Annotated in this window: 43 protein-coding genes, 1 pseudogene and 1 riboswitch (1 of these 45 running past the window's edge); of the genes and pseudogenes, 8 read left to right on the top strand and 36 right to left on the bottom strand. The window is 44.6% G+C overall.

The window, feature by feature from the left end; all coding sequences use genetic code 11:
* The 10 genes from G5B11_RS09455 to G5B11_RS09410 all read right to left on the bottom strand — a co-directional run.
* Positions 1-402, bottom strand: the 5' portion of a protein-coding gene (locus G5B11_RS09455) for a hypothetical protein (RefSeq protein WP_158422395.1). 276 nt of this gene lie to the left of the window's left edge; the window shows 402 of its 678 coding nt (coding positions 1-402); the start codon lies at positions 400-402; its stop codon lies beyond the left edge, outside the window.
* 142 nt (positions 403-544) lie between these two features.
* A complete protein-coding gene (locus tag G5B11_RS09450) occupies positions 545-1501 on the bottom strand; it encodes an ABC transporter permease (protein ID WP_173727835.1) in 957 nt (318 codons plus the stop codon).
* A gap of 15 nt (positions 1502-1516) precedes the next feature.
* Complete coding sequence (locus G5B11_RS09445; protein WP_158422397.1) at positions 1517-3037, bottom strand: sugar ABC transporter ATP-binding protein; 1521 nt, start codon at positions 3035-3037, stop codon at positions 1517-1519.
* 14 nt (positions 3038-3051) lie between these two features.
* Entirely contained in the window at positions 3052-4077 is a 1026-nt protein-coding gene (locus G5B11_RS09440; RefSeq protein WP_158422398.1) for an ABC transporter permease, read from the bottom strand.
* 112 nt (positions 4078-4189) lie between these two features.
* Positions 4190-5290, bottom strand: a complete 1101-nt coding sequence (locus G5B11_RS09435; protein WP_173727833.1) for a sugar ABC transporter substrate-binding protein — start codon at positions 5288-5290, stop codon at positions 4190-4192.
* A gap of 171 nt (positions 5291-5461) precedes the next feature.
* Positions 5462-6373 (bottom strand): allose kinase, encoded by a 912-nt coding sequence (alsK, locus tag G5B11_RS09430; RefSeq protein WP_173727831.1) that lies wholly within the window; start codon positions 6371-6373, stop codon positions 5462-5464.
* 21 nt (positions 6374-6394) lie between these two features.
* Positions 6395-7369 (bottom strand): ketose-bisphosphate aldolase, encoded by a 975-nt coding sequence (locus G5B11_RS09425; protein ID WP_158422401.1) that lies wholly within the window; start codon positions 7367-7369, stop codon positions 6395-6397.
* A 93-nt stretch (positions 7370-7462) separates the two neighbouring features.
* The gene (locus tag G5B11_RS09420; protein WP_173727829.1) at positions 7463-8653 is read right to left on the bottom strand and encodes a diphosphate--fructose-6-phosphate 1-phosphotransferase; all 1191 of its coding nucleotides are present in this window, start codon (positions 8651-8653) and stop codon (positions 7463-7465) included.
* A 3-nt stretch (positions 8654-8656) separates the two neighbouring features.
* Complete coding sequence (locus tag G5B11_RS09415) at positions 8657-9604, bottom strand: transketolase family protein (protein WP_262583078.1); 948 nt, start codon at positions 9602-9604, stop codon at positions 8657-8659.
* Between the two features lie 2 nt (positions 9605-9606).
* The gene (locus G5B11_RS09410; RefSeq protein WP_158422403.1) at positions 9607-10452 is read right to left on the bottom strand and encodes a transketolase; all 846 of its coding nucleotides are present in this window, start codon (positions 10450-10452) and stop codon (positions 9607-9609) included.
* Between the two features lie 279 nt (positions 10453-10731).
* Between G5B11_RS09410 and deoC the strand changes: the two genes are divergently transcribed.
* The 4 genes from deoC to G5B11_RS09390 all read left to right on the top strand — a co-directional run bounded on the left by deoC (position 10732) and on the right by G5B11_RS09390 (position 14796).
* A complete protein-coding gene (deoC, locus tag G5B11_RS09405; protein ID WP_158422404.1) occupies positions 10732-11385 on the top strand; it encodes a deoxyribose-phosphate aldolase in 654 nt (217 codons plus the stop codon).
* Positions 11386-11408: 23 nt separating this feature from the next.
* A complete protein-coding gene (locus G5B11_RS09400; RefSeq protein WP_173727828.1) occupies positions 11409-12212 on the top strand; it encodes a DeoR/GlpR family DNA-binding transcription regulator in 804 nt (267 codons plus the stop codon).
* A 338-nt stretch (positions 12213-12550) separates the two neighbouring features.
* Positions 12551-13813: an ROK family protein gene (locus G5B11_RS09395; protein ID WP_173727825.1), complete on the top strand. Its 1263-nt coding sequence runs from the start codon at positions 12551-12553 to the stop codon at positions 13811-13813.
* Positions 13810-14796: an N-acetylmuramoyl-L-alanine amidase family protein gene (locus G5B11_RS09390; RefSeq protein ID WP_173727823.1), complete on the top strand. Its 987-nt coding sequence runs from the start codon at positions 13810-13812 to the stop codon at positions 14794-14796. Before G5B11_RS09395 ends, G5B11_RS09390 begins: the two co-directional genes overlap by 4 nt.
* 97 nt (positions 14797-14893) lie before the next feature.
* Here G5B11_RS09390 and G5B11_RS09385 read toward each other — a convergent pair whose 3' ends face one another.
* Positions 14894-16432, bottom strand: coding sequence for a sodium/proline symporter (locus tag G5B11_RS09385; RefSeq protein WP_173727821.1), 1539 nt, complete (start codon positions 16430-16432; stop codon positions 14894-14896).
* A gap of 425 nt (positions 16433-16857) precedes the next feature.
* Here G5B11_RS09385 and G5B11_RS09380 point away from each other — a divergent pair, with 425 nt between their 5' ends.
* Positions 16858-17382 (top strand): hypothetical protein, encoded by a 525-nt coding sequence (locus G5B11_RS09380; RefSeq protein WP_173727819.1) that lies wholly within the window; start codon positions 16858-16860, stop codon positions 17380-17382.
* A gap of 69 nt (positions 17383-17451) precedes the next feature.
* Here G5B11_RS09380 and G5B11_RS09375 read toward each other — a convergent pair whose 3' ends face one another.
* From G5B11_RS09375 to G5B11_RS09340, 8 genes are all read right to left on the bottom strand, one after another.
* Positions 17452-18066 carry an NUDIX hydrolase gene (locus G5B11_RS09375; protein ID WP_158422410.1) on the bottom strand — a complete coding sequence of 205 codons (615 nt, stop codon included), beginning with the start codon at positions 18064-18066 and terminating at the stop codon, positions 17452-17454.
* Between the two features lie 20 nt (positions 18067-18086).
* A complete protein-coding gene (locus G5B11_RS09370) occupies positions 18087-18722 on the bottom strand; it encodes an ECF transporter S component (RefSeq protein ID WP_158422411.1) in 636 nt (211 codons plus the stop codon).
* A gap of 165 nt (positions 18723-18887) precedes the next feature.
* Positions 18888-19023, bottom strand: a riboswitch (FMN riboswitch).
* A 114-nt stretch (positions 19024-19137) separates the two neighbouring features.
* Positions 19138-19488 (bottom strand): type III toxin-antitoxin system ToxN/AbiQ family toxin, encoded by a 351-nt coding sequence (locus tag G5B11_RS09365; protein WP_244092960.1) that lies wholly within the window; start codon positions 19486-19488, stop codon positions 19138-19140.
* A gap of 319 nt (positions 19489-19807) precedes the next feature.
* Positions 19808-22141, bottom strand: coding sequence for a transglutaminase-like domain-containing protein (locus G5B11_RS09360; RefSeq protein WP_173727817.1), 2334 nt, complete (start codon positions 22139-22141; stop codon positions 19808-19810).
* On the bottom strand, positions 22122-23174 hold the full coding sequence (locus G5B11_RS09355; RefSeq protein ID WP_173727815.1) for a DUF58 domain-containing protein: 1053 nt from the start codon (positions 23172-23174) through the stop codon (positions 22122-22124). Before G5B11_RS09355 ends, G5B11_RS09360 begins: the two co-directional genes overlap by 20 nt.
* On the bottom strand, positions 23174-24088 hold the full coding sequence (locus tag G5B11_RS09350; protein ID WP_173727846.1) for an AAA family ATPase: 915 nt from the start codon (positions 24086-24088) through the stop codon (positions 23174-23176). Before G5B11_RS09350 ends, G5B11_RS09355 begins: the two co-directional genes overlap by 1 nt.
* Positions 24089-24258: 170 nt before the next feature.
* On the bottom strand, positions 24259-25173 hold the full coding sequence (locus G5B11_RS09345; protein ID WP_173727813.1) for a class C sortase: 915 nt from the start codon (positions 25171-25173) through the stop codon (positions 24259-24261).
* A 205-nt stretch (positions 25174-25378) separates the two neighbouring features.
* Positions 25379-26458 (bottom strand): PDDEXK nuclease domain-containing protein, encoded by a 1080-nt coding sequence (locus tag G5B11_RS09340; protein WP_158422415.1) that lies wholly within the window; start codon positions 26456-26458, stop codon positions 25379-25381.
* Positions 26459-26635: 177 nt separating this feature from the next.
* Here G5B11_RS09340 and G5B11_RS19075 point away from each other — a divergent pair.
* Positions 26636-26772, top strand: a pseudogene (locus G5B11_RS19075) (DUF6061 family protein); the annotation flags it as partial.
* Between the two features lie 862 nt (positions 26773-27634).
* On the opposite strand, the gene G5B11_RS09330 reads toward G5B11_RS19075, so the two are convergent.
* From G5B11_RS09330 to dapF, 16 genes are all read right to left on the bottom strand, one after another.
* Complete coding sequence (locus G5B11_RS09330) at positions 27635-29629, bottom strand: SpaH/EbpB family LPXTG-anchored major pilin (protein WP_173727811.1); 1995 nt, start codon at positions 29627-29629, stop codon at positions 27635-27637.
* A gap of 129 nt (positions 29630-29758) precedes the next feature.
* The gene (locus G5B11_RS19740; protein ID WP_420360624.1) at positions 29759-32794 is read right to left on the bottom strand and encodes a fibro-slime domain-containing protein; all 3036 of its coding nucleotides are present in this window, start codon (positions 32792-32794) and stop codon (positions 29759-29761) included.
* Between the two features lie 3859 nt (positions 32795-36653).
* Positions 36654-38180 carry a response regulator transcription factor gene (locus G5B11_RS09320; protein WP_173727807.1) on the bottom strand — a complete coding sequence of 509 codons (1527 nt, stop codon included), beginning with the start codon at positions 38178-38180 and terminating at the stop codon, positions 36654-36656.
* Positions 38181-38410: 230 nt separating this feature from the next.
* Complete coding sequence (locus G5B11_RS19430; RefSeq protein WP_173727806.1) at positions 38411-39502, bottom strand: SpaA isopeptide-forming pilin-related protein; 1092 nt, start codon at positions 39500-39502, stop codon at positions 38411-38413.
* Complete coding sequence (locus G5B11_RS09310) at positions 39499-40356, bottom strand: class C sortase (protein ID WP_158421131.1); 858 nt, start codon at positions 40354-40356, stop codon at positions 39499-39501. The genes G5B11_RS19430 and G5B11_RS09310 overlap by 4 nt, the downstream gene beginning before the upstream one ends.
* Positions 40357-40521: 165 nt before the next feature.
* Positions 40522-41376, bottom strand: coding sequence for a mechanosensitive ion channel family protein (locus tag G5B11_RS09305; protein ID WP_158421132.1), 855 nt, complete (start codon positions 41374-41376; stop codon positions 40522-40524).
* Between the two features lie 40 nt (positions 41377-41416).
* Positions 41417-43576 carry a Tex family protein gene (locus tag G5B11_RS09300; RefSeq protein WP_158421133.1) on the bottom strand — a complete coding sequence of 720 codons (2160 nt, stop codon included), beginning with the start codon at positions 43574-43576 and terminating at the stop codon, positions 41417-41419.
* Positions 43577-43635: 59 nt separating this feature from the next.
* Complete coding sequence (locus G5B11_RS09295) at positions 43636-44427, bottom strand: DUF975 family protein (protein WP_158421134.1); 792 nt, start codon at positions 44425-44427, stop codon at positions 43636-43638.
* Between the two features lie 36 nt (positions 44428-44463).
* Positions 44464-45351 carry a DegV family protein gene (locus G5B11_RS09290; RefSeq protein WP_173727804.1) on the bottom strand — a complete coding sequence of 296 codons (888 nt, stop codon included), beginning with the start codon at positions 45349-45351 and terminating at the stop codon, positions 44464-44466.
* Positions 45352-45393: 42 nt separating this feature from the next.
* Entirely contained in the window at positions 45394-46647 is a 1254-nt protein-coding gene (locus G5B11_RS09285) for a hypothetical protein (RefSeq protein ID WP_173727802.1), read from the bottom strand.
* 21 nt (positions 46648-46668) lie between these two features.
* Positions 46669-47877 carry an aspartate kinase gene (locus G5B11_RS09280; protein ID WP_173727800.1) on the bottom strand — a complete coding sequence of 403 codons (1209 nt, stop codon included), beginning with the start codon at positions 47875-47877 and terminating at the stop codon, positions 46669-46671.
* A gap of 16 nt (positions 47878-47893) precedes the next feature.
* Positions 47894-49108: a homoserine dehydrogenase gene (locus tag G5B11_RS09275; RefSeq protein WP_173727798.1), complete on the bottom strand. Its 1215-nt coding sequence runs from the start codon at positions 49106-49108 to the stop codon at positions 47894-47896.
* A 4-nt stretch (positions 49109-49112) separates the two neighbouring features.
* Positions 49113-49565, bottom strand: a complete 453-nt coding sequence (locus G5B11_RS09270; RefSeq protein WP_158421139.1) for an ACT domain-containing protein — start codon at positions 49563-49565, stop codon at positions 49113-49115.
* Between the two features lie 101 nt (positions 49566-49666).
* Positions 49667-50777 (bottom strand): peptide chain release factor 2 gene (gene prfB, locus G5B11_RS09265; RefSeq protein ID WP_173727796.1). Its coding sequence is split into 2 segments (ribosomal slippage): positions 49667-50701 and positions 50703-50777, totalling 1110 coding nucleotides; the frame shifts between segments, so codons are not numbered across the junction.
* 180 nt (positions 50778-50957) lie between these two features.
* On the bottom strand, positions 50958-52181 hold the full coding sequence (gene mnmA / locus G5B11_RS09260; RefSeq protein WP_173727793.1) for a tRNA 2-thiouridine(34) synthase MnmA: 1224 nt from the start codon (positions 52179-52181) through the stop codon (positions 50958-50960).
* Positions 52182-52354: 173 nt separating this feature from the next.
* Positions 52355-53203, bottom strand: a complete 849-nt coding sequence (gene dapF, locus G5B11_RS09255) for a diaminopimelate epimerase (protein WP_173727791.1) — start codon at positions 53201-53203, stop codon at positions 52355-52357.
* A 265-nt stretch (positions 53204-53468) separates the two neighbouring features.
* On the opposite strand from dapF, the gene G5B11_RS09250 reads away from it, so the two are divergent.
* The gene (locus G5B11_RS09250) at positions 53469-54296 is read left to right on the top strand and encodes an AraC family transcriptional regulator (RefSeq protein ID WP_173727789.1); all 828 of its coding nucleotides are present in this window, start codon (positions 53469-53471) and stop codon (positions 54294-54296) included.
* Between the two features lie 60 nt (positions 54297-54356).
* Here the strand turns inward: G5B11_RS09250 and secA are convergent, their stop codons facing one another.
* Entirely contained in the window at positions 54357-56933 is a 2577-nt protein-coding gene (gene secA / locus G5B11_RS09245; protein WP_173727787.1) for a preprotein translocase subunit SecA, read from the bottom strand.
* Between the two features lie 416 nt (positions 56934-57349).
* Here secA and G5B11_RS09240 point away from each other — a divergent pair, with 416 nt between their 5' ends.
* Positions 57350-57565 (top strand): type II toxin-antitoxin system Phd/YefM family antitoxin, encoded by a 216-nt coding sequence (locus G5B11_RS09240; RefSeq protein WP_158421145.1) that lies wholly within the window; start codon positions 57350-57352, stop codon positions 57563-57565.
* Positions 57566-57671: the final 106 nt, after the last annotated feature.

Raw genomic sequence — 57671 nt, 5'->3', positions numbered from 1 at the left:
CAGACTTGAATCATAATATTTCATAAAATCAGCCAGCGACATCTTATACGTATCTGCATAATTCTGCAGCTGATCCTTTAAAGTGGAAGTATTCCGGTTCACAAAAGGAGTGGGAAGTTCTTTAACAAAGGTACTGTTCTTCAGCAGGTAATCTCCTATATCATTCTCAATCCCGCTGGTATCCCCTTCATTGGCCTCCACCGGGATGGAACTGTAATCTGCCAGCTCCACATAGGAACCTGCATCAAACTGTGAAAGATAAGATGCCTTTGATTCTGAATCATCCTGCTGTCGCTGTTCTTCCTGCCCTTCCTTTGCCTTCCCTGCTGCCGGAACCTGCACGGTTCCAAATAATGATACTGTCATAGCGCAAATGATACAAAACCGAACTTTTTTCTTCATTGCAATTCCTCCGATGTCTCAAAATCAAAAGTATTTTCCTGTCTGCTGAAATGTTATTTGTTTAATAACCGCATTACAAAGTAATTTCCTATTGCTGAAGCAAAGAGCAGGAGAAAAGACTTCTCCTGCTCTTTAAAGAAAATTATTTTACAATAATATCTCTGCCTTTAGTATCTGAATTCAGATATACGGCTACGATCAGGATGACACCAATAATAATATCTTTCCAGAGAGGATCTACTCCCATCATGTTAAGTCCTGATGTAATTGCAGTGATGGTAATAACACCAATCGTTGTACGGAGCACGCTTCCACGGCCGCCTGCCATGGATGTTCCGCCCAATGCTATGGAAGCAATGGCTGAAAGTGTAAGTGCATCACCGATGGTAGGCACCGCTGATTTCTGTTTGTATGCATAAAGCGCACCTGCCAGAGAGCTGCATGCACCGCTGACCACAAAAGCCATGATCTGTGCTTTATCTGTATCCACACCTGCAAGCCTGGTAGAACGGATATTGGCGCCTACTGCAAAGATCGCCCTTCCGGATGGTGTATACTGCTGGAAAATATAGAGCAGGATCACTACAACGACTGCAAATAAGAAAATAATGGGGATCCCTGCAATCTTACTTGTCATCCAGGTAATTTCTTTTCTGTATTCCATTCCTACTGCCACAGAACCATTGGGGCAGAAATACAAAGCAATAAATGCCCATAAGTTCTGAGTACAAAGAGTTACGATAAAGGACGGAATCTTTAATTTTGTTACGATCACACCATTCAACATGCCAAGGAGCACACCGATCACCACCATGATAGGAATGATCCAGTTGCCGAAACGGCTTACATAAAGACCTGAAATAACGCAGGTAGCAGATACCATGGCACCGGATCCCAGATCAATACCACCTGTAAAGATGATAAATGACAGGCCTCCTGCCAGCAGGATCAGCGGAGAAACCTCAACCAGAAGGTTCTGAAGGCTGTATGCACTGATAAAGGTAGGATTTAAAATTGTAAATACAAGGAATACCAGCACAATACTGATAACTACCATGTACTGTGATAAATTGGATAAACTGAATTTTTTCTGCTTCATTTCTCTTCTGCCCTCCTACATCATAAAATGTACAACTTCCTGCTGGGAAGGTTTGAAGTCTACAGGGCAGTCAAAGGATCCGCTGATCAGACCGTCTCTGAAAACAATAACATTACTGGATAAACCAAGACATTCATCCAGAGTATCACCAATTACAATGATCGCATGACCGGCAGCTGTCATCTCACGTACCAGACGGTAAATCTCCTGTTTTGCACCTACATCCACACCTCTGGTAGGATGATTCAGGATCAGCACCTTACAGCCACTTTCAAGAACCCTTGCAAAAATAACTTTCTGTGCATTACCGCCGGAAAGCTGTGAAATACGTTCCTTAGGTCCGGTACATTTAATACCTGCTTCCTTGATCCATTTCAGTGCTGTCTGACGGATCTTCTTTCCGGACAGAAGGCCTTTGCTCTTCATATGCTCCCAGCTGGATATGGTAATATTGTCTTCAATGGAAAGAATGCTGACCATTCCTTCATCTCTTCGATCCTTAGGTACTGAAAGGATCCCTGCTTTCCTTGCCTGATAGGAGTTGCCGAATCTGACTTCTTTTCCCTCTATCAGGATACGTCCTTCTGTAGGTGCTACCTGTCCCACCAGACAGTTACATACATCCTCTGCACCGGATCCGTCCAGACCTGCAAGTCCAAGCACTTCTCCCTCATGAAGCTTAAAGGAAATGTGGTTAAATACACCAAAAAGACTTAAATCATCTACCTCAAGAACCACTTTATCTGATGGCACGCTCTGCTGTGCCTCCACATAAAACTCTCCTGTAGTCGCTCTTCCTACCATCTTCTCATACAGAACATCAATATTCGCTTCAGCAGTAGGAAAAACAGCTGTTTCCTCACCATCCTTAAATACGTAGATCGTATCGGTGATCGCAAGGATCTCATCCAGATGATGGGAAATAAATACAATACCATTTCCTGCTGCCTTCATCTTCCGGATCTGTACATACATCTCCTGGATCTCATCATCAGAAAGCACGGTGGTAGGCTCATCAAGAAGGATGATCGCATGTCCTTCTGCTGCTTCTGTTACAACATCCAGCACTTTTGCGATCTCAACCATCTCTCTGGTTGCCATATCAATATCACGGACTTTTTTACCAGGTTCCAGTTTAATGTCTACACGCTCCAGCGCTTTCTTTGCATCCTTGTTCATTTCTGCCCAATTTACAAGTCCTGCTTTGGAGTACTTTTTCTCACGGCCCAGGTAAATGTTCTGGGCAACTGTAAGATTTGCTACCAGGGACTGCTCCTGGAATACCATTCCAATGCCCTGCTTATTCGCATTGATGATGGATGTTGCTACATAAGGCTTACCCATGTAAAACATCTCTCCCATGGAAGGAGTCTCAACACCACTGATCAGCTTCATCAAAGTCGATTTACCGGCTCCATTCTCACCGATCAGGCCGATCACCTCACCGCTGTGGATCTTCATATCAATATCATGCAAAACAGTATTGGATCCATATGTTTTGCCAACGCCTTTTGTTTCAAATAAAACTTCACCCATATGTATCCCTCCGTTTACTTCACTACAGTCTTTCTGTTATGCTCTACTGTAAGCGTAACAGCGATAATAATGATAATACCCTGGATGACCTTTTTAAGGTTTGTATCAACGCCCATCAGGGTCAGCCAATTTGCCAGTTCCGTATAGATCAGCACACCTACAAAGGTCTGAAGGGAACCGCCCTTACCACCGCTTACGGAACCACCGCCAAGTACGATAGCTGTAACAACCGGGAACATCTGGTTCAATCCAAGGTTAGACTGTCCAAGCTTTAATCTCATACACTGAAGTACACCTGCGATGGCTGCTGTACATCCGCATAAAGCGTACACCTTGATCTTGGTACGTGTAATATTAATCCCTGTAGAAGCTGCTGCCGCTTCATTGTCACCGATTGCAAATACTGCACGACCGAATGCAGTATAGTTCATAATGATTGCTCCTATGATAAACACAGCAAATGAAATCAATGTAATGTATGGAATCCCGAAAAGCCTTCCCTGAGAAATAGCAATAAACATAGGATCCTTAACCTGAATTGGTGTACCTCTGTAGATCAACACTGCTGCGCCTGTCATAATACAACCAACTGCATAAGAAACAATAAAGCTTGCGATCCTTCCTTTTGTATGAAGGAATCCAACTACTGTACCCACTGCCAGCCCGATCAGAATAGCAATAAGCACACCGAAAATACCGAAATTATTTGAATTTGAATTATTAACAACAAGAAAAGCAACTAAAGATCCGGCAAAGCCCATATTTCCTTCAATGGAAAGGTCAATGCTTCCAAGAAGAAGGACAAAGCTCAGACCAACGGAAATTACCAGCGGAATAGACATCTGGAACATAATATTTACAATGTTCGCCCAGGAGAAAAAGTTTTTCTGGGAAATGCCTCCGATCGCAGTCATGATAACCAGCAGGATCAGAGGAGCATATCTTCTGACCTTATCCATTTTTGCATTGTCTTCTGCCTGGGTAACGAACTGCTGACTAACTGTCATTTTCTTTATTAAGTCACGCCGTTTATTATTCATAGAACATCCTCACATCCAGTTTTTAACAGATGAGGCGAAATGCGGCATGCATTTCGCCTCTCTTGTCATAATCCTATCTTGCTGCCGAAACTCTCCCGGGCAGCTTGATTATTTATTCTGCTGCTTCGTCTGCTGCTGCACCATCTTCCTGATACTTGTCGATGCAGAAGCTAAGGTCTGAATAATCATATCCAGGATCCTGAGTCTCGATGAATTTGGAGATAATGTCATCTGCGTTGTCAGCTGTTACAAGTGTAGTCTTGCAGAAGATCAGACGTTCTGCAGGATCCATACCCTCTACGTCAAGGCTGCCAAGAGCTGCCTGGATTGCGTAAGATGCGCCATAACCAGCGATGCAATATCCATCGTTTGCATTTGTGATAACAAGATCACCGTCTTTAACTGCGTTAAGAGCTGCTTCGATACCGTCACATCCGCTGACTTTGATCTCGCCGTTCTTTCCAGCGTTCTTAAGAGCTTCAACAGCACCAAGTGCCATTGTATCGTTTGCGGAGAAGATACCTTTCAGATCCGGATAATTAACGATCCAGTTCTCTACAAGTGCCATAGCGTCTGACTGGCTCCAGCTTGCTGTCTGGCTGTCAACTACTTCGATGTCCGGATAATCTTTTAATGCTTCCTCAAATGCTGCATGTCTGTTGGTAGCGGAGTCATCACCAAGAAGTCCCTGAAGCTCTGCAACCTGGCCTTCACCACCGATAGCCTCGAACAGTGCAGATGCGGTAGCTTTACCGATTGCCATATCATCCAGCATCAAAGATGCTACAAAGTGAGGATAATCTGCCGGATAAAGGCCCTCAGCCCTGTGTGCAAGGATAGATACATAAACGCCTGCATCTTCACATGTCTCAGCAATATTTACTGTGTTTGCTGTAGAAGAAGGGTCAACTACGAAGATTGCCTTGTCGCCATACTGTGCAATATAGTCCTTGATTCCCTGGATCTGCTTGTTGTCATCGCTGTCGCAGGTAAGGATATCTGCCTCAACTCCGTAATACTCTGCTGCCAGCTGAGCTCCCTTAGCTTCCTGTGCCCAATACTCATTATCCATGGAATGGATGCAGATTGCCAGATGATACTCGGATGGATCAACACCTTCCGGAGCTGTGAAGCCTGCTGCTGATACTGTAGAAGCAGTAGCTCCCATTAACATTGTTGCTGCTAACATTGTTGCCAATACCTTCTTGCTCATAAAAAATACCCTCCTTATTTTTGCTACGGCATCTTGTATGTCGTTGCCTTTGATGTTTATATCTTAATTCATTTAATTAATAATGTCAACAAACTTTTAAATTCATTTGGTCATTTTGTCGAATGTTACAATTAATTGTGTTTGAATTTATTCACATTCAACAAAAAACTGTTACTGTAGTGCAGTGTATGCATTGAGAGCTGCTCCGATCACCCCTGCTTCTGCATCTGGTGACGCAGGGACGATCCTAAGGGAAGCCCTTGGCTCCGGTGTTCGCAGGTTTTCTTTTACATTCCGGATAAAGTACTCCATAGGGAAGCCGGGCATCTGTGTCACCCCGCCGCCAAGCACAACACACACAGGATCCAGGATCGTTACCTCTGTAGCTGTGGCAAGGGCGCACATACGCACCACATCCAGCACATCCGGCTGATCCCCGTACTTTACAAAGATGTCAGAAACCTGACACTTATAATGCTCTCTGGCAATCTCTGCCAGTACTTTCCCACCGGCACGCAATTCAATGCATCCTTTTTTCCCGCAGCCGCACATCTTTTCAAGACCGTCCACAGGAATATGTCCCAGCTCACAGGATGAGCCGGTATAGCCTTTGTATACCTTTCCATCAATGCTCATGGCGTTTCCAAGGCCAGTGCCAATGTACACGCCGATCACGATCCCTTCCTGCCCCATATGGTTCTTCCACAGATCATACAAAAGAGAGGTATTCACATCCCGCTCCATAATCACCGGAAGTCCCCACAGGTTTTCCAGAATTGCTTTCAGCGGAAGATTATCAAAGCCCTGGATATTTGGGGAATTGTAGCATATGGTCCGGTCCCGGTTCATCAGGGAAGCAAGAGAAAGGGAAATGCACATAAAGTTTGAAACTCCCCCGTTCTCTTCCAGCACCGGATCCAGCAGCTGCTTTAAATATTCCCCCTTATCTCTGGCATCTGACAGTCCTTGGGAAGGAATCTTGTCAAACTGCTTCAATGTATAGTCCTTTGTCACCACTCCATACCGCAGATTGGTGCCTCCAATTTCCACACAAAGAAAAAACTTTTCATCCATATCCTTCATACTTCACACCTGTCCTAAAAGTTATGCCCGGTCTGCACTTCCCATAATATCGATCTTATGGAGATACAGTTCCTTCATCAGCGGGCGGATCTTCAAAGTAAACGCACGGCTGTCAATCGCTCCCGGTTCTTCATCCAGGATACGTCTGGTATTTGCCAGCCCACAAATCCATCCGTCTGTAGCAATATTAACCTTGCACACAGCAAGCTTGGACGCCTTGCGTACCTGATCATCAGGGATACCCACTGTCTTTTCAATATGTCCTCCATGCTCATTGATCATATCCACATATTTCTGGGAAATATTGGAGCATCCATGAAGCACGATGGGGAAGCCAGGTTCCTTGTCAGAAATATACTGAAGGATATCATAGCGCAGTTCTGGCAGGGTTCCGTCTTCATTGGGAACCATTTTCACCAATCCATGGCAGGTTCCTATGGAGATTGCCAGACTGTCGCAGCCGGAACGGCGGATAAAATCTACTGCCATTTCCGGATCCGTATACATACTTTCATCTGTACCTTCGGTTCCATCCTCCTCCTTTCCTTTTAATATGCCAAGCTCTGCCTCTACTGTAACACCATGTGCGTGGGCATATTCCACCACCTTTTTGGTCAGTGCGATATTCTCCTCAAAAGGCAGCTTGCTTCCATCGATCATAACGGATGAAAAGCCTCCTTCAATGGCCATCACGCACTGTTCATAGGTCATGCCATGATCCAGATGAAGGGCTACCGGAATCTGTAATCCGGCTTCTTTGATCCGGTCTGTTGCTACCTGGGCAAGCCTTGCAGTCATTTCATGTCCCAGCTGACGGTGAAGATTAGGTGATACCAGCAGGATCACAGGAGATTTCTTCTCGATCACTGCATCGATCATGCCATTCAGCTGTTCAATGGTTACAAAATTTAAAGCCGGGACTGCATAGCCTTCACGGTATGCCTTTGCAAACATCTCTTTCGTATTGACAAGCCCCAGTTCCTGATAAGTGTACATTACTGTTTCCTCCTTGTTTTGGTCATATACTTCAGACAGACCTGCTCATCCAGGCTGTCCTGATTCTGTCTATATTCAGCTTCTGTCCCTGTCTTAATGGCTGATTCCATCCAGCTCCACGTACTCTGGCAAATCACCGATCAGTGGAAGGATATAATCCATATAAGCTTCTTTGATCTGATGGCGGTTATCCTCCAGGTAGGACAGATCCATCACTCTTTCCACATCTGCCACCTGTTCCAGATCCAGTGTCTGTATCTCGGTCCTGTATGGGCTGCTGCTGATCCTGGTAAGTGTAACCATCTTCCCGCTTTCTCCGGCAAAAGCACGCTTCACAGCTTCGCTTCCAAGCTGCTGTGCCTCTGTTTTGTCAATCTCAGAAGCATCATGTGCGCCACACCTTTGCATCAATCCCAGGTCAATGCAGCGGATCTTGCAGGTAAAATATTTCCGCAGAAGATGATTCAGGTAAGGGGTGATCCCTCCCATATTTTTGGACGGATCATCTGCTTTATTAACAGTTGTATCCTCAAAAAGATATCTGCCGTCTGCTGTCTTGACTCCTTCTGCCACTACTGCAAAGCATTTGCCTTTTTTCTGTATAACCTGGGCCACATCATTTACAAACTGTTCCGGGTCAAAAACCACTTCCGGTACATAGATCAGATCCGGTCCCCATCCAGTTTTCCCGGCTGCGGCTGCAGCTGCAGCCAGATATCCTGTATTACGACCCATCACTTCCACTGCCATGATCAGATCTGTATCGTAGGTATACATATCATGAACCAGTTCTGATATGGTGATCACAGTATGACGGGCAGCTGATGGAAAACCAGGTGCATGATCCACAATGGCAATATCGTTATCCACTGTCTTAGGGATCACCATCAAACAGCATGGATAACCTGCCTTTTTTAGGTGCTCACACAAACGGTGGCCTGCTGCTACAGAGCCATTGCCGCCATTAATAAAAATGTAATAGATCTGATATTTTTTCAGAGTTGCAAGAATCCGGTCATAATCCTCTTCCGTATCCTCCCGCACTGTATATCTGCAGGAGCCAAAAGCCATGGACGGTGTATTACGCAGACGCAAAAGCTGCATTTCATCCATATCTGTACAGTCATACAAATGGTCATGAAGCAGGCCATCAATTCCATGCAGGCTTGCATACAGCTTGTCGCCTTTTTCCAGAAGCTCCTGGCATTCCCGGATCACACCGGCGGCAGAACAGTTGATCACTGCCGTAGGTCCTCCGGATTGTATATACAAAGCATTTCTCATGTGTCAGTCTCCCAGGCCTTTCTTCTTTTTCAAAATCAGTTCTCTAACTGCCTTTTCTATGTATTCTGCTGAAATCCCAAACTTATCTGCCAGGAACTTTTTATTTCCAACCTCACCAAAGGTATCCGGTACTCCCACTCTGCCAAAAGCTGCATGACAGTTCTCTGCCAGCACCTCTGCTACTGCACTGCCAAGTCCGCCATAAATATTATGATTCTCAGCAGTCAGGATCGCCCCTGTTTCCCTGGCGCAGCGGATCACCAGCTCCTGATCCAAAGGTTTAATGGTAAACATATCTACCACACGCACCTGGATATTTTCTTTTGCCAGATTCTCTGCTGCTTCCAATGCATAACCAACTTCAATGCCACAGGCGATCACTGTAGCATCTGTACCATCCCTTACAATATTTCCTTTGCCAATCTGAAATTCTTCTGTGCCGGAATAGTAAACGGTCTTTCCTTTTCTTGGGAAGCGCAGATACATCACACCATAGGTATTTGCCATTTTCTTCAGGATCTCCTGGAGAAGATAGGGCTCGTCAATATCCATAATGGTCATCCCGGGAAAAGATCTGTAGATCCCCACATCCTCAAAGGGCATATGGGTACCACCGTTGGTTTCTGCGGTAATCCCAGGGTCTGAACCTATGATCTTCAGATTCGCCTTATTGTAGCAGCCTGATAAAAAGGTCTGGTCTGCACATCTTCGGGAAGCAAAAGGTCCAAAGCTGTGTACAAATGGGATCTTCCCTTTTATGGACATCCCGGCAGCTACACCGATCATATTGGCTTCCATGATCCCCATATCAAAGGCCTGCTGTGGAAACTCCTGAAACAGTCCGGCTGTTCCCATGGCTCCGGCCAGATCCGCATCCAGGTATACCACCTGGGGATTTTCATCCATCATTTCTGCCATTGTCTTATAAAAAACCTTTCTCAGTTCCTCCACAGTTACGCCTCCTCCTTTTCTTTCAGCCTTCTGTCAAGCTCCTGATAGAAGTCCGGCAGATTTTCTTTCTTCACTTCTGTGGAATGGCAGTTCGCCATCTCCTCATAATAACGGATGCCGGCTCCCTTCACTGTATGTAAAAGAATCACGGAAGGTTTGTCCTTCACTGCTTTTGCTTCCTGGATCGCCTGATAGATCTGTCCGGTGTCATTTCCATTCTGAACAGAAACCACATGATAACCAAAGGCTCTGAACTTATCCTCAATACTGCCAAGACAGCACACCTGGTCTGTAGGTCCATCCAGCTGTTTGCCATTCACATCTACAAAAGTGATCAGATGATCCAGCTTATGATGTGCTGCAAATAATGCAGACTCCCACACCTGGCCCTCATCCAGCTCTCCATCTCCCAAAATCATATATATATAAGAAGTTTTCCCATCAAGCTTGTCTGCCAGTGCTGCACCTGCTGCCAGGGATGCCCCCTGCCCAAGGGAGCCAGTGGAAATATCCACCCCAGGAGTTTTCAGCCGGTCTGTATGGCTTGGAAGAATGGTATTTCCTTTGTTCAATGTATCCAAAGCCTCTTCCGGAAAAAAGCCTTTGGCAGCCAGTACCGCATACATAGCCGGTCCGCAATGTCCTTTTGACATAACTACAAAATCCCGGTCTGCTTTCCCCGGATCTGCCGGATCCACCTTCGCCACTCCGCTATAAAGGACTGCAAAAGTGTCTGCAATGGAAAGCGATCCACCTATATGGCCCTTCCCTTCAGATGCAATAGCCCTTAAAATATTCTTTCTGATTTTGACTGCCAGACGATCTGCCTGCACTTTGTCAAAACTCATATATATCCCCCTTTCTGTCTTGGTTGCTTCATTTTGATTGTTTTTGATTGTTTTATCACTTTTTCTTTTTAGATATTAACATAAAGCCTGTGAAATATCAATATATTTTTGGTTTTTTGTTCATTCTTTTTATATATTATATATTATCGCTCATTTTCGCTCATTTTTAATTGACGAATCGCTCATCATGGTTTATAATGATCGTAATGAGATTGCAAAGCGCAATGCAATCCGTATAATTAATTAAGATGATTTCTATGTAAAGGAAAGGAGTATTACATGACACACAGCGAAGTATTAAAAATGGTAGACCACACATTACTGGCACAGACAGCCACCTGGGAGGAGATCCGTCAGATCTGCGACGATGGGCTTCGTTACGGCACAGCTTCCGTATGTATTCCCCCCTGTTATGTTGCTGCAGCAGCAGAGTATGTACAGGGCAAGCTTCCTATCTGTACAGTGATCGGCTTCCCAAACGGCAACCACACCACAGAAGCTAAGATCTATGAAGCCAAGGATGCCATTGCAAATGGTGCATCCGAGCTGGATATGGTGATCAATATTGGCGCATTAAAGGCTAAAAATTACGCTTATGTGCAAAATGAAATTGAAAAACTAAAAGAAGTATGTGATAATAAAATATTGAAAGTAATTATTGAAACCTGTCTGTTAAATGAAGAAGAAAAGATCAAAATGTGTGAGATCGTCACTCAGGCAAAGGCAGATTATATCAAGACCTCCACCGGGTTCTCAACTGGCGGCGCTACCTTTGACGACATTGCACTCTTTGCTAAATATGTTGGATCAGATGTTAAGATCAAAGCTGCCGGAGGCATCTCCTCTTTTGATGATGCAGAGAAATTTATTTCCCTTGGTGCTTCCAGGCTTGGCACAAGCAGGCTGGTAAAAATAGAAAAATCCCTTTCCTGACGGGATATATAATGGAGATGTTTATGCTAGCTACGGAACGTAAGAAATTAATATTGGATTATCTTGACCAGAACCATACTGCATCCACGCAGACACTTTGCGATCTTACAGGTGCTTCCCTTGCCACCACCAGAAGGGACCTTGCACAACTTGAGGAGAAGGGTCTTCTTACGCGTACACATGGCGGCGCACAGAAGCCGGAGCGGTCTGCTGCCCCCGAAAAGGACAAATCCAATTATTTCCAGGTTTTCTCCTCCATCAAAATGGCAGATGACCAGTTTGAGTGCAAGAATGCTATTGCCCAGAAGTCCATTGACCTTATCCATTCCGGCGATATCCTTTTTGTAGGAGCCGGTTTTACAGGTTCTCTTCTCTGCCGTCACCTGAACAAAAGTGACAAGAAGGGGATCACAGTTGTTACCACTAACATTACCGGTGCGCTGGAGCTTGCTTCCAATCATGATATCGGTGTTTTTCTCCTTGGAGGCAATATCCATCTTGGAAGCAACCATATTGAAACCCTGGACGAATCCATCATACAGAATCTTCGGAAGCTGTATTTTGACAAGCTGTTTTTCACGATTGACGGTGCTGACCTGGAATACGGTTACTCCATCACCAACCGGGCACAGCTTCCACTGTATAATTATCTCCTTCAGAATGTGAAAGATATTTACATGCTGCTTAATGAATCCAAATTCAACAAACGGGCATTTACCCATTTGTGCAGCCTGGACAGTATTCCCAATGTGATCACCAATAAGAATGCGCCTTCCCAGTATATTGAATATTTTAAAGAGCATGATGTGAATGTATATTTCGCATAAATTTCCATAATCGTTTTTTCCGACCGGATCATCTCCTTTGATGGTCCGGCTGTTTTTTGTCTGCCAAGTAATATTGTGGCTGTTATTTTATATCTGTCAAGTGATAGTCTGACTGTTTTTGTCTTGCATCTGTTTTTGTCTTGCATCTGTTTTTGTCTTGCATCTATCTTTTTTTTGATATATAATACAATTGAATTAAGTAATAAATTGAACTAATAATTTTATTTAAGGTTGTTATTCATCTGAACACTGTATTCACCCATCATGATTTGAATGTGAAAACACCAAAATCCAGATTACAGTGTTCATCCTATAAAATGTTCTGAGAGGTAAGACTGATGAAAGAAACCATGCGAGGCCTGAACCAGGGAAATATCCAGAATCTGAACCGCAGCCTTTTACTGAATCTTCTGCGCCGTGAAAAAGTATGTGCCAGAACCACATTGGCAGAACATTCTGGTCTAAAACAGGCAACAGTTACACATATTATCAATGACTTTATGAATTGGAATCTTGTAAAGGAAGTAGGATTGCTCACCGGCGTAAAGGGGCGCCGCTCCATTGCCATCTCCCTGAACACAGAGGATCTTGCGGTAGCCGGGATCCGGATCGCCAGACAGAATTTCTCTGTAGGGCTTTTCAATCTGTACGGTGAAGCCGTTATGATCCGTAGAACCAGTATTAAGCACGGGCAAAATGCCAGGGAGATCATGGACATGGTGTTCCATGCAATGGACAAAATGATCCAACAATTTCCGGATAAAAAGATCCTTGCACTGGGGCTTGCCATCCCCGGCCCTTACAACCGTGTGAAAGGCAGGATTTCTGTTGTTACCGAAGTGGAAGGATGGGCAGACATTCCGCTGAAGGATGAATTTATGGAGCATTACAAGATCCCGGTGATCATTGAAGAGCATGCCAATGCAGCTGCGCTGGCTCAGTTCTGGTACAGCAAAGAGACGAATAATACTGATGTGCTGGTATATGTTGCTTTTGCCCAGGGTATTGGTGCCGGAATCGTGAACAACGGTGCCCTCCTGACAGGGTCTACCGGTGCTGCCGGTGAGATTGGACATACCACCATTGATATCCACGGCCCCAGATGCTCCTGTGGGAATTACGGCTGTCTGGAAGGCTACTGCTCTTCCATTACCTTTGTAAAAAAGCTGAATGAAGCCTTTGGCAAAAAAGATGAGCTTACTTTCTCAGATGCTGTTCTGCTGGTAAGGAAAAAAGATCCCACCGCAGTAAAGCTTTATATGGAAATGTGTGATTACCTGTCTATCGGCATTATTAATGTGATCAACAGCTTTAACCCTAGAGCCATCGTGATCGGAGATGAGATGGCTCATGTGAACCCCACCCTGATGCTGGAACGGGTGATCTCTAATGTACAGAAAAGAGTGGTTCCCCAGACAATGGAAACCACCTCCATCCGATTAAGCTCTTATAAGCAGGACTCTATGGTTTATGGTGCTGCCATCATTGCCATCAACGATATATTCCAAAATCCTGCATACTATTTTGATCCGGAGCAAGATCCACAAAACACAGATGGCGCACTGCACAGCCACTTCCGAAATGTGCGTTTTTCCTTATGAAAACAGTAAGAAAATTTTCCCCGCTATTTATCCTGCTGCTTGTGCTGACCCTTTTACTAAGCCCTGATGTCCCAGGCAATGCCTCAGTACTTCCCGGAGTCATGCAGGTTCAGGCAGCCGGTTTTACAGGCTGGAAAGCAAACCGCACAGGGAAATATTATTATCAGAACGGCAAAAAACTGAAAGGTCTTCGCAGGATCAGGAATGCCTATTATGCCTTTGATTCCAGCGGAAGGATGCTTACAGGCTGGCAATACATCCGTGGACATTACCGCTATTTCGGACGCCAGACCGGAAAGATGCGTGCAAATGTGACTGTCCAGGGACGCAAGATCGATGCCCAAGGGATCTGGACTCCTGTAGTTGTGCTAGATCCAGGGCATTCCGGTGTAACTGCACAGGGAACCGAGCCTTTAGGTCCAGGCTCCCCAGAGCAAAAAGCCAGGGATAATCCAGGCACACAGGGTATAGCCACTGGGGTACCTGAATACCAGCTGACCCTGACAGTAGCCAAAAAGCTGTCCATTCTTCTAAAGAAACAGGGCTGCAAGGTCTTCCTTACCAGAACTGACCATAAGACAGCCAAAAGCTGCAGACAGCGTGCTGCCTTTGCCAATGGTAAAAAAGCAGATGCCTATATCCGGATCCACGCAAACAGCTTCACCTCCCAGCAGGCAGCAGGCGCCCGTACTGTGTGCGTAACAGCTGCCAATCCTTATCTTACCTCAAAGCAAATAAAAAGCAGCTATACTCTTTCAGAAGCTGTTCTTAATGCCTATGTAAAGAGTACAGGCTGCTTTAAAGAAAAGGTATGGGAAACGGACACCATGACCGGTAATAACTGGAGCAAGGTTCCCACTACCCTGATCGAGCTTGGATATATGTCAAATCCTGCAGAAGACCGTCTGATGCAGACGGCTGCTTATCAACAGAGAATGATCCGCGGGATTTCAAAGGGCATCCGTACATTTTTCCTAAAATAGAAAAGGTATCGCCAAATCATCCCATCAGATGATTAAGCGATACCTTTTTTTACCACTTCAAGCTCTTTAAAATCTGTTACTGCATGTTTTCACTTTCTTACAGGTCAGTCTTTTTCTTTGCAAGCTCAAACTCTGCTTCAATCTCAGCAGATGGTTTCTTTGTAAGAAGACTGACTACCACGATCATCAATGTTCCAACCAGAAATGCGGGAAGCAGTTCATAAATCCCCCAAACGCCACCCATTGGCCGGATCAGGTACTTCCACACAAAAACCATAACTCCCCCGGAAATCATACCTGCCACTGCTCCAGGGAAGGTTGCACGCTTCCAGAACAGGGCACACATCACTACCGGGCCAAAGGCTGCACCAAAGCCAGCCCAGGCAAAGGATACAATACCGAATACAGAGCTGTCCGGATTCTTTGCAAGAAACAGACCAAGAACTGCGATCACAATAACGGTTGTCCTTGCAGCGATCATACTTGCTTTCTGGGACAGCTTCAGATGAAAAGCTTCCTGAAGCAGGTTCTGGGAAACACTGGAGGATGCTGCCAGAAGCTGGGAATCTGCTGTGGACATGGTACTTGCCAGAATACCGGAAAGGATCAGTCCGGCAAGCAGAGCCGGGATAATCCCATAGCCGGATAACAGGTCAGAAATCCTGACAATGATGGTCTCTGTATCTGCTCCGTGAAGTGTATCAAGAATACCTTTGCTGCTTAATGCACGGCCTGTAATACCGATCACAACAACCAATGCCATGGAAACGGAAACCCATACGGAAGCAACCCTTCTGGAAAGCTTCAGCTTTTTCTCATCCTCAATGGCCATGAAGCGAAGCAGGAAATGAGGCATTCCGAAATATCCCAGTCCCCAGGAAACAGTAGTAATAATATGTAAAAGCGTATATGGTTCACTGGTTCCAGTCTCTTCAAGATATGTGCTTCCAAAGGAAAGATACCCAGGAAGGGATTTGGCATTGTCAAGCACTGCGCCAATACCGCCTGCCTGTGCAGTGGCAAAAATAAGAACTGTCATAATAGCCACTGTCATAATGATACTCTGGATCAGGTCTGTGATGGATGCTGCCAGAAAACCGCCGGTAGCTGTATATCCTACGATCACAAGAGCAGAGATCACCATTGCGGTCATATAATCCATGCCGAACAAAGATGAGAAAAGTTTGCCACAGCCGGCAAAGCCTGCTGCTGTATATGGTACAAAAAAGACAATGATCACCACTGCTGCAATAGCTGCCAGAATACTTCTCTTATCATGGAATCTGTTTGAAAAAAACTGAGGAAGTGTAATGGAGCCGGTGATCTGGGAATATCTGCGTATCCTTCTTGCTACCAGTAACCATGCCAGATAGGTACCTGCTGCCAGACCGATAATAGTCCATCCTACATCAGCCACACCAGACAGGTATGCCAGTCCAGGAAGTCCCATTACCAGATAACTGGACATATCTGAGGCTTCTGCACTCATGGCCGTTACAAAAGGTCCAAGCTTTCTTCCTCCAAGGAAGAAGTCGGATGTGGAAGATGTCTTCTTGGCACAGCGAAATCCAATGGCCAGCATCCCCAGTAGATACAGAAAAATCGTGATCAAAATACAAATGGTTGCCTGTGTCATAATAACTCCTCTTTCTTTTCCTTATTTTGGTGTTTTGACACCAAATCTTCAAGTCGAGCAGCTGTTACTCACCACATGAAAGAGGTGGGAGTCTTCTCGACTGAGATAAAATTTATTTTTCATTTTAGCACGATTCTGTACGTATGAAAAGCACTTTTTTACTGCATTGCAGGAAAATTTTTATATTTTAATGTAGGAAAGTATTTGTAATGTAGAAAAACACTTATACTTATAATACAAGAAAGTATTTTCAAAAAGGGATTCAAAGGTGTTTTTATGCATCTGCACACTACAAATTTCGTTTTGTTTATGATATAATCCAGAAATAAAACAGACACCGCCGGAAGCATATTTTAAGTATCCGGCATAAGAAAACCTTTCAGATATGGATTTCCTTCTGAAGCCTGTAAAAAAGGAGTGTTTCCATGAGACGACATACAGATGAGATAAAGATAGCAGTTAGTGCAGCACTGTTCTGCGGTGTTATGCTTCTGATATACGTGGTAGTTCCCCAGAGCATCCGGATCCCCACTGCCACCACTACATTAAAAGAAGCCCCGGCAACAGCTGCCGAGGCTGAAGCTGCCACTGGCAGCGCATCTTCTGGATCGGATTTCCCGATCTATAACCAGGAAAGCAATTATCAGGACAATCCCTCAGGTGAGGATACTTCCGCAGATAATACTTATACCCCTGACACACCATCCGATGAACCGGATACCTCCAATCCGGATGGTGCTTCTGATGAAGTGATCGACGATACTGTAACAGGAGATGATACCTCTGAGGATACACCTCCTGCTGATGATCCTTCCGGCGGCGTAGATACCTCCGGTGATATCAGCACTCCGGATACCTCAGGCGATACATCTGGTGATACATCTGGTGACGCGTCTGCAGATCCTGCTGCTTCCGGCGATAATGTGATCGACGACTATGCAGAATATTAATGATCACAATACAGAAAAGTCATTCACCCTCCTGTGCCTGCACAAAGTTAAGTGAATGACTTTAACTCTTTATTTCAAAACCTCCAGGAAGTCAAAGGGCTTCTCATCCTTCAAAAAATGCATCAGCATATACGCACACATGATGGATACCCTTTCTTCCCGGAGGATTCTTTTTACTTCTTCCCGGTCCGCAAGCACCACCTGGATCTCCTCTGAAGCCTCCTGGGCATCTGTGCTCACTGTGCCGCTGGCATATCCGTATACAGCAGCACAGGATTCATCTGACATCCCTACTGAAGTAAAATAAGGCTTCTGATATGCCTCATCTACTTTCAAAGGCGTAAGGGTCAGACCTGTCTCTTCATAAAGCTCACGAACTGCACTGTCATGGTAGTCTTCGCCCTTTTCCACCAGTCCGGCCGGAAATTCATAAGCATAGGTACCGATGGGATACCGATACTGCCGGATCAGTACAACCTTGTCCTTTTTCTCCCCATAAAGGCTGTAAATGATCACTCCATCCGGAGGATTCTCACCTGTGGAAAGCTTCATTTCCTTTTCAGACTTTGCCCTGGATGCCACAAAATAATCCACAGGTGTATTATGGATACTAGTTGCCTTTACATTGTAAAGATTCAAATATGCATTATCTGTCAGCTTCCTGACCTGGTTGATCTTGCCCATAATGACCTCTTTTCCCTGTATCAGTCACCTCGAAGGACTACACGGATCCTCTTATAAACAAAGAATACGATCACTGATACAATTGTATATTTCACTAAGTTAAAGGGAACAATGATCAGCGCTACAAAGCCCAGAAGGCTGTTGACAGAGCTGTGTACAGCAGTTCCCATCTCCACGAAAGCCTGTACCGGCATACCAAATGCCTTACCGTAAGCCGGAAGCAGTACAAATGCATTGGCAAAGCATGCCAGGATCGTTGTCAGCACTGTGCCTGCAGCCATACCTGCCACTGCATGCTTTCTTGTCTTTACGTGATGATATCTGTACAGAAGACCTGCCGGAATCACATAAGCACATCCCATCAGGAAGTTGGCTACATCCCCTACTCCTGCAGTCATGGTTCCCCTTGTAACAAGGTGTACCAGGATCTTGATCAGCTCTACCAGTACGCCAGCCAGCGGTCCCATAGCAAAAGAACCGATCAGTACAGGGATCTCAGAGAAGTCCATCTGGTAAAAAGATGGTGCCAGAAATGGGAGGGGAAATTCAAAATTCATCAAAACTCCTGCCACTGCTCCCAGCATCGCCACCTGCACAAGAGTCCTTGTGCGGCTCCTCTCCATTGTGTTTCCGCCTCTTAAAACCTGTTCACTCATAAAAATCTCTCCTTTGAAATTATTCTGAAAGAAAATTTCCAGTGGAAGATGTCTCTTATAAAGCCGGCCAATGACCTGCTTTAAAGATCCATGGTAACAGAAAAGCCCCGGAATCTCTCCCGGGGCATCACGCACTAATCTTCGTACAACATTCATACGTATCTGTGTGTTCTTCTCTCATCCAGACTATACTGTCGGTCCTGGAATCTCACCAGGTCAACCGCCTGCAGCGGGTCGCGGACTATACCGCCGGTAGGGAATTTCAGATCGCTTCTCTGATCACCCTGCCCTGAAGAAATTTTCTTTTTACATGCAGGATTATACTCCATCCAACTACCAATTTCAATAGGGTTTGACATTTTTATTAATTATATTTATACCATATTTTTTCACTAATTATATCTTTACTACTGATTCACTGATTTTTTCTAATATTTGTTAAAACATTCTCAACATATTCTCGATAGCCTTGCTCCAAAATCCTAAAAGCACAACTGTTATCAGTTAATTTTTGTTTTCGGTTTGTTGTAACCATTTCATATATTTTATTTGCTTTTTTCTGAATCCGCTCAGCATTGTCCATGCAAAACCGATATTCCTTATTTAATAACACGCGATACTTTTCGTCTTTTATATTTTTAATAATCAACCTTTCAATGCATTCCTCTGGCACAGGAATCATATAGTTGAATCGTAATGAACCCTTGATTTGTGACCCCTCTATTTTCTTTTTCATACCTTTGGAGATACTGATTGTATTCCTCATTTATACGATAAAAATCCATCTTCATCCTCCGCTGTACAGCACAGCAGGGAGATAAGAATCTTATCTCCCTGCAATTAACGATTCACATTTTAAGCTGCGAAGCACTTAAATTAATGGTTCACGTTCAAAGTAGTGAAGCACTTAAACTAATGGTTCACGTTCAAAGTAGTGAAGCACTTAAATTAATGGTTCACATTCAAAGTAGTGAAGCACTTGAATTAATGGTTTGCACTCAAAGTAGCAATGCACTTAAATCAAGCAGTTGTTCCTGCTCACTTGTATTATATGCAATTATCGGGAAAAAATCAATAAAAATATATCAGTTCCTGTTTTTCTTTTTCCTGGTTCTTCTGTAAATTTCTTCCATAAAGGCCGTATCCTCTTTCGTCAGCTCACGGAAACCATAATTGGCATCAAGAACCAGCCGCTTCATTTTCTCTGCCTCATCAGGGCCTGTAAGAACACCGGCTTCCAGCAGATACTTTGTGACCTGGCCCTCTGTCTCCGTATAATCCTTTGGCATACCGGCACGTATCAGCAGCTGATAGGTAGATCTGTACAATGCCTGTACTCTTCCCGATGGCGGCAGTCCGATGCCAAGCCTGCTCCTCCGCCTTTTTCTCAGTCTGGTAAACAAAATCCCACATACAGCCAGAAAAAGGACTGAAGCTCCGGCAATCAGGATCTGATCAAAGTGATCTGACAGCCAGCCAAGTATGATGGTGCCTTTGCCCTGGTCTTCCCGCTCCTCTACAGCAGTCTCTTCCTCTGGCACAGCAGCCTGATCCTGTACATCTGTATCAGCCTCTTCTGCCACCTCTGCCTCCATACCAGGAGTCACCTCCACCGGCGTCCAGCCCAGAAATGGCTGGTAGATCTCCACCCAGGCATGGGCATTGCTGTCTTCCAGCACAGCTGTATAATTGCCCTCCCCATCTGCTGTGAAAATCTCTTTTGGAGCAGCATACCCAACCACATACCTGGCAGGTACTCCAAGCATCCGAAACATCATAGTGGCGGCTGCTGCAAAATGCATGCTGTAACCTTCCTTTGTATCGTATAAGAAGGTTTCCACAAAATCCTGCCCCTCAGGAAGCTTATCCACATCCAGCTCATAGGAACACTGGCTGACCAGCCTTTTTACTACATACTGGCGGATCTGCTCATATTCATCTGCAATGTCCCAGTCCGGACGTACATCTCCCATGTCCGACTGACCCCAATGCTCTTCTTCTTTTTTTTCGGCACATTCCTTTTTCAGCTGCTCCAGCCCCTGATCCGGCACCTGAAGGTCGCGAGTGCTGCAGTAAGCCCTGTAGGAAGCCTCTGTCTCATTCAGCACGCCATCTGTCTTCTCACCGTCACGATAGCCTTCCATGGTCTCTTTGTAGGCATCCCGCCAGTAAAAAGAAAAAATATCATCCTGGGCAGTCTGTCCTCCCACATAGTCGTCCCCGCCATAGATCTGATAATTGTCATTCAGGAAAGCATTGTATGGCACATATGTATATTGTGTATTGGCATTTTTATTTTCCACAGTGATCTGGGCGGCTGTCACCGGCTGGTCTGCCGTTGTTTCATAATACATCATCCGCAAAAAAGGCAGATTCTGAATATATACCGAAGGATCCCCCTCCGTCTTCCAGGCCAGCACAGTATCCTGAAAGCTTTCTCCGTCACCAGGCTCAAAGCTGCTGCCTGTATAAGTTTCTCCTACAAAGCCTTTCAGATAAACGGTTTCCTCCGGCTTCTGGCTGCAGGTCACCTTCAGTGCATCCACACCTGTGAAAAAATAGCCATCCACAGCGCCTAATGTGCCGTTTTCCACACCTCCGCCTACCCCTTCAATGGACAGATTCAGGTTTCCGCCGGAGATTTTAGGCAGGATCTGCCATAATGACTGGAGAAAACGGCTCTGGATCCTTGTTCCTGCCTTGGACAACTGGGGAATGGAAGTACCTGACAAAGGTCTTGCAATACACCAGGCAGGCACAGACACCGCCAATGCGATCACCACAGCTGCTGCCCCACACTTCCATCCCATCAGATGGCTTCTTGCAGCAGTAAAAATCAGTAAAAGGATCATCAGAAGCAAATAAAGCCACATACTTCCCGGCCTTCCACCGGCTGCTGCGGTAAGGGCAAACACAGGAAAAAACACAGCCAGCACTGGCAGCCATTTCTGCTCTTTTACCATAAAAGCTCCCAGGATCCCTGTGATGATAAAAATCAGCACCATGAAAAACAAAACAGTACCGCCACTGGAAGCTTCCAGGGTATTCAGATTGCCTGCGTAAACCTGATTGATCTTCCGGATCACACTGTTGGCAACGCTGTAAAAGCCACGGATCAACGAATCCTGCCAAAAGAAGCAGAAGCCTCCCAAAAGCACTACCAGTCCAAGCCCTGCCAAAAATCTTTTCCCATCCAGTCTCTGATCCAGATAGAACCAGGTAAAAAACAGGCTGAAAGCAGCCAATCCTGCAGCCAGCATCCAAAAGACTGTGGAAATGGAAAATGCAGAAATGACTCCTCCAACAAGAGCAAAGCCAGACAGAAAAAGCGCCAGAAAAGAAAAAAGAAAGTTCTTTTTTCCTATATTCTTTTCCTTTCTATCCTGCACATAAGAAGTATCAAACACCAAGATTTCCATACATCTGATCTCCCACATATATTTCTCCGGTTGTCAAGATCCGTACCGGCAGAACCTCTTTTTCATTTTCCAGGAAAGCCTCAGCTTTGCCATCCTCTGCCTTGAAATAAGGGATCATAAGAAGCTCCCTCAGTCCATAGTACAGGGAATCCGGATCTTCCACCATAAACTTTTCCATATGATCTTCTGTCATCCAGCAAAACTCAAAGGCAACCTGATGTTCCACAAAATAATTGCCCAAAGAAGCGGCCAGATCCAGGAACCGGTCTTTATCCGCTGGTGTAAACTTTTCCGGATCCTTCACATGGGTATCCAGAAAAACCGGAACCCGAAAATCCATAGGCATGCTGAACTCCTTGACCATAAGTTCTTCTGCCTTTGCGCTTAGCTTCCAGTGGATATTTTTCATAGCATCGCCCCGCTGGTAAGCCCTTGTATCAAAAATCTCCTGACTGTCAGAGCCCAGCCTTGCAAGCACATTTTCCCGCTGTTCGCCCTGCCCTGCCCCGGTTTCAGGCTCTTTTTCAAGAACAATAGGGTGGATCCTGGGAAGCACAGCAAAAGCCCCCTTTAACAAAGGCGCTGATATTTTCCCATAAAAAACTCCCAGATAATCATACAGCCGCAGTTCACGGACCTGTACTTTCACAATCCCGCAATGCACAGGCTGTACCTGGAACTGCCACTGATCCTTTCCTTTTCCGCCGGCAGCCACATGCACTGTTCTTTTGCTTTCCCGGCCTTCATTCACAGGATCGGACAATATAACCCCGGCCTGTATATCTGAAACCGGAAAAACGGCAGGATTTTGAATGGTCAGCACTGCTTTTGCCTGATCACCCCTGAATATGAAAGCCTGCTCCAGTTCCAGCCCTATTTTTATTTTTTTTGCTGTCAGATGCGCCCACACTGCCATAGCCATGGCAAACAGGATCTCAAAGGACAAAAGGAACCAGGAAAATCCGCTACCATTCACAAGCACTGTCAGAAATGTAAGTATGATCAGCAAAAAATAGAAAATCTTTCTCTTCATCAGCCTTTCTCCGGACGGGGCTGCTTCACAGAGGCAAGGATCTCCTGGGTGATCTTTGAGGCGGTCCCATGATTCATGCCGGCTTTGGAGCTTGTTTTCAAACGATGGACCGCTGCAGCCGGAAATACCTTCACCACATCTTCCGGAAGCACATACTCCCGGCCTTCTATGTAAGCATTGGCCTTCGCCAGCTTTGTCACTGCAAGGGCACCTCGTGTACTAAGTCCCAGTGTTACCAGCTCGTGCCTTCTGGTGGCATTTACAAGTTCTATAATATAAGAGCAGATGGTAGGATGAACGAAAATCCTTGCGGTGGCTTCCTGCATCTTTTTCAGCTCTGCCCCATCTGTCACAGCGCGGACCGCTTCCAGAGGACGGATCTCTGATTGTGCCATCAGGATCTCCATTTCATCTTCAGGTGAGGGATATCCCATCTCAATGCAGATCATAAAACGGTCCAGCTGGGACTCCGGAAGCATCTGGGTTCCGGCAGAACCAATGGGGTTCTCTGTGGCAATGACCACAAAGGGATCCGGTACTTTCCTGGTAACACCATCTACTGTAACGGTACCTTCCTCCATAACCTCCAGAAGAGCGGACTGGGTCTTGGCTGAGGTACGGTTGATCTCATCTGCCAGAAACAGGTTGCACATCACAGCTCCCGGCTGATACATGAATTTTTCTGTTTCTTTTATGTACATGGAAAATCCGGTAATATCTGAAGGCAGTACGTCAGGTGTAAACTGAACACGATTCTGCTTAAGGCTCATTGCCTTTGCAAAGGCCAGGGCCATAGAGGTCTTACCTACTCCCGGAATATCCTCGATCAGTACATGGCCGCCTGCCAAAATAGCGGTCATTACCTGGCGGATGCATTCGTCCTTTCCCAGAATTACCTTGCCCACTTCCTGCATGATCCTGTCTGCATTGGTATTTTTCAACGTATTGTTCCTCCCGTTTTGTTCTTTTTCATAATACAGGTTTTTAATGATTGATTATAATGGTACTTGATGTAAACCTCTGTTTATTTCTGTTTATGTCTGTTTATGTCTATTTATATTTGTTCATGTCTGTTTACTTCTGTTTATTTCTTTTTGTTCTTATGATGTCTTCTGATCAGGATCACAAGGATCAGGAGCACCTCTGTGGCCACTACCCCTGCCATCATAAACAGGAACCAGGGCCATACGTCCACGATCCGTCGTGCCATTGCTGCGGGCCTGAGCTGAGATACTGTTTTGCTGTTTTCTTCTCCCGTATATTCTATCCTGTGTCCCCGCACCAGAAGCCTGTGACTGTTGATGGCGTATGGGGTGCATGTAACCAGGGTCACATAATCCTGCCCTTCTACAATATCCAGGTCACTGGTATCATCCGGATCTACCACCTTGATCTGGTCTACCTGATAAGCCAGAATCTCATCCAGTACGTGGATGTAGAAGGGATCTCCTTCTTCTACTTTGTCCATGTCTGTAAAAAGCTTGGCTTCCGGCAGTCCTCTGTGTCCGGTGAGCACGCTGTGAGTGCTTTCGCCCCCCAAAGGAAAAGATGTTTCTGGAACATAGCCTACCCCTTTTGCAAGGACTTCCTGGGAAGTCCCGTAGTAAATCGGCAGGTTCACATCGATCACCGGTATGGTCAGGTAGCCGATCACGTCTCCGATCTCCATCATGGTCGTATGGGTGCTGCCCTCTGTGTCTGTGCCATCTGCGTCTGTATTACCGTCGTTTCCAGCAGCTTCTGCAGCTTCTTTTACTGCTTCGCTTGTTTCGTCCTGAACCACAGCGTGTCCCAGCTGCTGGTTGTATTGTTTCATAGATTCTTTTACTGCATCTATTTTTTCTTCGTCCATATCCTGGATCTGATCATCATAATCCTCTATGGCTTCTGATGCGTTTTTCTGGGCAAGGATATTGCTGATGATGGGATATGCAGTCAGGCCAAGGCCTACCAGGATCAGGATCAGGCTGAAGATTGTGACCAATCTTGGTTTTTTCATCGTATTCACCGTCCGTCTTAGGTTTCTGGCGGTTTATCTTTTAGATCTCCGGGGCAGAAAACCTTTTGTATTTGTTTTTGTTATACACATTTTAGATTCTACCACAAGTCGCTGGTTACTGCCATGCAACATATTCGTGAATAATGTTAAAAAATCCATATATGTATCTGCGATCATGATTTTTCTTAATTCCACAAACTTGAAATTATTCATTTAATTCAGCCTCAATTTCTTCAATGGTAGGCATACTACCTCTGAACTCTTCTGGTATAAGTTTTGATAATTCATAACTCGAAATACCAAGCGGCTGGCTAGTAGATTCTAATGCATACTGAGCTTCTACTTTATCCATATCTTTACAAATCAGAAGTCCCAAAGTAGGATTATCAGCTTCTGTTTTCATCTGATGATTAACAGCCACAACATAAGTTCCCAATTGACCTGCATAAGAAGAATCAAATTTACCTGTTTTTATTTCTACAACAACATAGCAATGCCTTTGAGTATTGTAAAATAACATGTCTATAAATTTTTCAGTATTTCCTACTTCAATTCTCACTTCCCTGCCCATATAAGCAAAGCCAGTGCCTAACTCCATAAGGAAATTATTAACTTTCTTTATAAGCGCATTCTTTAGTTCCTTTTCATCATACCTTTCGCGCAAAGTCAAAAAATCAAAATTATATGGGTCCTTCGTAATTGCTTGCGCTAAATCACTCTGTTCTATCGGAAGTGTATTAGAAAAGTTAGTTATTGCTTTACCCTGTCGTTCATACAAATCCGTTCCTAAGAAGTTAAGTAAAACATCTCTTGACCAATTGTTTTCAATAGTCTTTTTGATATAAAACAATGCCTTTGCAGAATTCCCTTTGCATTTATCAAGTATTATCTTGTTATGTCCCCATGGTATTCTAAAAATAATTTGTAAATCATCCCCAGCTTGGGGACGATTTGCATCTGTAATCAATTCGTCCTCAACCTGAGGACAAATCACTGCATCAGGATACATCTCATAAAAGTATCTCATATATTTCAGATTAGTTGGTGAAAATGATTTCACATCTGGCAAAATGGATTTCAAATCGTCACTCACCGTTTTATAGAATCCTGTTCCATATCCGAACTGTTCACTCATAGACGAAATGCCCTTACCAAGTTTCCAATAAAATCTTAGCATCTCATCATTTATCTTAATAGAAGCCCTGATTTGGCTTTTTCTAAAATCAGTGGATATTCCGGCAATCCACTCTTTATATTCATTATCAACCTTAATTAATTCACTCATATATAATCCTTTCTAGTGTATCAGTTTGACAGCTCCCGATTAAGATATCACCTGTTTTATTAAGAGATTTAAACCTATAAAACAGTATAACATAAAATAAAAGTGACATGTGAACTGATTAAAATGCTTCTGATTCTGATTTTTGTAACTGATGATTGATTGAGGAGATATAATATAATGAGAACAATATTGCAGAATATAATCCACATCGAAATAGTATCGATTTTTACACCACTGCGGGCTATATGCTCCGCAGTGACTATTGGGAAGCAGAAAAGAATTTAAAGACTACACCTGGATCAGACTGTGCATTAAAATTCGCAAGAAGATTACTGGGTTTTATTGGTGGAAAGATTACTGATGGGTTGCTGTAGGAAAGATTACCGGGGGTTGCTGGGGGAAAGTATCTGCGATCAGGATCCTTATGACGTTGAAGATCAGAATTTCGGTGAATTTTTTGGAAAAGATATCTGCGATCAGGATTTTCAGAGTTTGAAGATGCAATTTATCAGTAGAAAGTATCCTCAAGTCTAAGAACAGGAGAATTGAAGATACTTTCTGCCATTGAAAAGTATCTTCCAGCCTAAGAATAAGCAGGTTGAGGATACAATTGCACTTGATCTGAAGGTCAAATTGCATCTGCAAGCTTAGGAAAAAGCAAAATGAAGATACATTGGCATAGAAAATTGTATCTGCAAAAAGACCAGGAACCTGAATGAAGATATCCGGATTATTAAGATACAATTGATCCATTGATTGTAAATGACCTTGTCTCTGTGCAGTAACTCTTTTGCAAAACGTTACACATAAAGTCAATTTTTGTAAAAAGTTTACACAAAAAGTCAATTTTCCCTTGACAAATTTCGCCGAAAATCATACAATAAAGATGCTTGAAAAAGCAATACTACCAATGATAATTCTGTAAGGTACAGAAGCTAATACCAAAATACAAAAGTGATATTTTTAAAATACTTTCCATTATTTTTCAAGAATACCTAAGAGATTTTTCAAAATACCTAAGATGAATGACAGCCGGTTACACTGATTTCAGTGTACCGGCTGTTTTAAAAATCCTCCGGTCTGCATTTGCCGCAGCCGGAGGATTTTTTTTCACATATCCGTTTTCGTTAAGAGCATTATTTGTATAATCTCTTTAACAGATCACCTTATGTGCTATTATTTTACTGTTTTCTTTCTGGAAGCTGTGATCACAACCACACCTGCCAGTACAAGTGCTAATCCAATCACGCTGAACAGTACAGTACCCATACCACCAGTTAATGGAAGTTCAAAGCCTTTTTTGTTGATTACGGTCTGGATCTGGATGCCATCAGAAGCAACACCATTATTTTTGAATTCAGTTTTCTCTACCTCATGTTTCACTAATGTTTTGATACCTTCTTTGGTTGTATAATACTCTGCCTTGGTGGTTGTTGTATATGCAATATTCAATGTTACCTTTACCGGTGCTTTCAGAAGATTATAGTCCTGATTTGTTTTGGTCTCTACCAGATAATAATCACCATTTTTAAGTCCGCCCTGGGAAACTTTACCTTTATTTTCTCCTTCAGCACCTGTTTTAAGAGATGTTACATTGATCTTCTTCCAAGTTTTAGTTCTGTCAAGACCTGCTTTCTTTACTTCATCTACAGTAGCAGCGCCTGTTGTTCCAGTTGCAACCTCTTTATACAGATCAAATTCAACATTTGCAAGAGGTGTTCCGGTCTCACTTTCTGCTTTCTTTACGATCTGGATCTGGAATGTATATACAACAGCTGTATCTTCGATCTTCTCGGTTGTAGGTGTACCAGGTTTATTAGGATTGGATCCATCATCGGTGGCTGGAAGAATCTTATTGGAATATTCCAGTGTTGCAGTGTTTGGATTGCCTGTTTTAGTTGTGTCAGCTGTGCTAAGCAGTTCTGCATTATAAGTTACGATAATATCCTGTCCTGCATAAGGAGCAAGCTCTGCCGGTGTGAAATCAATGGTAAATCCGTTTCCATCCTCTGTAGCTGTTGCTGTTGCAGGAATTGTTGTAGTACCTGCTTTATCTGTTACTTTTACTGAATTTGCATCATCTTTCAGGTTAGTAGGTGTATCTGTAAGTGTGAATTTTTTCAGTTTTGCAATGTTTGCCGGTACAGATACAGTGATACGATATGGAACCATGTCTCCAACACTGTAATCAGCATCATGTGCCCAAGTATCACCATTTTTTACTTCCTTGGTCATATCCGGCTTATCATTAGTAACAGGGATCTCAATATTTTCGTCTGTCTTTCCATTATAAGTTACTTTAGTACCATCTACATCAAATACATAAGTAGCAGCACCGTCCATAATATAACCTTTATTATCTGCACCTACAGAAGTCTCAATAAAACGATATGTACCACTGGACAAGTCTTCTACACTGATCTTACCTTCTGCATCTGTAGCCAAAGTCAGATCATCACCTGTGTTATCTCCGGCTGCTGTTGACTTCTTTGTAATGTCTGTCCATTTATCTCCATCCTTTTTCTGAAGAACAAAGGTTACACCTTTCAGTTTTGCACTGTTTTTTCCTGTTTTCACAAGGCTTACCTTACCAACAGCTGTACTGTTCTTAGGATAAACATGTACATTATATAACCAGTCATCTCCATCTGTAGTCATTGGTACGGAGATCAGGAATGGATCGCATGGACCTGTTACAATTGCCGGACTGGTAGTCTCCACTACAAGGTAAAGACCCAGAGGCAGGTTTTCAAATTTTGCAACACCGCTTGCGTCAGTCTTTACCTCATCACCATATTTTTTATTAGCAACGTCTGGTTTAAGCTGAACATTTTTTCCACTTCCTGTGCAATACTGTGACACAGCCGGAAGACTTTCTGGAGTTGAACTGTAATAGTCAGCAAGTTTAGTTGCATCTGCAACCTGGTAAATAGTAAATCCCACATCTTTGATGGCAACTGCTCCTGTCGGAACCTGTGATGCATCTTCTTTACCTGTAGCTGGATCGACTTTACCAGCCTCATCGGTATACTTATGAATAGTAATGGAACCTGTTGTTTTTGTTGTGTCGAATACTGGTGTTTTGTCAGCTGCAAAAGCAGAAACTGACATACTTCCAAGCAACATTGCTCCGGTAAGCAGACCGGCAAGCAGCTTTTTGAATTTCTTCATACTCATATCCTCTCTCTCTTTTTCTTTTTATACAGCGTTTCTGTTTTCCTGTAAGTTTTGTTATAAGCATTCGCTGTTTTTATATCTCTCACACATTTATTGTTGCACCATCTGTCTGCTTCTTAGCGGTCAGGAAGCTTTGCCCTCCTTTCTCCGCTTTTGTAACAGATAAATGATTACAGCCAGTCCGATGAGGATCCCACCGGAAAATCCAAGGATCAGTCTGCTCCAGCTTCCTGTTGCAGGAAGGTTGAATTTCTTCTGATCCGCTACCTGAATGGTAATGGTATCATCACGCAGCATGTGACTAACATCCTGTTTGTCTACAAGAATCGAATTATCCTTTCGGTTAAGTACTACTTTGATTGGGGAAGCCAGAAGGCTGTACTCTTCTGGAGCCTGAATCTCTGTGATCTGATAAGTTCCATCCTCCAGATCTTCAAATGCTGCCAGGCCAAGAGTGTCAGACTGATCGGAAGTTGTTTCCTCTCTTGCTCGAAAGCTACTATCCACGCTGCCATTCTCCAGAAGCTTCTCCAGACGGAACTTGGCTCCTGCCAGTTTAGTCGGATTGTCTCCGGCAGTACCTGCCTGAATCTTCAGGATCTGTATTCTTGTCTTTGGAAGCTGATATGTATTGGTAATGATCTCTTCTCCTGCATTTTCATCAGTAAAATTGATCCTGTCCTCCTTGAAAGTAACGGTTTCATGATCCTGCAGTACGAAATTATAGGTTACCGCAAACCGGCCTTCTGAAAACTGTATCGTATTTTCGTTTTTAATAGGTGTAACTGTACCATCTTGACCCACACTGACTTCTACTACCCGGTACTGCCATTCTATTGGGGACTCTTGTGTATAGTCCACACATTTATCCAGTCCTGTAAAGGAAGTCTGCCACTTTCCGGTGTACATATTGCCTGCAAGCTCTGTATAAGTCTTTGCATTTTCATCTGTAGATACAGGTGCCCAGGTATCAGTATCAGACTGTCTTCTCTGAAGCTGTACATAGATCTTCTCAGGAAGTTTCCCTTTATAATCACTTTCGTCTGCATTCTTCCAAAGCTTCTCTACAGAAATGTTTACAACTGGTTTCTTTGTATTTCGGAAAGTAGTCTCTACAGTAGTTCCGGAAGATTTGATATCTCCCTTTGCTGCTGTGGTTCCCTTAGGCTGTTCAGTTTTATCTATCAAAATGCTGTCCAGAGTAGAACCATCATCTGTGGAAATCTCTTCTACTTTGAAGAAGGTTCCTACCGGAATCCCGGTAATTTCACATGAGCCCGGTTGTCCATCACCATTCAGCTTAATGATACAATCCTGTGTAATAGGATTTTCTTCCAGTCCCAGGTCACCTACATTTGTAAAGGTAACACGGAATTTATACTCACCTGACAGCTTTTCGCCATAAGCCGCTGTTTTGGTGATCTTCAGGGTACCGGTCTTTACTTTATTGTAAAAGACTGCTTTCAGTTTTGTTGCTGTTGTTGTATTGTCAGGATCTGCATAAGAGCGGAATACAAAAGTACTTTCAGTTGGCTTTGTACCTGTGTATGCATTTTCCTGTTTCTGTCCGTCTGCATCAAGTTCGGTAAGCATTGCTTCCGTTCGTCCGTCATCAATAGCTGTACCCGTCTGGTTCGTCATGCCCGGTATAGGACTTGCATTGGTAATAGTAGTTCCGCTTCCCATTCCGGCAACTGCCTGTCCATTCTCATACATGGTCCAGGTGGTATCAAACAGGTCGGGATCAACTTCCTCCTTCAGGGCTATGTAACTTCCTCTTCGGAACTGATCTTTGAAAGTAACGGTTTCATGATCCTCCAATACAAACTCTCCATCATCACCGATCACACGGGCATCACGCTTAGTTGATGTAGAGGTATAGGTAGCTCCCTCCGGGATCTCCAGCTTTCCGCTTGTGGCAGAGCCATAATCCGGAATCTTGTACTGTTTGGTAACAAATCCGGTGGGCTCGGAAATCTCAACCGTAGGCCTGAACACAAAGTCTTTCAGGTAGAAATCTCTTGGAAAGTTATATCCAAACCGGAGCTTTTTAAGATTCGTCTTGTCAAAGCCCTCACTCCAAGACATCTTGCTAAGATCCAGCTTTACTGTTACCCATTCTCTACTTTTTATGGAAACAGACCCATAAGTACGTCCGGAAAGTGTTTCCGTTCCAAGATTACCACCTAAGTTTCCGCTACTGTCTTCAAACTGCAGATACATATTGGACAGGGACGGGGTATCATTGTAATCATAATAGAACTTAATCTCCAGATAAGCCATCTTTGAAATGTCAATCGGCTCACCCAGTGTTAATTCTCCATATCGCTGATCTCTGTAACTGCTGTCCGCATCATCCTCTTTTGCATGCCAGTGAACGCTTCCTGTAAAATTGCTGTTGCCACTTTCATCCTTCGCAAATATATTGTCTTTATGAGTTGGAGCAACAGTATAATCCTGTTCTGCGATCCTCAAAGGCTTTGCAGCGTTTGAATCCACTTTCTTTTCTCCATAATGGGTTGCCAGATTCTTGATGGAGAAGTTAAAGATAGAAGTATCTTTAAAAAGATCACTGAACAGGCTGTTTACACCAGTAGTGTCTACCTGTTTCTCCACCTGCAGCTGGTTCTCATCCGGAAAGTTGAAAGTAACCTTCATATTGGATTCCCACATACCACGTTCCATATAGAACATGGTCAAGGTATGTTCAGCTGTTTTCTCTCCCTTTAGGGTAAAATCTGTAACTGTGGCTGGACTTCCATCTCCTGCACTTGCCTTTACATCACTGACAGTGGCCTTCAATGTATTAAAATTAAGAGTTCCAGTAGCAGGACTGTGGGCGCCCCCCACATCTAGTGCAAGCTTTCCGTCAATAAATACCCACACATCATCATCACCGGAGAAGTTAAACTCAATAGGTACTTTGTTGCCTTTATTATCTTTAACCGTTCCGTCCTTTGTCAGCCTGAAATTGAATTCCAGCTTTGCTCCAAAACCGTAGTTATATGTATTAGCACTTTTAGAAGCAGAGCCTTCATTGAATGGGAAGAAGCCATGCTTATCCTGTGGTGCACTGGAGCTATTCAGGTTCGTGCAATTCTCATACAATTTTCCTGGATCCTGCAGGTGGTATTCTCCTGTAGCAGAATCCTGTTTCATCAACAACGTAGTTTTGCTGCTGTCAAATACCCAGTATTTCACTCCATTATTATCCAGGTCTTCCTGCTTGAACGGAAATGCCACATTATGGTAAACATCTCCGATCACAGCATTTTTGCTGTTATTCCCCAATAGAAAAGCTTCATTAAATAATGGAAGAATTGATCCTTCTTTTGTTGCTACCAGATTTCCATCTGCCAATGTATCCTTTACAAGACCCTTGGCTATTCTTGCATAATCGTTATTATTAGTTCCGTTAATATCAAGCGCTGAGTTGTTTGTCGAAAAGAAATTATTGTAATCCTTATATCCATACAGATTCAGTGTGGATGCAATGCCTTCAAATCTTGTGCCCCAGTCTGAATAGCTTGGCTGGAAATGTCCAACATAAATGGGAATTGACGAGGTATTTGCCTGATAGTAATCACTCAGCGCCTGGTCAAACTCACGAAATGTTACCCAGTTCCTATAACTTGTACCACTTCCTCCAGGATATTTGTCACGGTTATTTCCATTTAATTCATAATCTGTATAATAATCATAAAAAGTAGAATTTACATACAGGGTATCTGATGCTCTGGTAAATGTATCCTTTGTAATATCTACTACATCTCCAGATTTCTTTGCTTCTGCATTTCGGATGGTATAAACTTCATCCCAGTAACCGTCTCGCTGGCCACCGTCATATACTACTGTATCTCCTGCATCAGCATAAAAGCATGGGTTCACCAGATCTGTTGGAATTGTCAGTGTGCCCGTACTCTCGCCATGCCCGCCGTAATTCGTTGCACTATTGGGATCAAATCCAAAAAATGCAATGTTTGTATACTCTTCCGGTAATTCTGCTCTGTACACGTCATTCCAGGTATGTCCATTTTCAGAATGAGAGGATACAAGTGTCATATCCCCTTCAATATCTGTTTTGCCTTCTCCAGAGATGTAGTATTTAAAAGTTCCGTCCTCTCCAGGTATGCTGTATGCCTTATCCACACCGTCACTTCCCTTATATGACAGTTTGGAATATGTAGCGTCAAAATAAACTGTTCTGCTTCCCAGTACACCCCAGGTGGAATTGTCGGCTGTGCCTGCATATTTGTAGCAATCTGTAGAACCTTCTGCAAACAGTACGCTTTCTACACCAGCTTCTCCTACACCCTGCCCATAGAAATTGGAATACTTGTCGCCCAGGACATTCCCGGAAGCGTCTGTAAACCGTACATAAGAGCACGGAGCATCTGGAATGGTAACAGAATAGCCGTTTGCCTTGCCATTTGCATTTCCTGTCATAGCAACAGACCGTACCTGCTGCAGCTTACCGCTGTTGTCCTTCTCATAAAAGACTGCATTTACACCAGAAAGGGCCTGCCCTGTCTTATTTTCAAAGTACATGGTCTTCCCTTTAAAGGAAGTGTGATCGTCCGGATCAAATGAGGAGTAATCCACCCATTGTTCTGCTTCAGAATCATACAGCTTATCCAGGAATACGCTTTCATATGCCCAGCCAGTGATTGCCACCTTTTGATCCTTATTCGTCCCCCCCTGAAATGCCTGGAAGTAAAGCTCCTCAAGACCGCCATACTTATTAATATCACTGGTCACTGGGATTGAATATACCTGCAATCCCTTGTAGAGACGACCATTAGTATCTGTCATATCTATCAAAGACTGCGGATCGTCGTTGGACTTTCCAGCCTTTAACCAGGCTTTCACTGTGTACCCATTATTGATCCAGTCTGCTGGTACTGCAAAGTATACGGTTCCTGCAGACGATCTGGCAGCCCAGGCCAATGTAATGGCTGCGGCTCCGCTCTCCAGCACGCTGATCAGCTGCTTCCCTGCATCTTCTCCAGCATCCCCTTCTGTGTCTTCCTGGGACTCCGGATCCTGAGAAGTTTCATCCTGGACATCTGCAGTCTCGCTTTCCACAGGAATAGCTCCTGGAAGCGCAGACAGCACATCCAGCTCTGCATTTGTTGCTGACTGCTGTTCTTCTATGTTCTGGGAATCAGCTTCCTGCTGTGCATCTACATCCTGAAGACTGGTTTCCTGCAGTGCCTCCGGCTCTATGCCAATAGTCTTATGATATGTTTCTTCCTGTGCATGGTAGGAAATACCTACATAAAAATCAGCGGTATCCCCAGCCGGCAACTGGAAGGTAAGATAATCCTCTGAATCATTCTTCACACGTGTCACTGTCAGATCTCCATCTGTCAGTCCATTGGGGATCACGCTGCTGTCACAGGCTTCGCTGCTTAATGCTTCCTCTTCTGTCTTTCCCATAGAAACGAAAAGGCCGGAAACCGGAAGTCCGGATCCCATGTCTTTCAGATCCAGCTTAATGGTACTGTCTGCTGTAGCATCCGTATGAAGATCCTGTGCTGTCACATGTACACCATAAAGCTGACCGGATAAAGCGATCTCTGACTCTGCAGAAGTATTCTCTGTATTCTCATCTGCTGAATCTGTATTTTCATCTGAAGCATCCTCTACCTCTGTATCAGAATCGTCCTCTGTCACATCCTGACACCCGGCTTCCAGAGTTTTGGTCATAGAAATACGCACCAGGGATGGCTGCTCCTGGCTTTCTTCTCCTGATGTTTCGTCCTCCTGGTTGTCCGGCACTTCCGGATCTGCACTGATGGTATCCCCGGATGTTTCTGCGCTGCTGTCCCAGGTAAGCTTGATCTTGCCTGTATCCTCCGGAAGGGTCACATCCTGAGACTGTTCTTCCTCTTCCCAGGTAACACTGGCCTTCAGATCCGCTTTATAAGAATAGCTTTCATCCTGTGTCTTATAAACAAAAGCTGCATAAAAATCCGCACTGCTGCCTGCAGCAAGCTCATACTCCAGATAACATGCGGTAGTGATCAGATTTCCATTATCGTCTAATACGTATTCCCCATTATCATCCTTCAGGTACTCCTGTACCCGGGAAACGCTAAGTACATCCGTTCCATTCAAAGCTCCTTCAAGCTTTGTGGGTGGAAGGGTCACCGCCCCGGATGAGGGTTCTTGTTCCGGAACGGTCTCCTGCCACTGCGAAAAGAGGGATGTATACAATATATAGGCCGGACTGTCGTCCTGATCATCCGTCATATACAGACGGATTCTTGCTTTGCCCTGCCGGGTACTGGATGCGTTGGAAGTAATATGTACCCATCTTGGCTGTCCCTGAACTGCTGCTGACGCTTGGGGGGCATCTGCACTTTCAAGGATAACCGTTGCAGCTGGCTGGACTTCAGTCTCTGTGTCAGTAATCATTGCTGAATCTGTTCCCTCATCCGTACCGGATGAAAAATCAGAAACAAATTCGGCTGTATCAGTATCTGCATCAAATGCAGAAAAATCAGTATCCGTAGTTTGGTTCTCATCTGAAATCTCAGTACCGGAGAATCCGTCTTCATCCTCAGAAACAGCTTCCACATCCTCTGCCTCATTACTGATGAACTCAACTCCTGTGGTCTCATCCTCATAGGATGAACCGCTGACATTTACCAGATTTGAAATATCAGGCGTTGTTATGATCATCGCAGCGCAAGCGATCAGCGCTGCTACTTTCTGCCATGTTCGCTTTTTCATGTTCCTCACCCTTCCAAAATCGCTGTCCTAAGCCGGACGGCATTCACACTGACTTCTATTGTTAATTATAGCTGTAGAATTACAGCAATGGAATATTACATTTTCCAGAAACGTATAACTTTTTGTAAAATATAAAAAGCTATCATAAAGAATAGGCTGGTTTTGGGTAAAAAAAGCTGCTTTTCCAGGAATCAGCCCAAAATAAGCAGCATTTTTATTCATGTTAATATTTAACGTAAGTATGCCTATACAAATGAATAGCACAAAATATCAAAATATGCTACCCTATATCCTCCCCATTTCCGGATGTTTTGCGGAACTTCTCAGGGCTGCATCCATAATATTCACGAAAGCTTTTGCAGAAATAGGAGGCATTGGTAAATCCGGTCTCCTTGCAGATCTGTACGATCTTCTTGTTGGTGGTACAAAGAAGCTCCTTGGCTTTCTCCAGACGAAATTCCCTGATAAAATGAGTCAGGCCTTCCCCTGTCTCCTTCTTAAATATGTAACTCATATACCCAGGTGAAAGATACACGCCCTTCCCCAGGATCTCCACACTAAGCTCATCTGCATAATGCTCATACACATAGCTCTTAACCTTTTCTACATCGCTTCTGGCACCACTCTGATTAGAAAACATGGTATCCTCATAAAGCTGGATATTCTGCTCCAGGATATCGATGATCTCCTGAATTGTAGTGCACTGATACAGCTTCTCAATGGCATCTGCACATTTGTCCGAAGAGAAATTCATATCCTTATACATTTCCTTTACAATATTTGAGCAGGAAAACTTCACAAAAATATGAGAAAACTTCCCTCCCTGCTGCTTCTGTGCGGCAAACTTGCGGAAATGCTCCCACAAATGGGTCAGGTCCCGAAGCCGCACATCATTCTCCATATTTTCCAGCAGATCAACCACCACATCGTAATTATCCTTGCCTTCCCAGTTGATATCCGGCATATAAACCCACATATCCGACCTGTAAAAGCGGTTCTCCATAAGGATCTCTACTTCCTGATAGGCATCTGCCATATTGAAATCGGATGTAATCGTACTGGAAACAGCCACATAGCATTCTGCATTCATAGTATCTTTCATAAATCCATGGATATGCTGTCCCAGCACAGAATAATCCACCTTTACCTTGTCATCAAAAAAGAGAAGAGAACTGGTGGCACTCAAATTCAGATAATGGAATGGAAGCTTCAGTTCAGCGGCCAGTTCCGTCTCAAAATCCTCTGCATGCTCTTCAAAAAAGTCTGTGGCAGTCTCTATCAGGATCATCTGACGGACCTGCTCCCACCAGGAAACATCCAGCGTAGCCATAGCTTCCGCCTTAATATCCTGTCTGCCTGTATTCAAATATTTCTGGAGATAAAACTGCTCCATAAAATCCTGATTCTTCTGCATCAGTACTTCTGTCTGCTTCTTCTCATCAATGGCAATAAGCGTCTTGTCGATCACATTATAAAATTCTGACGGATTCACCGGCTTCAGCACATAGCCCAACACTCCGTACTTGATCGCCAGTCTGGCATATTCAAAATCACTGTATCCGCTGAAAATAATGATGGCCATCTCAGAATCAAACTGACGCACTTTCTCCATCAGCTCCAGTCCGGTCATAAATGGCATCTTTATATCACTTAATAAAATATCCGGCTTCTGGCTCCTGGCAATCTCCAACGCCTCTTTGCCATTGCTTGCTTCCAGGATCTCCAGGTTATAGTCTTTTCTTTCGAGAAGGCTTCTGATCCCTTGTCTTTCGATTCTCTCATCATCTGCGATCAAGATCTTTCGCAATTTCTACTCCCCCTGTATTTAGAACAATAAGTGTACCTTTTTATTATATTTATTTTTTTCTCTTATGACAAGCTTTTCGTAGATTATTTAAAAAAAATGTTATTTTTTTCTCTGTGGATTATTTAAGAAAATGTTATTTTTTCTCTTTTACATGCAAAAAGAAGCCCTTACGGACTTCTTTTTGCTTCATTATATAAGAAGGTATTTATCATGCTTTTTTATATAAAGAGTTATTTATCATGCTTTTTCTTCTTAAGGATCACCACAACAGCTGCAACGATCACTGCCAGTACAAGCACTGCGATCATAGGAAGGATCGGTGTGTTATCCCCGGTCTTTACATTGGTTGTGCCGCTGGATGGCGGTGTGTTATCTGATGGTGTATCAGGTACAGGTGTAGATGTTGGTTCCGGAGCTGGTGTATTGGTAATCTCCGGTGTAGGTGTCACTTCTTCCGGCTGGTTCACCACACTTAAAACCTGCACATTTCCGGAAGCCTGTACATATACTCCATTTACCACTGCTGTCTGTCCGGCCCGTGTGATCTTGAATGCTACAGGCTGGGAAAGCTTTACAAATCCGTCAGGAGCTTTCTCCTCGGTAAACTGGTAAGAACCAAGAGGAAGATCGGTAACTACGATCTGTCCGTTCCCGTCTGTTGTAAGCTGAGTCTTAAACTCTTTCCAGTAGAAGCTTCCTCCTTCATCAGATCCGGAAACTGCTCCCTGGGGAATCGTCTCTCCTGCCTCTGGGTAAACCTTCTGCCATAAAGCAAATACTGCTTTTTCCAGTGTTTTCCCATCTGGATCTGTCTTATTCAGGATCACTGCACCGCCTGGGAAGGTGGTCTTAGGATTCAGTACCGGATCGTACTTCTCTGTACTGTTCTCACTGTAAGGAACCGGTATGATCACCGGCTGCATTACCATAATATCCTCACCGCCGGTCTGGGCAGCCAGATAAATCCCGTTCTCTACATTCTTATAAGAAACAGTGCCATCTGTACCAGCCTGTGCCACAGTACCTGTAAGCTTCTTGGATTTGGCAAAAGCTGCCAAACCTTCGGCTGCCTTTTCGTATTCAGAGGCTGTCTTCAGACCGGATACATTAATGCCGCTTCCTGCAAAAGAATCCTTGTACACAAATCCATCATTCTCATACCCTGCTATCTGATAGAGAGTCACTTCAATGCCAGCCGCTGTCTGGGCAAGCCTGAGTGTAATACTGCCTTTTTGTTCCGCTTTAGCACTTACTGTGCCAAGCAGCATGCTACAGCAAATCGCAAGACAGATAACTGCTGCCTTTACTCTTCCTTTTTTCACTTTTCCTCTTCCTCCCGTACGTCCTCATCCTTCTTCTTTCCCCTGGTGATCCGACACACAAGCCAGATCAGGAAAATGCAGAAGAGCCCCACGCATACTCCTGCTATGATCAGCACGGTACGTGGTGCCATCATCTCCTGGTTATTTTGCTCCACAGGCATCTGAACGGACAGCTCTGATGGAACATTTGATGTACGCTCACCTCTTACCAGAAGCCTGTGGCTGTTCACCCCGTAAGGGAAACAGGTAAGAAGTGTGACATAATCCTTGCCGTCTATAATCTCTATATCTTCCGTCTCATCAGGAAGGACTACCTTCTTCTGGTCTACCTGATAAGCCAATACTTCGTCCAATACATGAATGTAAAACATGTCACCTTCTTCCAGATCATCCAGATGGGTAAACATCTTGGCTGATGGAAGCCCGGTGTGCCCTGACAGCACACAATGTGTGGAAGCTCCGCCTACAGGAAGGGAGGTGCCGGGCATATGTCCGATTCCTTTTTCAAGCACATCCTCTCCCGCCCCGTGATAAATAGGCAGATAAACCTGCAGCTTCGGGATCTCCAGAAAACCAATGGCATCTGTTACTGCAAGCAGGTCATCATAGCTGACAGCGGATACGTCCCCGCCTTCTTCCTCCAGCTCCTGATTATACTTTGTGGCCATGTTCTTCATCTTGGTAAGGCTATCCTTATTCTCTACATCTACAATATCGCAATAATCTTTGATTTCATACCTGGCCGTATATTCACGATACCAGTTACTTACGGTCGGATATGCTCTTACAGCCACTCCTGCCAGCACCAACAGCACACCAATCAGCAGAAAAAGCCGTCTTTTTTTCTCATTCATAATCTCCGGTTTTCCCCTGTCAGTTTATTGTAACTTTTTCATACGCCTCTGCTCCGGCGTTTTCCTTCCAAAGCACCCGGTTGGCTTTATCAGGTACTTTAATTATAGTATAATCAAGTACACGTCTTTGGAAAATATAAAAATTCTAAGATAAATATAACATATTTAGGAAATTAAATGTACATCCAACTGACGATATGGGATCCGGATACCCTGACGGTCAAATTCATCTTTGATGGTTTCATTCAAACGCCATCGCACCGTCCAGTAATCTTCTGTAGGTACCCATACACGAAGCCCCAAGGTCACTGCACTTTCTGCCAATTCATCTACGTATACCAGCATTCCCTGATCTTCCCGGGTGCCCTTATCATCTTTTATGATCTGTTCCAGTATCTGCTTTGCCTTGTGCATATCTGAATCATAGGAAATCCCGATCTTCAGCTCCAGCTTCCTCATATCCCTTGCTGTCAGATTGACCACTGTATTCCCGGACAGGGTGCCATTCGGGATCACAATATGCCTGTAATCCACAGACAGCAGGGTAGTATAACAGATCTCGATCTTATACACAGTCCCTTCCCAGCCATTGGCCTTATCTACAATAATGTAGTCTCCTACCTGGAAGGGCTTGAAGATCAGAAGCATCACCCCTCCTGCCAGGTTGGACAGTCCACCTTGCAATGCAAGACCGATGGTAACGCCTGCAGTACCTAAAAGGGCGGCTACGGACGATTCTTTGATACCGAAATTCATCCCGATCCCGAAGATCAGCAGAATATATAAAAGGGCTTTCAGGAATGAACACAAAAACTGTACCGCCCCTTTATCCATCCCGGTCCGTCCCAGGGAGCGTCTCACAAGACCAAGCACCCACCGGATCAGGCGGCTTCCAATATACAGAACCACAATGGACAGAACCACTTTGATCCCAAAGCTGATCAGCTCGGGCGTGTGTTCATCCAGATATTTCTGAAACTGGCTTACATGATCAGTAAGCTCCTGTGCGGTTTCTTCCATAAAATCCTGCACCTCCCCGCCGGATCACAATACTTTTTTGTTATTTCTGAAATCCTTTCATGGAAAGGCTGATCCGTTTCTTCTTAAGATCCACGCCGATCACCTGTACATCCACAACATCTCCTACACTGACTGCTTCCAGGGGATGTTTGATAAACTTCTCGCTCATCTGGGAGATATGTACAAGCCCATCCTGATGAACCCCGATATCCACAAATGCTCCGAAATCGATCACATTCCGCACAGTTCCTTTCAGGATCATCCCTTCTTTCAGGTCCTCCATATTCAGTACATCTGTGCGAAGGATCGGACGGGGCATTTCATCCCTTGGATCTCTTGCCGGTTTCTCCAGCTCCTTTACAATGTCTTTCAATGTGATCTCGCCTATCTCCAGTTCCTTGGCCAGCTTTTTGTAGTCATGGATCTGGGAAGAGATCCTGCCCAGACCTCCGGATGTAATATCTTTTGGTGTGTGTCCCAGCTTTTTAAGAAGGGCATTTGCTGCCTCATAGCTTTCCGGATGCACGCTTGTAGCATCCAATGGATCATCACCTCCTGTGATACGCATAAATCCGGCACACTGTTCAAAAGCCTTAGGACCCAGCTTTGCCACCTTCAGAAGACCTTTCCTGTTGGTAAAACGGCCATTTTCTTCTCTGTAGGTCACAATGTTTTTTGCAATGGCTTTACTGATGCCTGAAATATATTCCAGCAGGGAGGCAGATGCAGTATTCAGATCCACACCTACCTTGTTCACACAGTCCTCAACCACTCCGGACAAAGCTTCTCCCAGCTTTTTCTGGTTCATATCATGCTGATACTGACCAACACCAATGGACTTAGGATCGATCTTTACCAGCTCTGCCAGCGGATCCTGTACACGCCTTGCAATGGAAGCTGCGCTTCTCTGTCCTACATCAAAGTTAGGGAACTCTTCTGTGGCCAGCTTGCTTGCAGAATATACAGAAGCACCAGCTTCATTGGTGATCACGTACTGTACGCCTGCTTCCGGGATCTCCTTCAGCATGTCCACGATCACCTGCTCTGACTCTCTGGAAGCAGTACCATTTCCAACAGAGATCAGGGATACCTTGTACTTTCGGATCATTTTCTCCACTGTATCCTTGGCTGCACGGATCTTAGTCTCATTGGTAGGTGCAGTAGGATAAACCACTGTGGTATCCAGCACCTTTCCTGTGGCATCTACCACTGCCAGCTTACATCCGGTACGGAATGCCGGATCCCATCCAAGCACAACCTTCCCTGCAATGGGAGGCTGCATAAGAAGCTGCTCCAGATTCTTTCCAAATACCTTGATGGCGCCATCTTCTGCCTGATCGGTAAGATTGCTGCGGATCTCCCTTTCAATGGCAGGTGCGATCAGTCGTTTGTAGCAGTCATCCACCACTTCTTTTAAGACAGGAGAGGTAACAGGATTCTCCTTTGTGATCACCTGATGTTCCAGGTAACGGAGGATCTCTTCTTCCGGTGCATTCACTTTAACAGTGAGGAATTTCTCTTTTTCCCCTCTGTTCAGTGCCAGGATCCTATGACCTGCCAGCTTCTTGATAGGCTCCTCAAACTCATAATACATTTCATAAACAGACTGAGCCTTTGGATCCTTTGCCACAGAACTGATTGTTCCTTTCTTTGTGGTCAGATCCCTGATGCGGATACGGTAATCCGCCTCATCGGAAATCCGTTCTGCCAGAATATCCTTTGCTCCTGCAATGGCCTGCTCCACGGAAGTCACTTCCTTCTCTTCGGAAAGAAAAGCCTGTGCTTCTTCTTCCAATGGTTTTTTGGTCATCTGAAGGCTGATAATATTTGCCAGGGGCTCCAGTCCTTTTTCTTTGGCAATGGTTGCCCTTGTACGGCGTTTTGGCCTGTAAGGACGGTACAGATCCTCTACCACCACCAGAGTCTGTGCTTCAAGGATCTGTTTCTTCAGCTCAGCGTTTAGCTTGCCCTGCTCTTCAATGCTGGCAAGCACCTGTTTCTTCTTATCTTCAAGGTTACGCAGGTAATTCAGCCGCTCATAAAGATTACGCAGCTGTTCATCATTAAGGGCACCGGTTGCTTCCTTACGATATCTGGAAATAAACGGAATGGTATTGCCTTCATCGATCAGCTTTACCGCTGCTTCTACCTGTTCTTTTTTTACACCCAGTTCCTGGGTGATCACCTGTATAATATCCATGTTAATCTATCATCTCCTTATGCCCGGGAATTAAAGTCTTATGTTCCGCACATAACATTTTATGCCTCGGAATTAAAGTCATCCTGATCCCAGGCAGATTTATTTTCCCTGTGATCCTCATAAATGTCCTGATCCAGTTCTCCTAACAGATCCCTGTAAAACATAGTCACAGTCATCTGCATATAGGGAACGATCCAAAGAAGAGCTATATATAATGTGAATATAGAAAGAAACAGTAAAGGGATAAAGCTGATCTGCATCAGCAGATATCTGCCTTTATGCCCTTTCATCATAGCTGCACTGGCCTTTAAAGCCTCTATGCCGCCCATATCCAGGTGATCTGCCATCAGAAAGTAGGTCATAACAAAAGGCAGCGTAACGATCACATTAAGTACAATAGATAACAGCATCAGCTCCATAGAGCGGCCCATCCACTCCACCTGTGCTTCCAGAGTATTCCCAGGGATCACAGTATAGCTGTACCAGTAGTAGGGAATGGATACCACCAGATCGATCAGTGCCAGCACAAAGCCGGCTACGATCACCCGATCCGGATGATTTCTGAAAAAGTACAGCAGATCACCAAGACCAAACTCCCTGTCTCTGGCCATATTCAGAAACATGTAATACAACCCTGCAGACAGGATCCCTGTAACAAGGGACAGGATAAATAGAAAAATCTGGCTCATGATCATAGTTGGCAGGAATTCGCCTGTAAAAAGATTCCCTGCCAGAAGATTCCCCAGAAGGTTGATGCCAAATGCTGCCAGCACCCCCATGATAGCGATCCCATATCTACCCTCTAAAGCCAGCTTTGCGTATCTTTTCAGTTCTTTTGAACTTCTCTTCATAGATTATCAAATCTCCTTCGATTCGGCAACAGCTTCTTACTCTGTGCGTTTTTTCCCCCAGAAGAAAAGAGCCACAGTACCAGGGCCTGTATGGCTTCCAATGGTAGTACCTACATAATTGATCAGAACTTTTCCGTTTAGGTGGGGAAATCTGGCCTCTACCAGGTCTGCCACAGCCCTGGCATCCTCATAACAGCCGGACTGGGAAATATAGCACTTCCCGGAATAATCTCTGCCATCTCTGGCATATTCTTCCATCTTGTCCACAATGGTACGGATCACCTTTTTCTTGGTGCGGATCTTAAATCTGGGGATCAGCCTTCCCTGGTCATCCATGTTCAGAAGCGGGCAGATATTCAACACGCCGCCGATAAAGCCGGCGGTTTTGGAAATCCTGCCGCCCTTGATATAAAAGGTAAGATCTGTGGAAAAGAACCAGTGATTCAGCTCCAGCTTATGCTGCTCGGCCCAGTCATAAACCTGCTGAAGGCTTTGTCCCTGATCCCGAAGATCTGCCAGCTGGTCCATCAAAAGCCCGTATCCGGAAGATGCTCCAAGAGAATCTACCACCAGGATCTGCCTTTTGGGATACTTCTGAGACAGTTCTTCTTTGGCGATCATAGCAGAATTGATCGCTCCGGAAATCCCGGAGGACAGGCACACATGAAGCACATCCTTTCCCTGCTTCAGGAATGTTTCAAAATATGCCTGATACTCTTCTGCATTAACCTGGGAGGTTTTTGTTTCTGCCCCATCTGCCATTGCCTGATAAAACTTCTCAAAAGGCATGCTCTGTCCCAAATTATCTGTATACTGTTTTCCATCCATCTGATAGTGAAAACAGATGTAAGATATTCCACGTTTTTCAAAATGTTCCTTGGTAAGGTCTGCTGTTGAACAGCAGCTCAGAATATAATCACTCATCTTCTCCTCCGGTCCAGTGACACAGGCATGCTGCCTTATGTGTTACTGAAGGTTATAATTCTTATAGGTAACTGCAGCAGCTGTGTCCGGATCCTCATCCTCATTGAACCAGAACTGTGCTCTTGTGTCGATCTTGGTATCTTCGCTCTCATAAATGGTCAGATAACCATTCTCTTCATCGTAAAGATAGCCTTTTTCCTGTGCTGCTGCCATCAGATCGCTTTTGGATGCGCCTAAAGTAAATCCACCGGAAAGCTTCAGGCTCAGGCTGTCGCTGTCATAATTGCCAACCTCCAGTTCTGTTACAAAGCAATTGGACAATGTAACTGCATTGGATGTTTTGTTATAGATGGAGAATCTTACACTCTGGTTATTCTTCATCATATCAATAAATTCCAGACCGCCGACTTCTACATATGCGTCCTCAGCTGCATCCTGGATCACCCAGCCATTTGCCTCAAATGCGCTTACAGGTGCAGGGAGCTGGTAAAGATCACCACAGTACTCTACTACCGGATCCAGCATATCACTGCCCAGTTCCTGGGGCGCCTGATACTCAGATACAACGTCCGGTGTGGAGGTATCTACTTCGCCCTTTTCAAAATCTTCCGGCTCTGAGAAATTACGCACATCTACTTTTTTCAGTGTGTTGTCGTCCTTATATACATACAGCTCCACACGTTCATAAGTATCCTTGGAGTATGTCATCTGTGTATAATAATCTCCTTCATATACATCAGAAGGATCTCCATAAGCTGCCTTAATATCATCCACTGTGGAGGTACCCATCTGGATCCCGCCTGCAAGCTCTACCGGCATTTTGGAAAGATCCACTCCGTAGCTGCTGCTTGCATCCACAGTCACAGAGCCGATCAGACACTGGCTTACAGGTGTCTGATTGATCCCCAGGTTGATAGCCTCTGCTCCAATCCGCAGTCCCTCTTTTTCAAAATCGATCATATAGTAGGAATTAGAGGGTACGCTTTCGTCCTCTTCCACGCCGGAAAGCTGCCATCCAAGAGCTGTAAAAGCCTCATAGGTCATAGGGAACTGGCAGATATCATCTCCCATTTTCAGCTGAAAATCATAAATGTTGTCCGATAAAGTAGTGGAAGCATGCGGGTCTGCAGGCTGTGCTTCTTCTGTGTTTTCTGCCACTGCAGTCTCCTGTGCTTCAGCAGTTTCCTCTGTCTGAGCTGCTTCCTGTGTCCCTGCGGTCTCCTGTGCAATAACAGGAACAGATACTGTACATAAGCTGGCTGCCATCAATAGTGCAATCATCATTTTTCTTTTCATCGTTTTCTCCCTTCCAGGCTTTTAGTCGGTAAGCCCAAACGCATCGTGTACTGCATTCATTGCACGGATCCCATCCTTTTCATTGATCAGGACCGTTACCCTGATCTCTGATGTAGAGATCATATTGATATTAACGCCTTCGTTGTAAAGGCTTTCGAACATCTTAGCAGCCACACCCGGATTACTCATCATGCCGGCCCCTACAATAGAAAGCTTGGCAATGTTTCTCTCTGAATGCAGTTCTTTATAGCCCAGTCTTGCCTGGTTCTCTTCCAGAGTGGCAACTGCATCCTCAAGATCATCCTTATTTACTGTAAAGGAAATATCTTTGGTGCCTGCCCGTCCGATGGACTGCAGAATCACATCCACATTGATCTTCTTTTTGGCAAGTGTATCAAAAACCTTAAATGCCATACCCGGCATATCCTTGATCCCGATCACTGCGATCCTTACTGCATCTGTATCCAGGGCTACACCACTGATCAGCATTCTCTCCACGGTTGTTACCTCCTTTACTACTGTACCCTCACTGTCGTTCAGGCTGGAGCGCACCACAAGGGGCACGCCGTATTTCTTGGCCATTTCCACAGAACGGTTGTGAAGCACACCTGCTCCTAAGGTAGCCAGATCCAGCATCTCATCATAGGTGATCTCTTTCAGCTTGCGGGCTCCAGGCACCTTCCTTGGGTCTGCCGTATAAACTCCGTCCACATCTGTATAGATCTCGCAGGCATCTGCATGAAGAGCTGCTGCCAGTGCAACTGCTGTAGTGTCAGAGCCGCCTCTGCCAAGGGTAGTATAATCATCATATTTGTTCACGCCCTGAAATCCAGTGACGATGACGATCCTGCGGTTTTCCAGCTCCCTGCGGATCCGCTCGGTATCGATCCTTTTCAGTCTTGCATTGCCGTGATCACTGGTGGTGTGCATAGTCACCTGAAATGCATTCAGGGATACTGCCGGCACCTTTCTCTGGTTCATGGCCATGGCCATCAGCGCCACAGACATCTGCTCTCCAATGGTCAGCAGCATATCCAATTCTCTTTTCGGTGGCTTTTCATTGATGTCCTTTGCCATTTTGATCAGCTCATCTGTATATTTGCCCATTGCAGAAAGCACAACCACTACATCGTTGCCTTTCTGGTATTCTGCTATACACCGGTCTGCCACATGAAAGATCCGTTCTTTATTTGCCACAGATGTACCGCCAAACTTTTTAACTATTAACATATATGCCTCCGGTCACTCAGTCCTTGATGCGGATCATGGAAAGGATCTCCGCTTTGATCTCTGCTGCTTTTGCTTTGTACTGTCCAAGTGTCATCTGTGCAGTGACAAAGCCTGTCTCTCCTTCTGCCTTTGGTACCTGTATCTGCTCTATAGTCCCAAATACACTCCGGATCAGCGAAAGATCGGTTGTCTGTACACGTACAAAGAACCGTCCGGATACCTGATCAGGATCTGCAAGGGGAAGTGGCTGATCGTTCCATTCATTTGGAATGTTCTCATGAAGATGCTTGGCTTCATCCACCACATCTGCCACTACTGCACTTGCAGTAGGCAGCTTGCCTGCCCCGCTGCCGTAGAACATGGCATCTCCCAGTACATTTCCATGGACAAAAATACCGTTGTACACATCATTTACACTGTACAGCGGATTATTTTTACCAACAAGGAAGGGGGCAACCACTGCATAATAGGAATCCTCTGACAGCTTCCTGCTTGTAGCCAGAAGCTTAATGGACATACCCATAACCCTGGCATACTCCATATCTTCCGGAGTGATCCTGGTGATCCCTTCTGTATGGATTTTTTCATAATTCAGAAACTTCCCGTATGCAAGGGAAGACAGGATCGCGATCTTCCTGCATGCGTCATATCCTTCCACATCTGCGGTAGGATCAGCCTCTGCATATCCTTTTTCCTGAGCTTCCTTCAGAACACTTTCAAAACGGCTGCCTTCCATATCCATCTTGGTCAGCATATAATTGGTGGTGCCATTCAGGATACCTGTCACTTCGTCGATCTGGTCTGCTGTAAGAGACTGGTTCAGTGCGCGGATAATAGGAATACCGCCTCCGCAGCTTGCCTCAAACAGGAAATTAATGTTCTTATTCCTGGCGATGTCCATCAGCTCAGGACCAAACTTTGCTACCAATGCTTTATTGGAGGTAGCCACGCTTTTCCCTGCCTCTAATGCTCTTTTCACAAAGGTATGTGCCGGCTCCAGGCCACCCATCACTTCTACTACAATGTCTACTTCCGGATCATTTACGATGGTCTCATAATCGTGTACAAGCACTTCCTGTACCGGATCCCCTGGAAAATCACGAAGATCCAACACGTATTTGATCCGGATCTCATCTCCTGCACGCCTGTTAATACTGTCCTGGTTGGTATTGATCACCTCTACTACTCCGCTGCCTACAGTGCCGTATCCTAAAACTGCTATGTTGATCATTTGTTTACTCCCTGCCTAATATTTTAAGATAATGAATCCCTTCCGTCTGTTCAATGTTCTCTACCATGGCCTCAGCATCACCGGCCCCCGGAAGGATATCTACGCTTAGGGTCAACGTAGCCACGCCACTGATGGGAATACTCTGATGAATGGTCAGTATATTCCCATGAAACTCTGCAACGGACTTCAGTACATTTGACAATATCCCAGGTTCATCATCCATCTGTATGATAAAGGTAATTGTCTTTCCTTTGGCCTGTTCATGGAAAGGAAAAATATCATCTTTATATTTGTAAAAAGAGCTGCGGCTGATCCCTGTCTGCTCTGCAGCTTCCTGTACAGTGAGTACGCGGCCTGAATCCAGAAGTTTCTTTGCTTCCACAACTTTCTGAAGAACCTCCGGAACAGCCCGCTCTGTCACTACATAATATTTCTTTTTCTCGTTTGTTCTATCCATGCATGTCCCTCTGTCCGTATTACAAAAACATTTGTTTTCTAACAATGGATATATTACCACAGCCTCAGGGGCTGCCGCAAGAGGGTTCTTGTATTTTCAGGTTATTTTGAAAGGGCGATCCATTTCAGGTATGCATTGATGAAAATATCAATGCCGCCATCCATCACTGCATCCACATTACCGGTCTCTTCGTTGGTACGGTGATCCTTGACCATGGTATATGGCTGCATAACATAGGAACGGATCTGATTGCCCCATCCAATATCGGTTACTTCTCCACGGATACCGGAAAGCTTGGCTTCTGCTTCCTGCTGCTTCAGCAGATAAAGCTTGGCCTTCAGCATCTGCATAGCCTTGTCTTTATTCATGTGCTGGGAACGCTCATTCTGGCACTGTACCACGATCCCGGTAGGGAAGTGGGTGATACGGATCGCAGAGGAAGTCTTGTTGATATGCTGTCCACCGGCGCCGCTGCTTCGGTAGGTATCAATACGGATATCCTCATCGTTGATCTCCACATCCAGATCCTTCTCTATATCCGGCATAACATCACAGGATACAAAGGATGTCTGTCGTTTGCCTGCAGCATTAAACGGAGAAATACGTACCAGACGGTGCACGCCCTTTTCGGATTTCAGAAGTCCGTATGCATTCTCCCCATTGACCTGGAAAGTAACAGACTTGATACCGGCTTCATCTCCGTCAAGATAATCCAGTACTTCCACAGAAAATCCTTTCCTGTCTGCCCATCGGGTATACATACGGTACAGCATGCTGCACCAGTCACAGGCTTCTGTGCCACCGGCTCCTGCATTCAGCTTGATAATGGCATTCTCGCTGTCATATTCGCCGGAAAGCAGTGTTTTGATACGGATATTGTCAAAATCTGTGCAGAACTCATCCAGCATCTCCTGAATCTCCGGAATGATCGCCGGATCATTCTCCTCATAACCCATCTCGATCATGGTCTCCATATCTTCCATCTGGGATACCAGGTGCTGATATGTCTCCATGTCATCCTTCATGCTTTTTAATTCTTTCATTTTCTGCTGGGACTTCTCTGCGTCATCCCAGAAGTCGGGAGCTTCCATCTCCCTTTCTAATTCTTCGACCTTCTGCTCTTTGTTAGCCAGGTCAAAGTGAATCCCTCACTTCCACTAATGGTTCTGTATACGTTGCAAGAATGCTCTTGAACTGGTCTAATTCAACCACAGCTTCACCTTCTTTCTTATATTTGTGTGGAAACAGGCTTACTGCCTTTGTTTCCAGGCTGTCTTATACTTTAGCATATCCCCGGCAAAAAAACAACTGCATTGGAATTGCATTTTGTAGTTCGCATAGGCAGATAAAGTAAAATATCATTTGGCAAATTTTATAATAATTTTACAGGTTCTATCCAAGGATCGTGCCACCGCCTACTACAACATCTTCGTCATAAAGTACAACTGCCTGACCTCCTGTCACTGCACGTACCGGCTCTTCAAACACTACCTTTACCATGCCGTCCGGCAGTGCCTGGGCCATAGCCGGTGCTTCCTTTGCACGGTAACGTGTCTTGGCTGTTACCTTGATTGGTTCCTTTGGCGGCTCGCAGGAGATCCAGTTAAAGTCCTTAGCCAGAAGCTCTTTTGTATAAAGATCCTTTTCCGGGGACAGTATCACCTGATTTTTGGCCATATCTTTCCTACGCACATATAATGGAGCCGGAAGTGCAAGCCCAAGGCCCTTTCTCTGGCCGATGGTATAACGGAGAAGACCTTTATGCTGTCCCAGCACATGTCCCTGCTGGTCTACAAAGTCTCCGCTTTCATACTTTTTCCCTGTGCGTCTTTCAATAAAATCTCCGTAATTCCCATCTGGTACAAAGCAGATATCCTGGCTGTCATGCTTTCTGGCATTTACAAAATGATATTCTTCTGCCAGTTCCCGGACTTTCTCTTTGTCTGCATATTCTCCCAGTGGGAACCTGGTATGGGCCAGCTGATCCTGGGTCATAAAATAAAGCACATAGGACTGATCCTTTGCCAGATTCCTTGCCTTTTTCAAAAGCCACCGGTCTTTTTCCTCATCATATTCCACCCGTGCATAATGTCCGGTCACAATGGTACCAAAGCCCACTGCCTTTGCCCGGTCATAAAGCTTTGCAAACTTCATGTACCGGTTGCAGTCAATACATGGGTTGGGTGTATCCCCACGCTCATAGGCATCCACAAAGCGGTCGATCACCTGATGGGAAAAGTCTTCTTTAAAATTCATTACGTAAAAACGCATTCCCAGCTGATGTGCTACTATTCTGGCATCTTCCACATCATCCAGTGTACAGCAGGTGTGATTCTTGGACAGTCCCACGTCTTCATTATCGTATAATTTCATGGTTACGCCAATGCACTCATAGCCTGCCTTGCACATCAGCATGGCTGCCACTGAGCTGTCCACACCTCCACTCATTGCAATAAGGGCATGCCCTGCGGGCACCCCTTTATGATCTTCGTCTGGATTCTGTTGTTCTTCGTTGCTGCCTGTATTATAAAGCTTATGATAATCTGTATTACAAATCTCTTTCCGTATTTCTTCTGTCTGCCATTCACTGGCCTTACCTGTGTCTGTAGATGACATTTACTCCTCCTTTATGGATCCTTATCTATCCGGATGCCGGCAGTAACCACTCACTGCCGCATGATCATCCTTGCTGAATATCACTGCAACGTAATTGATCATTCTTTCTGAAAAGAATACGTCATAACGCTGATTTTGTCAACGTCCCGTAAAGGAGGTAGTTCAAAGGAAGTTCAGGAGAAAAAGCTTTCTGCCACGCGGATGTCTGCAATATATCCTACCGTTCCGGTCATGTAGATGGTGTCATCCTTTCCGATATCGATCTGGATCATTCCTCCTGGCTGGTTCACATTGATCCGACGTTCCATCATCCCCAAACGGTAAGCTGCCATAGCTGCTGCACAGCTGCCAGTACCGGAAGCCTTTGTATATCCACAGCCTCTCTCCCAGATCTCTATTTCCAGATTTCCTTTGTCGATCTGCCTGCAGATCTGCAGATTGATCCTTTCCGGAAATTCATCTGCATTTTCCACATAGGGCCCCAGCTTTTCCACCTTTTCCCGGCTGATCTGATCTGTAAAGATGATACAATGAGGATTTCCCACGGTCAGGCAGGTAGCCTTGTATTCCTGACCCTGAAATACAAAAGGCTCATTGATCACTTCCCGGATTTCTCCGGTTACAGGGATTTCCCTGGATATGAAAGAAGCTTTCCCCATTTTTACCCGAAATTCTGTTGCCCTGGCATTCAGGCACTCTACTTCCATTGTTCCGGCCTCTGTTTCTATGGAAAATTTATTTCCATGCACATAGCCCTGATCCATCAGATATTTTGCAAAGATCCTTACGCCATTGCCGCTGATGGCAGATTCACTGCCGTCTGAGTTAAAGATCCTCACACCCATTTTCCCGTTAATTTCTACAGGACCGTACAGGATCCCGTCTGCCCCCAGGCCAAAGCCTCTCTGACATAAGATCGCGATCTTTTTCCCCTGAAGCTGCACTTTATTCTTTTTTGCGTCCAAAACAAGATAATCGTTACCAAGTCCCTGATATTTTGTCATAACAATACTGTCTGTCATAAGCCTGCTCCTTTTCCCCATTCAAGAATGCCTCGGCATTCTTGCTGCGAGGTGCGCGTCATGCAATTGCATGACATACTTCTACTGCGCACCTCTGCAATCCTGGTACCTATAGTATATTTGTTTATTTTCGCATTGTACATAGAATATAATGCCATACATATTGCAAAAAATGCTTTCAATGTATAAAATAATGTTGTGAGGATAATGTTGTGAGCAAATGTCTTTAGGATACCAAATGGGCTTGACATATGGAGGTGTATTTATGTTTTATGACCAGGAGCCAACAGAAAAAACAGGATATCTGGACCAGTCATTCCGGCTTTTCCATATCCGAGACCAGCAAGATCGAATCTTTCCATTTCATTATCATGACTTTCACAAAGTGGTGATTCTTTTATCCGGAAAAGTCACCTATCATATTGAGGGAAAAGCCTATCATCTGAAGCCCTGGGATATCCTTCTGGTTAATCAGCATGCGATCCACAAGCCGGAAATCCTGCCTTCTCTTCCATATGAACGTTTTGTGCTGTGGATCAGGGATGATCTGGAAAAAGAATCACTGACCCAATGTTTCCAGAAGGCCAGTGACCGAAGTTTTAACCTGATTCGTTTAAAAAGCAGGATGCAGGAAAAGCTGAAAGAAATCCTTTTTGAACTGGAGGCCTCCATGAAAAGTACTCAATTCGGCAATGACATATTAAGCGATGCTCTTTTTTCCCAGTTTATGGTGTACCTGAACCGGATCTTTCTGGAAAAGCAATATATTTTTGATCAAAAATCCTATACCTGCGACCAGCAGATCCAGGAGCTGCTTCAATATATCAACCACAATCTGACTGCTAATCTTTCAGTGGATGTGCTTGCAGAAAAGTACTACCTTAGCAAATACCATATGATGCGTAAATTCAAATCTGAAACAGGCTATACTCTGCACAGTTATATTAACAGCAAACGTCTTCTTCTGGCCCGTGATTTGATCAGTGAAGGCATGCCTGTGATCAAAGCAGCCGCACAAAGCGGTTTTTCCGATTACACCACCTTTTCCAGAGCCTATAAAAAAATGTTTAATAAATGCCCCTCAGCTCTTTAGAGCCTGAGGGGCATTTGCATCACATATTATGATTTTGGTGTCAAAACACCACAATCCTGATTACACGTTGGCTGCTTTTCTTCCACAGCACTGTTTGTATTTCTTTCCGCTTCCACATGGGCACGGATCGTTAGGATATACCTTGATCTCCTTACGCTGTACAGGCTTTCTCACACTGGTATCGTCTTTGTTGGTGCCAGTTACCTTTGCAACCTGCTCACGCTCGATCTTCTGCTCTACATGTACATGATACAGCATCCGTACAGTATCTTCCTGAATGGATGTGATCATGTTATTGAACATGTCAAACGCAGCCATCTTGTACTCAACAACCGGATCTCTCTGGCCATAAGCTGTCAGTCCGATACCCTGGCGAAGGATCTCCATATCATCAATGTGATCCATCCACTTGCTGTCAATGCTCTTAAGAAGGATCACTCGCTCCAGCTCACGCAGCTGCTCTGGCTCCGGGAACTCAGCCTCTTTTTCTTCATAAAGCTTTACAGCTTCTTCCTTTACAAAGTGCTTGATCTCATTCTTTCTCTTGCCTTTGATCACCTCTTTGGTAAGAGGCTCAATAGGAATGATCTGAAGAAGAACAGAATTAAACTCATCCAGATCCCACTCTTCTGAGTCCACATCATCTGTAAAGCACATATCCACTGTATTGTCTACAATGTCTGTGATCATCTTGTAGATGGCATCACGCATATTCTCACCATCCAGAACTTGACGGCGCTCTTTGTAAATGATCTCACGCTGTTCATTATTAACAGCATCATAATCAAGAAGATTCTTACGGATACCAAAGTTATTGAACTCGATCTTCTCCTGTGCCTTCTCAATGGCATTGGAAAGCATCTTGTGTTCGATCTGTTCATTCTCAGCCACACCAAGAGATGTGAATACTTTCATCAAACGTTCGGAACCAAAGAGACGCATCAGGTCATCTTCCAGGGAAATGTAGAAACGGGATTCTCCCGGATCACCCTGACGTCCGGAACGTCCACGAAGCTGATTATCGATACGTCTGGACTCATGTCGCTCTGTACCGATGATCTTCAGTCCGCCGGCCTCTCTTGCCACATCATCAAGCTTAATATCTGTACCACGACCTGCCATATTGGTAGCAATGGTAACTGCGCCTGCCTGTCCAGCCTGTGCTACGATCTCAGCCTCCAGCTCATGGAACTTGGCATTCAGAACATTGTGCTGGATGCCTTCCCTGCGAAGCATACGGCTGATCAACTCGGAAGTCTCGATGGTGATCGTACCAACCAGTACCGGCTGCTGCTTTGCATGTGCTTCTTTGACTGCTTCCACAACTGCGTTAAACTTCTCTTTCTTGGTCATGTACACAGCATCATCCAGATCCTTACGCTGTACCGGACGGTTAGTAGGGATCTCTACAACGTCCATTGCGTAAATATCACGGAACTCTTTTTCTTCGGTAAGGGCTGTACCGGTCATACCGCCTTTCTTGTCATATTTATTAAAGAAGTTCTGGAATGTGATAGTAGCAAGTGTCTTGCTCTCTCTCTTAACCTTTACATGCTCCTTAGCCTCGATCGCCTGATGCAGACCATCGGAATAACGGCGTCCCGGCATGATACGTCCGGTAAACTCATCAACGATCAGAACCTCATCATCCTTAACCACATAGTCCTGATCCCTGTGCATCAGATTGTGGGCACGAAGTGCAAGGATAATGTTGTGCTGGATCTCCAGATTCTCCGGATCAGCAAGGTTCTCAATATTAAAGAACTTCTCAACCTTCTTAACACCCTGTTCTGTCAGGTTGACGATCTTATCCTTCTCATTTACTACAAAGTCACCTGTCTCGATAACTTCCTCACCCATGATGGCTGCCATCTTGGTCATCTCATGGCTGGCTTCACCACGCTCCAGCTGCTGTGCCAGAATATCACAGACCTCGTAAAGCTTGGTAGACTTACCGCTCTGGCCGGAAATGATCAAAGGTGTACGTGCCTCATCGATCAATACAGAGTCCACCTCATCAATAATACAGTAATGAAGATCTCTCTGCACAAGCTGCTCTTTATAGATAACCATATTATCACGAAGATAATCAAATCCAAGTTCATTATTGGTTACATAAGTGATGTCAGAGCCATATGCAGCACGGCGCTCTTCCGGCTTCATGTCATTCAGTACAACACCTACGGTCAGCCCCAGGAACTCATGTACCTTGCCCATCCACTCAGCATCACGCTTTGCCAGATAGTCATTGACTGTAACGATGTGCACACCCTTGCCTTCCAGGGCATTCAGATATGCCGGCAGTGTGGATACCAATGTCTTACCTTCACCTGTCTTCATCTCAGCAATACGACCCTGATGCAGGATAATACCACCGATCAGCTGTACCCTGTAATGCTCCATACCCAGTACACGCTTGGCAGCTTCACGTACAGTGGCAAAAGCCTCCGGCAGAAGATCATCCAGTGTGGCTCCCTCTTCCAGGCGTTTCTTATATTCTCTTGTTTTGTCACGCAGTTCTTCATCTGTTAATTTCTGCATCTCCGGGCGCAGGCTGTCGATCTTGTCCACCAGTGGAAGAATACGTTTTACCTCTCGCTGGCTGTGCGTCCCGAATATTTTTGAAAACATGCTCATGAATCTACTCCTCTTGACAGGTGCAAATAGATGCTCCTGATTATTATTTTCGTTTTGTTATTGCCTTTCATATGTATCCTGTCCCTATTTCTATAAACAGGCGAATGATACACTTATCTATTTTAACACTTTCCTGTACAGAAAACAATAAATTTTTCATAAACTACAGCTACATAAATTATTCATTAACAATTCATTAATTACAGCCATACTATTTTTTTGCAATCAGAAGGCTCATTTTTTTGTAAACTACAGCAATATAAAACAGTTCTTGCGTCCGGCAGAGCAGTCAAAAGCATATAGCCGTATCGTACAAAGCAGTATTGGCAAAAACATTGATAAAATCGTACGATAACATTGATTGAATCATGCGAATATGCTATGATTGACACAGAAAATGAAAAGGAGGCTTGCATATGTCAATTACAGCTACTGAACTTAAATCGAATTTAGGGAAATACCTTGATCAAGCTGCAACCGAAGATATTTATATCTCCAAAAATGGCAAAATCATTGCAAAAATTACGTCTCCATATAAAAACAAATTAGATATTGTGAAAGAGCTTTATGGCAGCATTCCCAATACAGTCACTTTAGAAGATGCCCAAAAAGAAAGGCTCAAAAATTTATGAAAGTCCTAATTGATACTTGTGTAGTTGTGGATTTCCGTGAACCTCACATGGCTAAAGTCACGTGCTTCCAGACGCTTTAGGCGTCAGACTGAATATCGGCGGATAC

It is taken from the genome of Blautia glucerasea, assembly GCF_013304385.1.
GTDB classification, from domain to species: domain Bacteria; phylum Bacillota; class Clostridia; order Lachnospirales; family Lachnospiraceae; genus Blautia_A; species Blautia_A ammoniilytica.
The sequence above is the reverse complement of the archived record's forward strand: the minus strand, read 5'-3'. Positions and strand labels throughout refer to the sequence as shown.

Bases quoted from the DNA above. Each gene is read 5' to 3' on its own strand.
- G5B11_RS09440 (WP_158422398.1), bottom strand. From the start codon at position 4,077: ATGAATAATAAACGGCGTGACTTAATAAAGAAAATGACAGTTAGTCAG.
- G5B11_RS09280 (WP_173727800.1), bottom strand. From the start codon at position 47,877: ATGTTAATAGTTAAAAAGTTTGGCGGTACATCTGTGGCAAATAAAGAA.
- G5B11_RS09240 (WP_158421145.1), top strand. From the start codon at position 57,350: ATGTCAATTACAGCTACTGAACTTAAATCGAATTTAGGGAAATACCTT.
- G5B11_RS09425 (WP_158422401.1), bottom strand. From the start codon at position 7,369: ATGTACACTTATCAGGAACTGGGGCTTGTCAATACGAAAGAGATGTTT.
- G5B11_RS09250 (WP_173727789.1), top strand. From the start codon at position 53,469: ATGTTTTATGACCAGGAGCCAACAGAAAAAACAGGATATCTGGACCAG.
- G5B11_RS09270 (WP_158421139.1), bottom strand. From the start codon at position 49,565: ATGGATAGAACAAACGAGAAAAAGAAATATTATGTAGTGACAGAGCGG.
- alsK (WP_173727831.1), bottom strand. From the start codon at position 6,373: ATGAAGGATATGGATGAAAAGTTTTTTCTTTGTGTGGAAATTGGAGGC.
- G5B11_RS09300 (WP_158421133.1), bottom strand. From the start codon at position 43,576: ATGGATATTATACAGGTGATCACCCAGGAACTGGGTGTAAAAAAAGAA.
- dapF (WP_173727791.1), bottom strand. From the start codon at position 53,203: ATGACAGACAGTATTGTTATGACAAAATATCAGGGACTTGGTAACGAT.
- G5B11_RS09390 (WP_173727823.1), top strand. From the start codon at position 13,810: ATGAAAACAGTAAGAAAATTTTCCCCGCTATTTATCCTGCTGCTTGTG.
- G5B11_RS09375 (WP_158422410.1), bottom strand. From the start codon at position 18,066: ATGGGCAAGATCAACCAGGTCAGGAAGCTGACAGATAATGCATATTTG.
- mnmA (WP_173727793.1), bottom strand. From the start codon at position 52,181: ATGTCATCTACAGACACAGGTAAGGCCAGTGAATGGCAGACAGAAGAA.
- G5B11_RS09410 (WP_158422403.1), bottom strand. From the start codon at position 10,452: ATGAGTTTTGACAAAGTGCAGGCAGATCGTCTGGCAGTCAAAATCAGA.
- G5B11_RS09305 (WP_158421132.1), bottom strand. From the start codon at position 41,376: ATGGAAGAAACCGCACAGGAGCTTACTGATCATGTAAGCCAGTTTCAG.
- G5B11_RS19740 (WP_420360624.1), bottom strand. From the start codon at position 32,794: ATGAAACAGGATTCTGCTACAGGAGAATACCACCTGCAGGATCCAGGA.
- G5B11_RS09275 (WP_173727798.1), bottom strand. From the start codon at position 49,108: ATGATCAACATAGCAGTTTTAGGATACGGCACTGTAGGCAGCGGAGTA.
- deoC (WP_158422404.1), top strand. From the start codon at position 10,732: ATGACACACAGCGAAGTATTAAAAATGGTAGACCACACATTACTGGCA.
- G5B11_RS09340 (WP_158422415.1), bottom strand. From the start codon at position 26,458: ATGAGTGAATTAATTAAGGTTGATAATGAATATAAAGAGTGGATTGCC.
- G5B11_RS09435 (WP_173727833.1), bottom strand. From the start codon at position 5,290: ATGAGCAAGAAGGTATTGGCAACAATGTTAGCAGCAACAATGTTAATG.
- G5B11_RS09370 (WP_158422411.1), bottom strand. From the start codon at position 18,722: ATGAGTGAACAGGTTTTAAGAGGCGGAAACACAATGGAGAGGAGCCGC.
- G5B11_RS09290 (WP_173727804.1), bottom strand. From the start codon at position 45,351: ATGAGTGATTATATTCTGAGCTGCTGTTCAACAGCAGACCTTACCAAG.
- G5B11_RS09385 (WP_173727821.1), bottom strand. From the start codon at position 16,432: ATGACACAGGCAACCATTTGTATTTTGATCACGATTTTTCTGTATCTA.
- G5B11_RS09420 (WP_173727829.1), bottom strand. From the start codon at position 8,653: ATGAGAAATGCTTTGTATATACAATCCGGAGGACCTACGGCAGTGATC.
- G5B11_RS09330 (WP_173727811.1), bottom strand. From the start codon at position 29,629: ATGAAGAAATTCAAAAAGCTGCTTGCCGGTCTGCTTACCGGAGCAATG.
- G5B11_RS09355 (WP_173727815.1), bottom strand. From the start codon at position 23,174: ATGAAGAGAAAGATTTTCTATTTTTTGCTGATCATACTTACATTTCTG.
- G5B11_RS09400 (WP_173727828.1), top strand. From the start codon at position 11,409: ATGCTAGCTACGGAACGTAAGAAATTAATATTGGATTATCTTGACCAG.
- G5B11_RS09360 (WP_173727817.1), bottom strand. From the start codon at position 22,141: ATGGAAATCTTGGTGTTTGATACTTCTTATGTGCAGGATAGAAAGGAA.
- G5B11_RS09350 (WP_173727846.1), bottom strand. From the start codon at position 24,088: ATGCAGGAAGTGGGCAAGGTAATTCTGGGAAAGGACGAATGCATCCGC.
- G5B11_RS09285 (WP_173727802.1), bottom strand. From the start codon at position 46,647: ATGAAAAGAAAAATGATGATTGCACTATTGATGGCAGCCAGCTTATGT.
- G5B11_RS09345 (WP_173727813.1), bottom strand. From the start codon at position 25,173: ATGAAAAAACCAAGATTGGTCACAATCTTCAGCCTGATCCTGATCCTG.
- G5B11_RS09295 (WP_158421134.1), bottom strand. From the start codon at position 44,427: ATGAAGAGAAGTTCAAAAGAACTGAAAAGATACGCAAAGCTGGCTTTA.
- G5B11_RS09380 (WP_173727819.1), top strand. From the start codon at position 16,858: ATGAGACGACATACAGATGAGATAAAGATAGCAGTTAGTGCAGCACTG.
- G5B11_RS09310 (WP_158421131.1), bottom strand. From the start codon at position 40,356: ATGAATGAGAAAAAAAGACGGCTTTTTCTGCTGATTGGTGTGCTGTTG.
- G5B11_RS09450 (WP_173727835.1), bottom strand. From the start codon at position 1,501: ATGAAGCAGAAAAAATTCAGTTTATCCAATTTATCACAGTACATGGTA.
- G5B11_RS09445 (WP_158422397.1), bottom strand. From the start codon at position 3,037: ATGGGTGAAGTTTTATTTGAAACAAAAGGCGTTGGCAAAACATATGGA.
- G5B11_RS09365 (WP_244092960.1), bottom strand. From the start codon at position 19,488: ATGAGGAATACAATCAGTATCTCCAAAGGTATGAAAAAGAAAATAGAG.
- secA (WP_173727787.1), bottom strand. From the start codon at position 56,933: ATGAGCATGTTTTCAAAAATATTCGGGACGCACAGCCAGCGAGAGGTA.
- G5B11_RS09395 (WP_173727825.1), top strand. From the start codon at position 12,551: ATGAAAGAAACCATGCGAGGCCTGAACCAGGGAAATATCCAGAATCTG.